This window comes from Bacillus salacetis, from assembly GCF_049177075.1.
Lineage (GTDB): Bacteria > Bacillota > Bacilli > Bacillales > Bacillaceae_B > Rossellomorea > Rossellomorea salacetis_A.
This window is the reverse complement of sequence record NZ_CP185377.1, coordinates 2,710,001-2,764,419: the sequence shown is the minus strand read 5'-3', so window position 1 is coordinate 2,764,419 and position 54,419 is coordinate 2,710,001. Positions and strand designations below refer to the sequence as shown.

Sequence of the window (54,419 nt, the reverse complement as noted above, 5' to 3'; positions counted from 1 at the left end):
CCGAGCGATTTGTTAAAGCTGTAGGAGAAGCACAAATGGAAGGCGACAATGTTGTTCTTCTCCGTAAGTGGAAGGATCAGGGAGCCCGGTACGGGGAACTGGATGAAATCGGTCAAAGTGTAGTTGAAGAGCTGATGGCAGCTTATCCTCAGGACCGCATAGACTCCCTTGTTAAAAAAGCGGTGAATCCGGACGGCAGTGAAGAAAAGACGTTAAAAAGCGGTAAAAAAGTCACGGTAGAGGAATTTAATGCTCCTGATTGGCAAACAAGGTATCAGCTGCTTGACAGTATGAAAGATCCTGAACTCGATGACCTTCCGCTGCTCGAGAAAGCCCTGGAAGATGAGAAAGCATCCATCCGGAGGCTTGCCGTGGTCTATATCGGGATGATTGAAGACAAAAAGGTACTGCCTTTATTGTATAAAGGTTTACAAGATAAGACCGTGACAGTCAGAAGGACGGCAGGAGATTGTTTGTCTGATCTTGGTTTCAAAGAGGCAATGGATGAAATGGCAGAAGCGCTTCAGGATAAAAGTAAACTTGTCCGTTGGCGTGCAGCCATGTTCCTTTATGAAGAAGGAGACGAAAGTGTACTGCCTGCCTTGAAAAAAGCAGAAGACGATCCAGAATTTGAAGTGAAACTCCAAGTGAAAATGGCAATCGAAAGAATCGAAGGCGGAGAGGCAGCAAAAGGTTCTGTCTGGAAGCAGATGACGGAAGCCAGAAAGCAATAATAAATTATTTAAAAGGAGATGGATATCCATGTCAATGGCTTATGAAGAATACATGAAACAAGTCGTGAAACCGATGAGAGCAGAATTAACACAAGCCGGTTTTAAAGAGCTTTTAACAGAAGAAGATGTTGAACAGACAATTGAAAATGCTGAAGGGATTTCATTCGTTGTCGTGAACTCTGTCTGCGGATGTGCTGCCGGATTGGCCAGACCAGCGGCTACACAAGCTGTGTTAAACTCCGAAGTGCAGCCTGATCAGCTCCTGACTGTATTTGCAGGGCAGGACCGGGAAGCGACGGCGAAAATGCGGGAATACTTCGAAGGTTATGAGCCATCTTCCCCATCAATGGCGATTATGAAGGGAAAAGAAGTTATACATTTCATCCCAAGAGAAAACATTGAAGATCATTCTATCGAAGAAATCATGGCTGAGATCAAAACAGGTCTTGAAAAGATAAAATAACAGTAAGCAGCAGATCCAGTGAGACAGAATAGAGAGTTTTGTCTCCCTGGATTTTCTTGTGTGCAAAAGAGAATGGGGGTAACAACGTGTTAGTTACAACGGCAGGCAGGACCAATGATGAAATGATTGAAAAAGCAAAAGGCGCTGCAAAAGAATTGGGACTTTCTTACATACATAGAGAAAAAAGAACCGTGAAGGGGTTGAGGGAGAGATACTGTGAAGACATACTGGTCGTCGGCAAGGAACGAATGGAGTTGTTTTCTTCAGACTCTGATGAACCATTCTTCTTTCATCCAAACTCTGCTTCCTTTCGCTTGAAACGGATATTGAAAGGCGGACAGGATCCGCTTGTCCAGAGCACAGGTCTCGCAGAAGGCATGAGCTTTTTGGACTGTACAATGGGAATGGCATCCGACAGTATTGTCGCGAGCCATGCGGTAGGAAAAAAAGGGAAAGTCACCGGTATAGAAGCAAGCATGCCCATATCTTTCATTATAAAAAAGGGTTTGAAAGCATGGGATTCAGGGGTGGCCGAAATGAACGAAGCCATGGAGAGAGTCGAGGTTGTCCAAGCAGCGGCCTTGGAATTTTTGAAATCATTAGAAGATGAGAGCTATGATGTTGTCTATTTTGATCCGATGTTCGGAGATCCAATTGAAACATCGGCAGGAATCAATCCTATGAGAAAATGGGCAATATATCATTCGGTTGACAAAGAGACTATAGAAGAGGCGAAACGGGTGGCGAAGCAAAGGGTTGTTCTAAAAGAGCACTATAATTCTCCCTTGTTTGAAGAATTGGGCTTCCAGGTGAACAGGCGGCCATCAGCCAAGTTTCATTATGGCTCGATAGACTTAAAAGAATAACGGGATCCCGCTATAAGCAAGATCCCGTTTTCGAGTTAAGTATTTTTGATCAATCAGTAATCGCAAGGGAAATAAAATAAAGCAGCAAAAGCAAGAAACCGATACTAACCATTATATCGACGTTCATGATACTCCTCCTCTATACAAGTTCTTTTAATATAGTACCATATTCCTCAATTAATATCCTTCATAAAATTTTCGAAACCTTTTTGACCATTTAGCCGTCTATATATGTATAATGGAAAACGAGATACATATAGAAAGGAAGAATCTCTATGTCTAATTGGATGAGAAAAACCTTTGTCGTCCTGGTATCCATCTTAACGTTTGGGCTGGTTACCCCTTCGCAAGCATTTCTGAATGAAAATGAAAATTTAAATAAATCTGACAGTAAAGCCCCTTCAAGCCTGCACAGCCAAACAGAGGTTACTGAAATAGCGGAAGAGGCTGAAATTGATCATGGACATTTCGTTCAAAAGATGACTTCCGAAGCAGAGCACCAGGCTTATATGAAGTTTGGCAGCAAGATTAAACCGGTGATTGAAAATGAATTCCAATCCATCATCCTGCCAAAAATTCAACTTGCCATTGAGGAAACAACAAAGCACTTTTCTGAAAATGAACTTTCATACCTGACCATTTCCGAAGTTCCAGCTTATGCAAAAAGTGAAAAAATTTTTCATATCTATGATGAGCGCAGCGGGGAAGATATAATCCGTTTCCATGTCAGAAGAGACCATCCGCCGCTGGACGGTTACTATTTTAACTTTCACTACCATACCAGAAAAGATAACTTTCAAGAACATCACAGCTTGGGGGATATCTTTTGGGACAAAAATGTTCCTCCGCAGTGGAACAGCCTTTCCTAGAATAATAGAAAACAAGGGTAAAGCAACCCTTGTTTTTTTATGTGCAAATTAAGTGGTTTAAAACTATACTAAAATACTCGATGAACAAGCAGACTAGTTAAATTATTCAAAAATCTTACAGAATAATATTATTGTAATATATGTTATAATAGTTTCATAGTTGAAATGAAGATATCTGATGATAGTCTCTGGCAATGGAAGGGTGACCGCTTGAATGTATGCAAAAATTTCATTGATCGTCACCGCTGTCTGTGCGGGAGTCTTATTTATATTTCAAAATACCTCTGCTAATTATCCAGGTCTGCTGCTGGATCAAGCCCCGATTAATAAAGACCTTACATTGCAATCCGAGATCTTAGAAGAAATCATCCTCTTGCCTCAAGATCCTTTCGATGAGGATGAAGCGAGGCAAATCATTTACAGACTCGACCATTTGCCGACTGGGCTTCTCCAGCAGGTAAAAGCTGAAGGAATAATGGTCCGTTTGTTCGAAGACAAATTAACAAGTTTCCCTACGACTCAACACTTGAAAGGTGTCACCCCGAGAGGGTACACTAATACAGAAAGAACTTGGGATGAAGTCCCCGGAATCGGGGGATCCCAGCTTGTCTTGGTTAAGATAGGGCATAGCGAAAAAGGGGCCGGGCATGGCTCTATCAATCTGGAGCTTCATGAACTGGCGCACAGCATCGATCGATATGTCCTGGATGAAATCTATTATAAAATGAAGTTCACCGCCATCTGGAAACAGGAGGCGCACATCCTCTTCCCGGAAGAACCTTATTTCCTGGAGTATAAAGAGGAATATTTCGCAGAAACGTTCGCCATGTACTTTTTGAATTTGAAAACAAATAAAGAGTTGAAAGAAAAGGCGCCTGCGACACACCAATTTTTCGAAGAATTGGAATCTATGTAAAGGGGAACGACATGAAACAATATCTTGAGCTTTGTAAACATGTATTGAAAAACGGCACCGAAAAAGGCGACCGGACAGGCACCGGAACCATCAGCACCTTTGGTTATCAAATGCGTTTTGATTTAAGTGAAGGGTTCCCGATGCTTACGACAAAGAAATTGCATTTGAAGTCAATTGTCCATGAACTGCTTTGGTTTCTTAATGGTGATACGAATGTAAAATATCTTCAGGAAAATGGTGTCCGGATTTGGAATGAATGGGCAGATGAAACAGGTGATCTTGGCCCTGTCTACGGTAAACAGTGGCGCTCATGGGAAGGAGCGGGAGGAGAAACGATTGACCAGATTTCTGAGCTGATTGAAAATATCAAGAAGAATCCTGACTCCAGGAGATTGATTGTAAACGCTTGGAATGTTGGTGAAATAGATAAAATGGCACTTCCGCCATGTCACTGTCTATTTCAATTCTATGTTGCTGACGGAAAATTATCCTGCCAGCTTTATCAGCGCTCGGCGGATGTATTCCTTGGCGTTCCTTTCAACATAGCTTCCTATGCATTATTAACTATGATGATTGCAAATGTATGTGACTTGGAACCTGGTGAATTCGTCCATACCTTCGGCGATGTGCATATCTATCAAAATCATCTTGAACAGGTAAAGCTTCAATTAACCAGAGAACCGCGTTCACTTCCTTCCATTCGTATCAATAAGGAAGTCAAAGATATCTTTAGCTACAGCTTTGATGACTTTACACTTGAGGATTACGATCCGCATCCGCATATTAAAGGAGTTGTGAGTGTATGATTTCATTTGTTTGGGCCATGGATGAAAATGGTGTTATCGGTCATGAAAACAAGCTGCCATGGAGACTTCCAGAGGACTTGAAGTTTTTTAAAGAGACTACAATGGGGCATCCGATTGTGATGGGAAGAAAGACTTTTGAGTCGATTGGAAAACCGCTTCCGGGCAGGGAAAATATCGTTCTTACAAGAGATGTTTCATATGAAGCAGATGGCTGCATCATTTACCATGAGGTAGAAGAGGTACTTCATTATGCAGAGGAAAGAGAAGTTGAGGTTATGGTAACCGGCGGTGCGGAAATTTTCAAGAAATTCATCCTTTATGCGGATAAGCTTTATGTAACGAGAATTTTTGAAAACTTTGAAGGGGACACGTACTTTCCTGAACTCAACTGGGATGATTACAAGCTGATCTCCACAAAGCAGGGGATACAAAATGAGCAGAATCCTCATCACTATGTCTTTGAAGTATATGAAAAAAAATAATGATTTGAGAACTGGCAGAACTTCATTGATCTGCCAGTTTTTTTAATTGATATTTTAAAAATTAAAAACAAAAAGAGTTGCAGTATCAACAAACTTGCCAGCTTTTTGCATGTTGGATACTCATAAATAGTGAACGATATACTTACACTCCTTAGATAGGAGGGTGGTTCAAGTCGGTTTCTAAAAGTTTTGGTTTTTAGAATACATAAGCACTACTATTGTATTTAACAAGTTGATTGGAACGGAAGGTGCTTGATCTCCTGCGGGAGCAGCGTGACAGGTGAGACCCCGCAGGCGCAGCCGAGGAGGCTCACCGCACGCCCCGCGGAGTCACGCACCTGGAGTGGAAATCAATAGTCCCCATCTTAAAATACCAACCTTTATAAAAAATCGTAAAAAAACAGTCACTTTTGAAGGAAAAAAGCTATAATGATATGGAGGAATTTTGAAAGGGGTTACATCATGTTTCGATTCGTATATGTTCTTTTTTTTATGGTCTCATATCTCATTTATAGTATTCCCAACCTTGCAAGAGTGAAAAAAGTCAGTAGTATCGAGAATGTAGAAGAGTCAGATACAATCAGGCATTCCATGGCGAAAAGGTTGGCTAAAGGAATCATCGTAAGGACCGGGACAACCGTAATCTTAAAAGGAGAAGGGAATATCCCAAAGGGTCCGGTTTTGTTTGTCTCCAATCATGAAGGAGATTTCGATATACCTGTCCTTTTGGGGTATATTGAAAAACCATTCGGTTTCATGTCAAAGATTGAAGTCAAAAAAGTACCTGTCATCAGTCAGTGGATGACCGTACTGAACTGTGTTTTTGTCGACCGGAAGAATAAACGCCAGTCTGTCCTTTCCATAAGAGAGTGTATAACCAAATTGAAGGAAGGCCACTCCCTTGTAATCTTTCCTGAGGGAACCCGAAACAAAGGAAAGGGGATCAATTCATTTAAGACAGGCGCTTTCAGAATTGCATTGGATGCAGAAGTGCCGATCATCCCGGTCCATATCCAGGGTACAGCAGATATCTTTGAAAATCAGAGGGCAGGATTAAGACCGGCATCTGTTACGATTAACATTTTGCCGCCTGTTTTGCCTGGTGAATACCAGGGTAAGACACCGAGGGAATTAGCGGATGATATACAGGGACTCATATCCTCCGGCACAATCACTAAAGCTTCCTAGAGATTTGTCATTTCCATAGGGGATTTTTGCGATGTGCTGCTGTTGGTTTATTATTAAGCCCACGGGGAATACAGACATTGTAACAATTAATCTTAAGGAGATGAGAGAGAATGGAACACAATACAAATGACAGCAAAATGGGTAACAAGGTAGAAGATCGTCTATCAGATATGTCAGAGGATAAAAAAGAAGACATTCTGTCCAACTTCGAAAGTTTCAAAAGTTACTTGGGAGACAAAGTGGACAAAGCTGATAAGCTTGGATTGAACGAAGAACAGAAAGCGAGAGCAGCTCAAAAAGTCGGAGATTATCTTGCAAACCATGAAGAACCGAAAAACCGTGAAGAAAAACTTTTATATGAACTATGGAAAGCCGGGAACAAAGAAGAACAGCATATGCTTTCTCATATGCTTGTGAAACTTGTATCCTAATTAAAATCTAAAAGTAAGACCCTGGGGACTCAATCGTTCCCAGGGTCTTTTTTTATCAGCTATTATACATAAAACAATACACAAAAATACATGAATGAACTTCCTGCTAAAACAAAAACATGCCAGATCGCGTGATTGAACGGCAGCTTGTTCCAAACATAAAAAACAGCTCCGATGGAATAAAAGATACCGCCCATTAATAGCAGGGAAAATCCGGAGGGGCTCAGGATTTCGTATAAAGGTTTAATGGCAATGATAATCAGCCATCCCATTAAGAGATATACAAGGGTGGAGATGATTTGATATTTATCCACAAAGTAACATTTAAAAACGATGCCGGCAATGGCCAATCCCCATATGATACCGAATATGGTCCAGCCTAAAGGCGTACGAAAGCTGACTAGCATAAATGGTGTATAGGTTCCGGCGATCAGGAGATAAATCGCTGAGTGGTCAAGGATGGCGAATAATTTCTTTAACCTAGAAGGTCTGCAACTGTGAAGCATGGTGGAAAATAAGTATAGGAGGAGCATTGAAACCCCAAAAATCGTATAACTTACAATGTGCCATGCGGTCCCTTTTTCAACTGCAGCTAAAATCAACATCACAAGAGCAGGGATACTCAGGAGAAAACCGATTCCGTGAGTGATGGCGTTAGCTATTTCTTCTTTCCAGTTTGTATAATCAAAGGCCAACCAAAGGTCCCTCCTTTTTCATTTCCTATTTCTTGTTTTAATCATAATACGCCGCTCGAATTATGGCAAATAATAGATTGTCAATTTACATGTATTGATGAGTACCTTAAGTCTGCAGGAGACCATCCTTAGCGAGCCATTTGTTTAATCCATTGCAATCCTTCCTCATAATCAGATGAAGAGATGAAGTTTTCCGGTCCCATACTTGTTTTGTACCAGGAAAGAAGTTCATCCGCCGTGTTGAAGACTTCTCCGCTGGTATCACTATTTCTGATTGTATAAATGCCGTTATCGGGGTCGATTGTGACAACAACCGGTATTTCACTGTCTATAGCTCTCAGTTCAAAATCCATCTTTTACAGCCTCCATTTGTTTGATTTGGGGATGTTCAAAAAAGTCTTATATAATATGTGTTATAAATAAAATTACATACAATGATCACTTAAGTGAAAATCAAATTGAAAGGAAGGCGATACTCTTGTGTGGAAGATTTACACTTACTGTCCCTTTTGAAGAATTGATTGAGCAGTTCCTCATAGATGAGCTGGTCGATGAATGGGAACCCCGTTATAATGTTGCACCTTCCCAAATGGTACTTTCACTTATATCGAATAAGGGAAAAAGAAAAGCAGGTCCTATCCAATGGGGGCTTGTCCCTTCCTGGGTAAAGGATCAGCGGAAATGGAAGCCGCTGATTAATGCCCGAAGTGAGTCACTGGAAGAAAAGGCAAGCTTTAAGCATCTGTTGAATAAAAGGAGAACAGCTGTGTTGGCTGACAGTTTTTATGAGTGGGAGAGAAAGGAGGGTGAAAAACAGCCTTACCGTTTTATGATGAAGGATAAAGAGCCCTTTGCGTTCGCAGGACTTTGGGACAAGCAGGAAAGCAAAGGTTCATCAGTGTTTTCATCCACTATCATTACCACGGAAGCCAATGAACTTGTGAGTCCTGTACATGACAGGATGCCTGTCATACTTAAAGGCGAAGACAGTATCAACAGATGGCTTTCAACAGAGGAATTCTCTTTTAATGAGGTCAGGCAGCTATTAAAGCCTTTTCCTTCTGACATGATGATAAAATATATGGTTTCCCAAGAAGTTAATTCTCCCCGCAATGACTTCGAGGCCTGTGTAGAACCATTGGAGAATTTGTCATAAGAAATTTGGAAAATTCCAAGAACAACCCATCTGTTTTGATTCAATATGGGGTATAATATAAGTATAAACGGGTGAAAAAGAGGATTGATATTGTGTTACTAAAAAGCCTTGAGTTCAAAAATGGTTATGGACAGAAGGTAAGGATCTCAGACATTCCAGTATTGGCCCAGGATAACCCGCTCTACTTTAAAGTCAATTTGAGGCTCCAGATGTTCATGTCGGAAATTTACCGAAGACCAAAGAAAAAAGTCTTCAGTTTTCGAGATTACTTAAAAAAACATCTGAAGTGGCCGGAATACCAAAGTATTTATCATTCCTTAGAATTAAAAAATAATGCTTGAATTGTTTTTGTCATCGGAAGCACAGTCCAGCGCTGCTGCTTCTTTTTTATTTAATATTTTAAAACGGTTGCATATCAAGGTATAATACAAGCATATGCAAAACAAGGATGTGTAGTAATGAAACAAATAAAAATTGTAACGGACTCGACAGTCGACCTTTCTAGTGAAGAGATTGAAAAATATGGTATCCATGTTGTGCCGCTTTCTATTTCTATTGAAGGTGAGACTTTCCTGGACAGGGTCGACCTGACGCCAAAAATGTTTATGGAGAAGATGAAGCAATCAAAGGAACTTCCAAAAAGTTCCCAGCCGCCGGCGGGTGAGTTTGCCAAATTGTATGATGAATTAGGCAGCGATGGCAGCACCGTGCTTTCTATACATATGACCGGTGGCATGAGCGGTACCGTCAGATCGGCAGAGAGTGCGGCCGAAATGAGTTCATCAGATGTCAAAGTGATTGACTCTCGTTATATCTCGAAAGCCCTTTCTTTCCAAGTCATCGAAGCAGCTAAAATGGCTGTTGAAGGAAAAAGCCTTGAAGATATTTTACAAAGGGTGGAAGAAATAAAAAATGCAACCAACCTGTTTGTGGTCGTTGATACATTGGAGAACTTGGTCAAAGGAGGGAGAATTGGTAAGGGGAGAGCTTTAATCGGATCTCTCCTGAATATTAAACCGATAGCCTCCTTGGAGGGAGGGGAATATACTCCCGTTGCAAAAGTACGCAGCCATTCTCAAGTGGTTAAATACCTGGCCGGCCAATTTGTGGAAGATGTAAAAGGCAAAACGATTCGTGGAGTAGGCCTGGTGCATGCGGATGGCCTTGACCTTGCACAGAAATTAAAAAGCAGGATCGTTGAATTAACAGGGTATGACGCGATCGAAATCGTCGACACCACCCCAATTATCGGCACACATACAGGCCCAGGGGCAATAGGGTTCATGTATTATACTGAATAATGGAAAAAGGAAGGGTCCGTGTTGGACCCTTCCTTTTTAATGTTTAAGAAGGCATTGGTGTCGGTGTTGGCTTCGCATAACCTTCTTTATATTTTTCATCAATATAGTTTCGTATATCTTTTATGGACTCCCCTTTTTCATACATCACAATGGATTCGGCTGCAATCTCCAAGCAGGCAAGGCATCTTGTACCATGATCATCCCAGATTACTTTGTCCCCATCAATTTTATGAACAAAGCAATTCAGGTTATTCATGTGTCCTGCTGATTCACCGCAGCCGCAATAACATGGGATGTATTGGAGTAAATCCGGGTTTTGAGCTGCGGATGCATAGACAAGCTTGATATTATCATCCTTATCATCGAGGAATGAGGGGAGTTGATCTGCTCCGCCGGTCTCTTCCCTGATATCCCCATTTGCCAGTTGTTCATGTTGATGCCCGTGTTCGTCTTTTTCTTGGTTTGCGGTATTTTCCTCGGCAGAACTGCACCCTGATATGAATAACATCAGGACTGCCAGACTAACAATATATAAAGCTATCCCTTTTTGCATGAGGTATGATCACTTCCTTTATTTATTGCTTCTATCATAACAGGGACAGGTCTGTTCAGGGGCAAAAGTGCTGAATTGTTAAGAATTTGTCAAGGTTTCTGATAGGCTCAAGAACCTGTTTTTATATCAAAGGTTAGGAGTGCTGCCGGTTGGCTAGAAAAAAAGTACTGCTTTTCTCAGACTTCGGTGTTGATGACGTGATTGCTCTTCTCTATGCTTATTACAATGATGAAATTGAGATAGTTGGCATCGTTGCTGATTATGGGAATGTGTCTAAGGAATCAGCTCTAAAAAACGTTGCTTATCTCCAAAAGTTGACTGGTGCTGTAAGGCCGGTCATCGGAGGAGCAGTGTCTCCCCTTACCGGAGACCTGCCGCAGTATTTTCCCGAGATACATGGAGTTGCAGGGCTTGGCCCCATTATTCCGGAAAACCATGAGGCCCAGGAAACGTTATTGGAGAACTTTTTTGAAGTAAGGGAAATCATTGCGAAATATCAGCATGATATCACTATTTTCAGTGCAGGGCGGCTGACTTCATTGGCGACTGCCTTCATTCTCTATCCCGAAACAATGAAGCTTGTAAATGATTTTTATATTATGGGAGGGGCGTTTGGGGTTCCTGGAAATATAACACCTGTTGCTGAAGCAAATATCTATGGGGATCCTTATGCGGCTAATATTGTGTTGCAGCTCTCGCCAAAACCAACGTACATCATTCCGCTGGATGTAACCAAGTATGCTATCTTCACCCCGGAAATGATTAATGATCTCGATGTGTATTTCAAACAGACAGGTGATCAGGTGGGGGCGATTATAAAACCGTTGGTTGATTATTATCAGAACTTCTATAAAAAAACCTATCCTGAAATTAAAGGAAGTCCTCTTCATGATCTGCTTGCTGTCTGGGCCCTTGAACCCGGTTCGGAAATGGAATTTGTTCAAGTACCGGTAAAAATTGAAGTGAATCTTGGAACAACCTTTGGACAAAGCTCTGGAGATTTCAGGGATAGCAGTGAAAAAGAGGGATGGAAAGTCCATAATGTGGCGGTCAATTTCAACTATCGAAACTTTATTGAAGACGTTTTCCATGCGTTTAAAAACCCGCCGAAGCGTTAAGAATTATAGCGAGTGCAAAATTGTCTAAAGAGAAAAGAGTCGGACTTCAAGAAACTCTCATGATATAATAATAGTAAAAATGAGAGGGGATTGCCATTATGAAAAAAATGATCTTCTCTCTCTTTTCAATCATATTTATCATTTCCGGTTGTTCTAAAACAGAGATCGAACCTCATCCAAAGGTAACTAGTACTCTGGTCCAGAAAGAACAGCCGCCTGCTGATTTTATTCCAAAGACCATGAAAATTGTCTCAATCGGGGATTCATTGACACAAGGGGTCGGTGACAGTACAAAAAGCGGAGGCTATGTTCCATATTTAAAGGAAAGCCTCGAGAGCCTGGATTCAGTCAGGGATGTACAATTCAGCAACTTTGGCGTTAGAGGGAACCGTACTGATCAGCTATTGAAACGGTTGAGTAATGAAGACATAAAAGGAGCAGTTGCCCAATCTGATTTGGTTTTCATTACGATTGGCGGGAACGATGTCATGAAAGTCTTCAAAGAAAATCTATATGATTTGAATCTTGCGGTCTTCAATAGTGAAAAGACTGGATACGGGCAGCGTCTGAATGAAATTTTGACACTGATCCGGTCATATAACCCTGATACTGGCATTGTGTTAATAGGGATTTATAATCCTTTCAACACCTGGTTTTCTGAGATAAAAGAGGTTGATCAAATCATTTTGAATTGGAATGAAATGAGCAGGGAAGTACTTGCCGAGTACAATCAAACTGCCTTTATCACAATAAATGATATCTTTATTGATGGGAAAGAAAGCCTTCTCTTTGAGGAGGACTATTTTCACCCCAATGATCAAGGATATGAATTAATGGCAAAAAGGATGTTTGAGGAGCTGACAGAACGGGAAACGTTAGCAGAGTTGACTCAAAGTGAATTTATTGTCAGGGAAGAGGGGCTGTAAGTATGAGAAACAGATGGAAGGCAGGCTTTTTCACTCTTCTGGGACTGAACATTTTGGTGCTGCTGTTTGCTGCCGTTTTGTTGATGATTCCGATTGAAGATGATGAACTGCCAGAGGAAAGTCTTAAAGAGAGAGAGAATGTCGCTTTCCAAATCAGAGCGACCAAAAAAGATTTAAATGAAATGATAGACCATTATATCGAAGAAGAAGGCTACAAAGGCCCCGTTGACTATTCGGTGGCATTGAATGATCATGTGGAACTCAATGGGTCTGTGCCTGTCTTTACAAGCGAGATCAATTTCAAGATGACCTTTGAGGCAAAGGCGCTTGAAAATGGAGATTTATTACTGAAGCAGAATTCCATCTCGGTAGGCGCATTGAAGCTTCCGGTATCGCATGTGTTAAAGATTATCAGGGATTCTTACAATTTCCCTGAATGGGTAAAAATCCAGCCGAATGATGAGCTGATTTATGTGTCCTTGCAAAACTTGGAAATGAAAAGTGACATACAGGTGCGTGCTAAGAAGTTTGACCTGAAAAATGATGATATTGTCTTTAATATGCTTGTACCGGTCGATTAAACAAGCAGAAGAACACAGATACACTTAAAAAAACTGTCCCTGATCGTCGAAAACGACAAGTCAGAGGACAGTTTTTTTCTTTAAAGGTTTTCATCCCTTTACCAGCAGTGCTTCCAGCTCTGGGGTATCGTTCAACAAGCCAACTGCAAAGATGGTATATGCCTGGTTAGGTTTAAGAGTGACATTCGGAACGGTTAATACAGCATCTTTTGTTCCGGCAGCCCGAACTTCAAGGTTCACTGTCATTGGTGTAAGTCCAAGATAATCTGTCGCCTGCTTAAAGGATACATTCGGGAAAATGACATCTCCTTTTTTGACAGCGATGTCAACTGCCGGTGCATTCGGCGACAGGTGAATGAATCTTACCTTGGTTTCCCCCGACGGAACAAAAGGATCCGTTACATATGGGAGCAGCTGGAGCTTGCTGCCTTTCCCTACTGCAGCTAATGTATAAATCTTGCCTGCTTCAACCGTTACTTTTTTACTGATGACGGTACTCACGCTTGTGCCTGCAGGGTAGATATCGATATGATATCGGCCTGCCGGCAATGGCATGAAGCCGCTGATCTCCTTGAATGCGACGTCACTCAACACTTTATTGCCATTCACGTAAACATCTACGTTTGGTGCATCAGGAACTGCATGAAGGACCCTGACCTGGGCGGGACGATCCTGCTGCCTGAATCCCATACCGTGAATTCCCTTTTGCATGCACTTCAGATGTTTCTGATAGTAATGTATATGAAGTCTTGGGTCGGAGTATTTATAATACATCGAAAGTAAGTCATACATAGCAGCTTTTTGAAGATAGGCTTCTTTGTGGGTCATACATCTCTCTCCTATATTTAAATTTACTTCAATACACTATGCAGGCGGTGAATGATTGGTGAAAATACCTATTTTTCAAAAAACTATTGTCAAACCTGGAAAAATGAGCCATAATAAAGGTAACAATTTTGAAAGCAGGTGATGTGTTATGAGTAAATCTACATTGTATTTTGTATCTGTTTATTATGACACGGCCTGTTTTCATTGTGCGGATATATCTCATTGACCAGTTGAGTGAGAGGAGTTCAACTGTTTTCTTTGATATGCATGAAGAACCATGGCCGTGTCGGATGCCATGGTTTTTTTGTGTGAATTTTTCCGGAAAACGGAACATATTAGGAGGAAACAGTTTGAACGACTTACAATTAATTTTCCAAGAAAAGACTAATGAAATGAATGATACAACGCTGGAAGTAGGAAGAGTAACTTCACAGCAAAAAGGAACATATACGCTTTTATCGCTTCAAGGGGAATTTCATGCAAGGCTGACAGGTAAATTTTATTATCAAGTCCAAGCGGCTGAAGAATTGCCGGCAGTCGGTGATTGGGTGTCATTTAAACCGCTGGACAACGAACAGGCTCTGATTGAAACAGTCCTGCCGCGTACAAGCAAGTTTTCAAGGAAGAAAGCAGGGGATGAGGCAGAAGAACAAATCATTGCTTCCAATATTGATTATTTATTCATTGTCTCTTCTTTAAATGCGGACCTGAATCTGAATAGGCTTGAAAGATATCTCTTACTTTCCTGGGAGAGCGGGGCAAGCCCTGTTATTATCCTCAGTAAAGCAGACTTATGTGATAACCTGGACGAAAAAATAAGGGAAGTGGAAACCGTTGCTATGGGAGTGCCGATACTTCCTGTTTCTTCATATGAAAGCAGCGGTATTGATAAGCTAAGCCCTTATTTGGCAATTGGAAAAACAGTTGCGCTAGTTGGTTCTTCAGGTGTTGGAAAGTCCACCCTGCTCAACAGCTTGACAGGAGAAAGCCTTCAGGCTGTGAAACAAATCAGGGAGAAAGACAGCAAAGGGAAACATACAACAACACATAGAGAAATGTTCCTTCTTGAAAATGGGGCCTTCATTATCGATACCCCGGGGATGAGGGAACTGCAAATGTGGGACGGCAGTGACGGAATATCCACTCAATTCAAGGATATTGAGGAGTATGCCGAACTTTGCCGGTTCAGGGATTGTAAGCATGAAGATGAACCGCAGTGTGCTATCAGGAGTGCAATTGAACAAGGCTCTTTATCCCAAGGGAGATATATGAGCTATCAAAAGCTGTTAAGAGAAATTGAATACTCCAAGAGAAGAGCGGACAAACGCCTGCAATCCCTGGAAAGGAAGAAATGGAAGAAAATAGGCCAGAACCGAAACAGCCGCAGGTAATCTAATTCTTTTACCTCTCATCAAATTAACGTTAGAATTATGCAATAACGGGAATATTGTTATTGAATGAAGAAAGGATGAGAGTCATGAAGGAAACTCCTGAGACACGGAAGGCGACATTCGCCGGAGGCTGCTTTTGGTGTATGGTCCAGCCGTTTGATGAAATGCCGGGAATTATTAAAGTGGTTTCCGGTTATACTGGCGGCCACAAAGCGAATCCAACATACCGTGAAGTATGTTCAGAGACGACAGGCCATTATGAAGCTGTTCAAATCACCTATGATCCAGAAAAGTTTCCTTATGAAAAATTGCTGGAACTTTACTGGCAGCAAATAGATCCCACCGACCCGGGAGGACAGTTCTTTGATAGAGGAGAGTCCTATTCGACGGCCATCTTTTATCATGATGAAGATCAGCGCGAGGCCGCAGAAAAATCAAAAGAAGACCTGGAGAAAAGCGGTAAATTCTCAAAACCGATTGTCACTAAGGTCCTGCCTGCAAAAGAGTTTTATGAAGCTGAAGAGTACCATCAGCAGTACTATAAGAAGAACCCTGCCCACTATCAGAGGTATAGCATAGGTTCAGGGAGAAAAGCATTTATTAAAGAGCATTGGGGGGAATAGCAATGAAGAAGAAAGAAGATCTGAAAAAAGAATTGACACCCATGCAGTATGAAGTCACGCAAAACAATGGCACGGAACCGCCTTTTAAAAATGAATATTGGGATGAATTCGGTGACGGCATCTATGTGGATGTAGTCTCGGGAGAGCCTTTATTCAGCAGTAAAGATAAGTATGATGCGGGCTGCGGATGGCCGAGTTTCACAAAGCCGATCACAGACGAAGAGGTTGAAGAGAAAATGGATTACAGCCATTTTATGGTGAGAAAGGAAGTCAGAAGCAAATCAGGCGACTCCCACCTGGGTCATGTGTTTGATGACGGCCCTGGCCCTGCCAAGCTCAGGTACTGCATTAATTCAGCGGCACTCAAATTCATCCCTAAGGAAGACCTTGAAAAAGAAGGGTACGGGGAATATAATAAACTCTTTGAGTAAACTTCGGGAAAAGAAAGGCTGATCGTAATGCTAAAAAAATTATTCGGTAAAAAAGAAGAAGCACCAAAATCCATAAACGTTCATTCACCGCTCTCAGGGAAAATGCTGAGTCTTGAAGAAGTGCCAGACCCAGTATTCTCCCAGAAAATGATGGGCGATGGAATTGCCATCGATCCGGCTGAAGGTAAAGTGGTTTCCCCTGTGGACGGAGAAATTGTTCAAGTATTTCCAACCAAGCACGCAGTAGGTATCAAAGCGAAAAATGGTGCTGAGTTGTTGATCCATATTGGACTTGAAACAGTCTCCATGAACGGCGAAGGCTTTGAAGTTCATGTGTCAGAAGGAAAGAAAGTGAAAGTAGGCGATCCGCTCGTTACTTTCGATATGGATATGGTGAAGGAAAAAGCAAAAAGCACCATCACTCCTCTCATCCTGACGAATGGGGATGACTTTGGAGAGATTGAAAAAGGGGAAGCTGGCGTGCTGACAGCTGGAGAGAGCCAGGTAATGACTATATCTGCTAAATAACAAAAAGAGCTGAATTGATCAGCTCTTTTTGTTTTCAGCTTTTGGATGAAGTCATTCCGCCGGAGAGGATGAATTTCATTGCATCCTCTGGGCTTACGTCTATGATTTCAACCTCCTCTTTCGGAACGAGGAAAGTAAAACCAGCTACCTGGAATGTCTGCGGTATATAAACCGCAACATACTTTTCAAGCGGGGTATGAAAATGTTCCAGCTGTTCAGAAGTAATGAATCCCAGTGATTTCATCCCGGAACCCGGAAGTGTCACAAGTGCGACCTTTGAAAAAGATTTTTTGTCACCGATAAATGAATGAATCGTGTCCTTGATGATACTATATAGTGTCTTGACGAGAGGGATTTTTGTCAAAACATAATCAAGCAGCTTAATAACGGAACCCGTAATGAATTTCGTTGACAGCCAGCCGAGCAGAGTAATCAGCAAAACCGTCAATAATAATCCGATGCCGGGAATGTAATGCTCATTAAAATAAGGCTTCAGCAAATTGCCAAGCAGCCCGTCAAGGAAAATAAAAAGTTTGTAAACTACATAAATCACCAGGCCTATCGGCAAGATGGTCAGGACACCATTCAGAAAATTTTTAATAAAGTACTTCATTCTGTTCTCCTTATCTCTTTTGCTGGATATCTGCAGGCGATAACCTATGGACATATTTGTTTTGATTGCCGGAGCTATTCCCGCAGCTCTTTGGTTAGTATAATTCAAATTCATTTTTTCGGGAAGGGTTTTATTAGCTCCCGCCTATTTTGGGCGAATACACAAACATATTAGGCGCTTTATACATACAGTAATGGTGAAACAGAAAAAATTGAGGAGTGATATGAATGCATTACGGTTATGACGATTGTTATTATGCTTACCCTGCGGCACCAGTGGCGGGTGTTGGATACCATGGCGGTTTCGCGTTGATTGTTGTGTTGTTTATCCTGTTGATCATCATCGGTGCAGTATGCTACGCCCCTAAATGTTAATCAAATAAATCATTAATAAAAGACATGAAAAGGCCGATGTGATATCGGTCTTTTTTCATGAATTTTTTTCAGCATGAAAGATTCCCCTTATTCAACATAAGTATTAATAAGAGTAGAACTCCACTTAGATCAGGAGGGGGTTTCATGCCTCATTCTCACTTAATCAAGCCGATGCTTTCGGAGAGTTATCCCGAAATTGATTACGGCAAAGGTGTATTTTTGTATGATAAGGCGGGGTTTGAATATTTAGATGCATGTTCCGGGGCGGTGACTGCCAATATCGGGCATGGGATTGAAGAAATACTCCAAGCTATCTACAGGCAGGGGCAGCAGGTTTCGTTTGTCTATCGTTCACAATTCACGAACGAGCCAAGTGAACAACTTGCTGCCCTTCTTTCGCAGGAAACAGGTCTGGAATGGTGCTTTCTTGTGAACAGCGGTTCGGAAGCAGTTGAAACAGCAGTGAAAATTGCCATTCAGCATTGGCAGGAGAAAGGGAAGCCGGCGAAAAGGAGGGTCATCTCCCGGTGGTTAAGCTATCATGGCATTACATTTGGGGCATTATCGGCATCCGGTCATCCTCAAAGGAGAGAACGATTTGATTCATTCGTGGGGGATTGGCCTGCTGTCGAACCTCCATATTGTTACAGATGTCCATTTGGCAAAACGTATCCCCAGTGCAATGTCCAATGTGCAAGGCAGCTTGAAACAGTCATCAGGAGAATCGGGGAAAACAACGTGGCGGCATTCATCGCCGAACCTGTGATTGGAGCAGCAGGCGGAGCCATTGATGCTCCTCCCGAATATTTTCAGATCATTAAAGACATTTGTGAAAGATATGATGTCCTGCTTATTGCAGATGAGGTGATGACCGGCTGCGGACGCACAGGCACTTTTCTGGCGATGGAGCAATGGGGGATTCAGCCTGACATCGTGGCACTTGGAAAGGGGTTGAGTGCGGGCTATGCGCCAATTGCGGCTGCCCTCATGTCCAAAGAAGTACTGGAGCCGGTCCTTCAGGGATCCCAGGTGATCATGAGCGGACACACATTCAGCGGAAACCCTCTTTCCAGTGCAGCTGCGCTTGCTGTTCTTAAATTAATAAAATCAGAAAAACTGATTGAGGGAGTTTCTGAAAAGGGGACTTATCTCAGGGGAAAGTTGAACAAGTTAAAGAAGCAATACCCTTTTATTGGAGACATACGCGGTAAAGGGCTGATGATCGGGCTCGAATTCTCCGGTTCCGTTAATGGTAAAACAATCGATTCCTCATTTACAGCATTAATGACAGAAGGAGCTAAGAAAGAAGGGCTTCTCCTTTATCCTGCGGCTTCTGGGTTGGATGGAAGGAGCGGGTCCGCCATCCTGATTGCACCGCCGTTCACCATTACTAAGCCTGAGCTTGATGAACTGCTTATCCGGTTTAAGAAAACTTTAAAAGCTGTAGCAGAGATTTGAAAGGAAGGGAAGAACATGAGGGGGCGGAAAGTCAGCAGCTATGATGAAATAAAACGTTATTTCCATGACGGTATGACAATGATGTTCGGAGGTTTCGGCGGGGTGGGTTCACCTCCGACAACCATTCGTCACCTCCTTCATTGGGGGATTAAAGAGTTGACCCTGATTGGGAACGATACCGGATTTCCTTCTATAGGGATTGGACAGCTCATAACCGAAGGAAGAGCTGTTAAGGTGATAGCTTCGCATATCGGAAGCAACCCTGTTGCCGGACGATTGATGAGTGAAGGAAAACTTGAAGTCGAATTTTCTCCGCAAGGAATCCTGGCGGAAAGAATAAGAGCAGGCGGCAGCGGTCTGAAAGGCATCCTTACAGATATAGGCCTGGATGATCCGTACTTGAATAAAGATAAGACAAAAATCGAATTAAATGGCAGCACGTATATGATAGAAACAGCGTTGACGGCAGAGGTGGGAATCATTTATGCCCGAAAAGCCGATATGCTCGGCAACCTTGTGTATGATAAAAGTGCGAGAAATACGAATCCGCTGGTGGCGATGGCTGCCGACATTACCATTGTGGAGGCTGAGGAAATTGTTGAACCAGGAGACCTGCAGCCTGAAGAAATTGTTACTCCGGGGGTCTTCGTGGATAGAATCGTTCAATCAGAAGGGGTTGATTGGAAGTGGGCTTGGGAGTAGCAGAAAAGAATAAAATGGCGGAGAGAGCAGCCCGGGAAATAACAGAGGGGATGGTTGTAAACTTAGGAATAGGTATTCCTTCATTAGTCCCCAATCATTTTAAGGGCCGTAAAAATATCATCTTTCATGCTGAAAATGGGATTTTAGGGATTGGAAAGTCACCTGCAGAAGGAAAAGAAGATGAAAACCTCTGTAATGCCGGAGGCTTCCCTGTCACACTTGAAACCGGCGGAAGTTATTGTGACAGTTCGGTAGCTTTCAGCATCATCAGGAGGGGGTTGCTGGACCTTACGATACTTGGAGCCCTTGAAGTAAGCGAAAAAGGAGACCTTGCCAATTGGATCATCCCCGGAAAAAAAGTTCCGGGAATGGGAGGAGCAACTGAACTGGCGATGAAGACAAAGAAGGTCATCGTTGTAATGGCCCAATGTGATAAATATGGTAAAAGCAAGATAGTAGAAGAATGCACACTTCCTCTGACCGCTAAAGGATGTGTGGATCTTATCATCACTGATATGGGAGTCTTTGAAGTCACAAATACAGGCTTAAGACTGACCGAAATCTTTACCCCTTATGATCTTGAAGACATCAAAAGAAGTACGGAAGCCAATTTTGACAGGGCTGCAGCCCTGCGCTTCATTTAAGAAAACACTCATTGAAAAAAGGAGTGAAAGAAATGGGCAATAATGCGGTCCGTCAGTGGATCCAAAACCAGGAAACGCAAGCTGTCCGTCTCTTGCAAAAGCTTGTTCAAGAAAAAAGTGTACGGGGAAATGAGTCAAAAGCCCAGGCAGTCATTATAGAAAAGTGCCGGGAACTCGGACTGAAGCTTGACATATGGGAAATAGAAAAAAAGGATATTATGAATCACCCTTTCTATCGTTGTGATAGAGAAGACTTCCAAGGAAACCCCAATGTAATCGGTATTTTAAAGGGGCAAGGAGGCGGCAGATCGATCATCCTCAATGGCCATATCGATGTAGTGCCTGAAGGGGATGAAACAGCATGGAATATTGACCCATACAGCGGTGATCATTTTAATGGAAAGGTTTTTGGAAGAGGTGCAACAGATATGAAAGGAGGAACCGTTTCCCTGCTTCTTGCCATTGAGGCACTGAAAGAAAATGGTATTCAGTTGAAAGGGGATATTATTTTTCAAAGTGTAATAGAAGAGGAAAGCGGAGGGACTGGGACTCTGGCGGCATTGGTAAGGGGATATACAGCAGATGCGGCGATAATTCCCGAGCCGACAAACCTGAAACTGTTTCCAAAGCAGCAGGGATCCATGTGGTTCAGAATAAGGGTGAAAGGAAAGCAGGCTCATGGGGGGACCAGATATGAAGGGGTTAATGCAATTGAAAAAGGATATTTCGTTTTGCAGGCCCTGCAAAATCTGGAGCGAAAGCGAAATGAAAACATAACAGATCCTCTGTATAAAAGCATTCCAATCCCTTTTCCTATCAATATCGGAAAATTTGAGAGCGGTAAATGGCCTTCTTCTGTCCCTGATCTTGCAATCATAGAGGGAAGGATCGGGGTAGGTCCCCACGAGACGATGGAAGCAGTAGAGAAAGAGTTGGAGAGCTGCCTTAAAGAACTTGAAGAAAGGGACAGCTGGTTCAAGCAGCATCCTCTCGCATTAGAATGGTTTGGCGGCAGGTGGCAGCCGGGCAGCCTGGATACTGACCATCCGTTCATGGAAGTCGTCAGTGAAGCGTACAAACAGGTATTTAATTCATCCCCTGTTATTGAAGCATCCCCCTGGGGGACAGATGGAGGCATTCTGTCAAAGGGAGGAAATATTCCCGTGATTGTATTCGGGCCGGGAACGACCGAGGCAGCACATGATGCCAACGAATATATAGAAGTGCCAAAAATTCTTCAGGCAGCAGAAGTCATTGCATCTGCCATTATTAATTGGTGTGAAGAAGACGAATAGAAAACCATGAATGAGTTAAGTGAAAGAAAGCAGGGAGACCAATGCAATACACAAAACATGTTACAGGAACCAAAGCAAAACTGAAAATTTACTGTGATGAGTTCAATGAAAGAATAAGAGTAGACGAGTACTCAGGAAATTTTAGTGAAATCACAAGATTAATAGAAGATTCCGCTCGGGAACATAGTGCACACAAAGTAATAATCAAGGCGCGCGCTGAACAGCTCTTGAATTTTCTGGAAAAGGGATATGTGCTCGAAGCAGTGATTAAAGGTTTTTTCGCGGGCAGCGACGTATATTTTCTTGGAAAATACAAAACGGAAGCAAGAAAAATGTCTACACACTGGGAAAAATCTGAGAAGATCTTTTCTGATGTCCAGGATCTGAAACAGGATACTAAAAATCCACTTCATAAGTTTCAGCTCCACAAGGGTGAAGTAAAAGACGCTGAGAGGCTGGCGGCCTTGTATGAGAAGGTATTTCCGGTTTATCCTGTACCCCTGCACGATCCTGAGTATGTTCGGAAATCAATGGAAAGTGGAACTGTCTTTCTATTTATAGAGAAAAACAAAGAGATCATTAGTGCTGCTTCTGCAGAAGTAGACATGCTGAATGGTAATGCCGAATTGACTGACTGTGCTACGCTTCCTTCCTACAGAGGGGGAGGGATGATGAAGCAGCTGCTTGCCGGCCTGGAAGATGAACTGGTCAAACGAAAGATATTTTGTGTCTATACCATAGCTAGGTCGCTGTCCTATGGAATGAATGCAGCATTCAAGCAGCTTGGCTACCGCTATGGAGGAAGGCTTGTTAACAACTGCTATATCTACGATAAGATGGAGGATATGAATATTTGGTGGAAAGATTTAAGTCAAGAATAAAGTTCTTCTTTCTATATAAAAACTTGAAACCATTTTTCCTGGCCCATCATAGCCTAGAAGTAACTGAAAACTGAATCATTGGCTCTGTAATTGCTGTCAGTCTGGTGAAATGATGGAGAAGGGTTGGTGCCTTGCATGTTAAATGATTTATATAAACCTGAGAGACATTGGAAGGATATAGAAGGGTGGAAAGACGTGACCGAAGAGCAGTGGAATGATTGGATTTGGCAGTTGACAAATACGATCAGGACTCTGGATGATTTAAAAAAAGTTATTAACTTAACCCCAGAAGAAGAAGAAGGAGTCAGAATCTCCACTAAAACGATTCCGCTGAATATAACGCCATACTATGCCTGGCTTATGAATGAAGACGATGCCCGCTGTCCGATCAGAATGCAATCCGTCCCAATCGGGAAAGAAATCCACAAAACGAAATATGACATGGAAGATCCACTGCATGAAGATGAAGATTCACCTGTGCCGGGATTGACACACAGATACCCTGACCGCGTTCTTTTCCTTGTCACCAACCAATGCTCGATGTACTGCCGTTATTGTACTCGCAGACGATTCTCCGGGCAAATCGGCATGGGAGTACCAAAGAAACAGCTTGATGAAGCAATCCATTATATCCGGGAGACCCCTCAAGTGAGAGATGTGCTGCTTTCAGGAGGGGACGGCCTCTTGATCAATGATAAGATCCTTGAATATATACTCAAAAATCTCCGGGAGATACCACATGTAGAGATAATCCGGATCGGCACAAGGGCACCAGTCGTATTTCCACAGAGAATAACAGAGAATCTCTGCACAATCCTGAAGAAGTACCACCCGGTCTGGCTGAACACACACTTCAATACATCCATTGAAATCACGGAAGAATCAAAGAAAGCCTGCGAAATGCTGGCGGATGCAGGAGTCCCTGTCGGCAATCAGGCGGTAATCCTCGCCGGCATCAATGACAGTGTCCCGATCATGAAGAAATTGATGCATGACCTGGTGAAGATACGCGTGCGCCCTTATTATATCTATCAATGCGACCTGTCGGAAGGGATCGGGCACTTCAGGGCTCCTGTATCAAAAGGACTTGAGATCATTGAAGGGTTAAGGGGACACACATCAGGTTATGCAGTTCCTACATTTGTCGTGGATGCTCCGGGCGGCGGTGGGAAAATCGCTCTTCAGCCGAACTATCTCATCTCGCAAAGTGCTGACAAAGTGGTCCTGCGTAACTTTGAAGGTGTCATCACCACTTATCCTGAACCTGAAAACTATACAGCCGGGAGAGCGGATGATTACTTTAATTCTATATATCCCCTTGAGGGCTACAAATCTGCAATAGGAATCAATGGCCTGCTGAACGAATCAAAATCATCCCTCGTTCCTGAAGGTCTGCACAGGCTGGACCGCAGGGAAAAATATGTTGCCAATCCTGAACATAAATCATTGAAGGATTTACGTGAGAAGAGAGATACCTTGAAGGAGAAGAAATACCAGGCCCAGCTGAAGAAAATGGAAAAGGCAGAGTCCGCCGATGAGTGAAAGGTTTGAATGCACATGGTGCGGGGAACAACAAGCATATAGAAGCAGAGGGCCGGTTTTTTGGGAACTGCCAGATGGTTCAAGAGCTATAGAGATTACTGGAACCCCCCAGATTTTTTGCAGCAGCTGCGGTATTGTGTTTACAGAGGAAGCGGTTACAATTGAAATCGAAGACCAGCTGCTCCTCATTGATACAAAGCAGCTTAATGAACGGGTTGCTTACCGGGATTTAATGAAAATTGAAAGGAAACTGAAGAGGAACTATTTCCGTTTTGATTGAATGGCTCTTTACGTATCTCCCTGGTTTATGTATCCTTAAACAAAGACTTAACACTCATTCCATCAAATGATAAATCAAACAGTTTTTACAGGGCAGGAGATCACAATGAGAAAATCATTTTACCACTTTTTAATGAAATATCGTCAACCCACAGCACGAGATGAACTTACGGCTTTTGCCAATCATGTATACGACGACCTTGCTTTCCCGAAGCAGGCGGAAGAATATGATGAAGTCAGTTCCTACCTGGAGTTGAATGGCCATTACCTGGAGAGCATGCGGGTATTTGACGATGCGTGGGAAAGGTATTTAATTGAAGAAAAATAAGGATTGAAGCCGCCTGTACATTAGGGCGGTTTTTTTGTTCAACTATCTTTTTTTGATGACCGTGAAATGTTTGCTCACGCGAGCCTGCCAGCTGAGCCGCACACCTGTATGGGAATTCAACAAAGCTGCCGCGATAAAATTGAATAAAATCTTCCTCCAATAGGCTTCCTTTATTAGCGATATTTCAAAGACTGCATATGATAGTAACAAATACACTTAAGGGGGAGGGGAGAAGATGGGCAAGCGAAAACAACCAAAATTCAAGACAGGGGACACAGTTGTGGTAACGATTTACGGGACTGTTGGAAAGATAACAAACATAAAGCTTCTAGAGGGAGAATATGTTTACGAAGTCAATGAAAGTGAAGGTTTATTCAAGGAGGATTGTTTGAGGCTGCTGGATGAATATGACGGCTACTTACTTGAACAGGAACAGATTGATATTGAGTACAAATTTCTATTTGGTGATCTTGTTAAAGTCAAAGGATATGATAGTGACATTTTCAAAGTGGTCGGATTCCGGACAGAGATCTGGAGATACAAAGAAGACGCCTGGGAAGATGTCATCTATGAATTGACAAGGATCACGGACGGAGAATGGCTGGAAGCCGATGAAGACGAACTTACGTTAATCGCAGATTATGACCAAGCAGAAACCTATATCAAAAAATTTGGAATTGTGCTGCCGGGCAAACCCGAACAGGCATTGTTACCTTCTCCGCGCTATCAGGATGACAGCTTTGTCGACCGGCTGCTTGATCATTATAACGACTACAAAGCATTATATTATCTGTTCAAAGATAAGAAATATAAACGCAAAATGAACTCGATCGTCGATCAGCTCAGAAACCACCTGAGTTCCAATTCCGATGCCATTGGAAAAGATTGATTCAGAGCAGACAGATAAGGAACACTGGAAAGCTCAAAATGAAAAAGGCTCTTAAAATCCAGCTCAGCAAACGCTCCATTCCCTTAATGACCACTCCATCATCATTCATTAGATCCTCTTCCAAGTAACTTTTCAGTGTTTTGACTGCATCCATTTTCATCTCTCCTCCAGCATAAATGGTTAATTGAGTACTGCTTTGTATCCTCACTTTATGCTTGTCCCGGTCAGGATATGAAAACTTTTTTCATCTTGCATAACTTTCTTTTGATTTTCATAGATTGAAGTACAAGGGGGCGATACTATGCGTGAAATCGAAGTGTTTATTGATACGGAAGAAATTGCGGAATTTTTCTTTCAGGAACTTGTTCGCAGAGGGTATGTACCCTCAGAAGAAGAATTAGAAGAAATCGCCGATATTACTTTTGAATATCTGATCGAGAAATGCATCATAGATGAGGAACCAAATGATGATGAGTATTAATTTTACCTGAGACAAATTTTGTCTCTGCTACATAAACAACCAACAGGCTTCCTGGCAGGAAGCCTGTTTCAGATTGAGAACGAGTTGAATTCCGCAGCAAGTTTTACTATCAATTTCGCTTGTGCAGTTACATCGGGCTGTCTGGTCAGGGGCAGGGTTTCCAGTGTGTCGAAGCGGTGCACCGTTCTGGCATTTGCCCAATCAGCACTGGAGAAAGTATGGACCTTGTCACTCCATGCCTTACCTAACTCAGGGCTGAAAATTTTATGGGGTTCATATTTATCAGCAGAATAATATTCGGGCCAGTAATCACTGCGTGAAGCTGCGTGGGGAGTCTTCTTAGCATAGTCCATGGAAGATTGGTAAACGGCCTCATTCATAAATAAGATGCCGTAAAGTCTTTTGCCGATTTCAATTCGTTTCTTAGTGCTTTCAAAATGAGAAATACTGGTTCCAGCCAATGAATAAGGATTCCTGCTCTTTTTTCTTTTTTTATAAGGAAAGAAAACAGTTGTAAATTCAAGCCTGTCTTGAAGGAAAAACAATAATTTCTCAAAAGAATAGTCTTCGGTAATCCTGGCAACGAGTCTTTCTTGCAGCATGCTTTGTTCATTAATAATTAACGCAAGTGTGATTTCTTTCTTATCTCCGCCTTTCCAAAAACGTTCCCAAAAGATCGGCATAGTCTTAGAAACGCCAAATGCAGGAAGTAAATGAAATAGTGATGACTTTCTTTCGACACTTTTCTGATAAAGAAGGAGTTGGGGAAAGGCGTCATGAAATATAAATGCATTAGCCTTTTCAAGAAACAGAAAAAAATTCTTTCTTTCCTCTTCTTCCAAGAATGAGGGAAGGATTTCTCCTTTCAGGTCTGTCATATGATAACCGCCGTTTCTGGAAACCATATGAGCGAGAAAAGACCATTCTATCTCGGGATGGCGTTGATAGAAGTCCAAGTAAGCTTTTGTCCTCGTGATGTTATTAATGTTCCTTCTTTCAGTTTCCGATTTAATCTCCTCAATGATCAGCCTGTCACCCGGAAGAATGGCAAGGGGATTGTCACTTTTATCCATGATAAGTTTTTTGATTTCCTTGATATCAGATTTAGGCACAATGGGAATCATCTTATCCTTTGGTCTGAAGACTTCCTGTATGAAGGATAAAACCATACATTCTCACTCCAATATGAAACTTTATTCTGATTTCAACGTATAAAAACTAAAGGAGGAGTCACCTTGTTAAAAAAATTGATAAAACATCTTTTAAAAAGCAACTCACATAAAAAGTATTATTCATCCAGCGATTCATGGAAACATAAATCTCATAAGCATAAACACTACGGACACCATCATTATAAAAAGAAATATAAGAGCAGTTTCTCAAGCTTCTTTAGCAGCTGATCATTATGAGGTTTTGGAGGGAAGCGGTGAATTTCTTTGAAAAGGAATGGAAGCCTGGCTTTACTATAGACAACTATGTTGTAGAGTCACTGTTAGGGAAAGGAAGCTACGGCACCGCCTATCTAGTTAAAAATAAAAGTGATGGCCGGCTCTCTGTGTTAAAGAGACTTAGACCCTGTAAAAGGCTCATTGATCCTTCAGGAGAACTATTAATCAGGGAGGCTGAAATCCTGAAAAGGCTTGAAAGCGACCACTTTCCCAAACTTATATCTATTGGGAAACAAGAAAAGGTCCCATTCCTGATCATGGAATATTTTGAAGGAAAAACATTTGATCAACTTATTTTCGAAGAAGGAAAAGTCTTTAGTGAAAAAGAATCTTTAACATTAGTCAAAAAGGTAATGGAGCTTGTTATTTTGGTACATGCCAAAGGTATCGTCCATAGGGATCTTCGAATCCCAAACATCATTCAAAGTGAAGGATCTTTGAAAATCATCGACTTCGGCTTGGCTGCCGGGATACAAGCAGATCAATCAACATTAAGTAAGCATAAGGATTATATGCGTGAGAAGGGTTTCAAGGCTGATTATTATGCACTCGGACATTTCTTGCTTTTCCTTCTATATTCTTCTTTTAACAGTGACGGGGAGAAGGAAAGAAGCTGGGAGGAGGAATTGGAGCTGTCTCCCTCCACAAAGGAGATCCTCCGCAAATTGTTACAAATAGAAGAGCCATTTGATAACGCTTGTGCATTGATACATTCGTTGGAAAGTGCTCTCCGACAAATATAATTGTAAAGGAAGGAATCAATATGTCATTTTTTAATAAGGTATTTGCATCTGTGGGAATTGGTGCAGCTTCGGTTGATACAAAATTAGAAAGAGCACGTTATACAGCTGGTGAAAGGATTTCAGGCATCGTTGAAGTGAAAGGCGGAAATATTGAACAGGAAGTGGATTCAATTTATCTGATGTTGTACACCACATATATCCGTGAATCTGATGATAAAAAATACACTGACAGTGCTTGTATTGAAAAGATACAGATCTCAGAACCTTTTATCATTAAAGAAAATGAAGTTAAACAGTTCCCGGTAAGTTTCGAGCTTCCTTTTGAAACTCCTGTGACGGTCGGGAACACTAGGGTTTGGGTCGCAACAGGGCTGGATATCAAAAATGCAGTCGACCCTAAAGATAAAGATTATATTGAAATCTCGCCCAATGAGATGATGAACGCGGTCTTTTCTTCCTTGGAAAGACTCGGCTTCAAGTTGAGAAAAGCTGATTGTGAACAGGCACCACGCCATTTGCGGGGCAAAAATCCATTTGTACAGGAGTTCGAATTCATTCCGGTAAACGGATCATACCGAAGCAGGCTGGATGAACTGGAAGTGGTTTTCGTAAATCAATCAGCAGCAACAATAGATATCATGTTTGAAGTCGACCGAAAAGCAAGAGGATTTGGAGGATTCCTTGCAGAGGCCTTGGAAATGGATGAATCCATGGTGAAAATGACGGTTTCTGCCGCTGAAATTCCGTCCATCGACGAAAAAATCACAAAAGTACTGGACCGATTTTCCTGAATTTGCAGCTTCGACAAAAGCAGTCTTTTTCTGATGAAGGATTCGACAGGGGCAAGAGCTAATTCTATAAGAACAAAATGAACGGAGGGGTTCTTATGGCATTGCTCGAAAGAATAATTCGTCCAAAATCCTACACAAAAACCTATGATGTCACAATCTTTCAGACACCTCATTTTGGCCAGAGGAAAGGCTACAAAAAAGTATATCGAATGTCGGTCCCTGCTCAGGACAGGTTGGAAGCCCTGGATCAAACGTTTCGCCTCTTCAATGTTCCCGATAGAATGCCAAACGACTATAATGGGCGGTACATCACTACAGGTGATATCATCTTTATTGACGAGGGAAGAAGGGGCCATTACTACTTCAGGTTGGAGCCTGGTGGATGGAGAGAAGTGAACAGAGTGATCATCAGATGAATATTCATTCTCCAGCAGACTTGCTGGAGTTTTTTTTGTAAAAATGAGAGAGCTGAAAAAATCAGCTCTCATTGACAATATTATTGATTATGTCCTGGCCCGTTCTTTCTTTTCCGGCCGGAATGTTCTTTATCATGAGCTTCGTGTTCGGCAATAATGCCTTCTGGGGGTATATGGTTATTTTTCTTAGGTGCATTAATTCGTGCCCGGTGTTTTTTTCCCAATGCAGTTACCTCCCGCTGTTGAATCTTTCTGTTTTAGAAGAGTTAGGCTGGTTTCTGGAACGTGAAGACGGATTCGTGCTGTTGGCATAATCCACTGCCTGACGAAGTTTTTTGCTCATTTTTTCTTTAGCCATAGTAATCCCTCCTTGTAGATTAGTTTAGCCACTTCGAAGTTGGTTATCCACGGTTTGAACTCGTTGCATGAATTGGTAAAAAAGCTTACAATGTTCATGCATAGCCTTAGGCAGTTGAAGAAAGCTAAGGTATAGCAGTTTGATACTTCATAAAAATTAACAGGAGGAATTTAAATGAGTATACATATTGGCGCAAAAGAAAATGAAATTGCTGAAACGGTCTTGCTTCCAGGAGATCCGCTTCGTGCGAAGTATATCGCTGAAACATTCTTGGAAGATCCGGTTTGTTATAACGAAGTAAGGAACATGTTCGGTTACACAGGTACTTACAAAGGGAAACGTGTTTCTGTACAAGGTACCGGAATGGGGGTACCTTCCATTTCCATTTATATCAATGAACTTATGCAGAGCTATAACGTGCAGAACCTGATCCGTGTAGGAACTTGCGGAGCAATCCAAAAGGATGTAAAGGTAAGGGATGTCATCCTTGCCATGAGTGCATCAACTGATAACCAAATGAACCGCCTGACATTCAACGGGATCGATTACGCTCCAACTGCAGACTTCTCTCTTTTAAAAAGGGCATATGATGCAGGTGAGGAAAAAGGCCTGAATTTGAAAGTAGGGAACGTTTTTACAGCGGATATGTTCTATAATGATAACGCTGAACATGAGAAGTGGGCACAGTATGGCATCCTTGCTTTGGAGATGGAAACATCTGCGCTTTATACTCTCGCTGCTAAATATGGCCGTAATGCACTATCTGTCTTAACTGTTTCCGACCATATCTTAACTGGTGAAGAAACATCAGCAGAAGAAAGACAGACAACATTCAATGATATGATTGAAGTTGCTCTTGAAGCAGCAATCAAATAAATCTGTCAAGCCCAGCCGCATCTTTCGGCGGGCTTTTTATTATTGCAAACTTTCCCTGAAGTTTTTTCAAAACCGGATTTTTTCACAAGAAAAGTTTACCGGCATTACAGATTCGTTTATAAGTGTTATTATGGTTTAGACAAAGATAGAGAAGGTGAAAGAAAAAATGAAGAAGTTATTCTTGGTTCCTGCGGCTGTGCTACTGCTTTCAGGCTGCCAGCAGGCAGAAGAATGGACAAAAGATTTATTTTCCTCCGACGACGAATCAGCTCAACAAGAGCAAGAGGCTCCTGATAATGACAGCGTTCAGGAGAAGGACACTGAAAATCAAAACGAAAACGGGGAAGTATCCCAAACACCGGATGATACTGACCAAGAAGCGGATCCGGGGAAAGAAGAATCTCCTGACAAAAATGATGAAGAGGCCGTGCCTCCTTCCATGCAGCTGGAATCCCAATTTTTCAACAATGTAAAAACGGTTGATGGGAAAAAGGTGATTACCAATCCGGAAAACACATTGGCTTTGGTCAACAAAGAGTATGGTTTGACTGGTGACTACAAACCTGCTGACCTGGTCAGGCCGGATGTCCCATTTGTGTTCGGCAGCCAGGATCTGGAAAAGGCGTATATTCGTGAAGAAGCAGCCAAGTCGCTTGAAGAAATGTTTGCTTCTGCCAAGGAAGCAGGCCAGTATTTGACAGCGATCTCAGGATATCGCTCCTATCAATATCAGGAAGCGCTTCTCCAAAGAGAAATTGCGCAGTTCGGGGAAGAAAAAGCCGTAAAAGCTGTGGCGCCTCCTGGGAACAGTGAGCATCAATCAGGGCTTGCGATGGATATATCAAGCAAGAGTAATGATTTCCAAGTAAGCATCCCATTCGAAAATACACCTGAAGGAAAGTGGCTGAAGGAAAATGCCCATAAGTTTGGTTTTATTTTAAGATATCCTAAAGGAAAAGAGGAAATAACGGGATACCAATATGAACCATGGCATTTCCGCTATGTAGGCAAAGAGGCCGCACAGGTCATTTTTGAAAACGACTGGACACTTGAAGAATACTTTGAAAATGTAAAGAAAATATAAATGGCCAGGACCTGAGAGGAATTCCTTTCAGGTCTTTCTTATGCCTTGGAAAGTGTAACTAAAACCGTTTCCCTTTACATATATCTTAATAAGAGGACATGCTTTGAAAGGCAGCTAATAGGGGGAAAGGCAATGGTTAAGGTTTACACACAGATTATCCTGGGTAGTCTCTTGGTGGCGATTGGAATAAACGCCTTTTTTGTTCCTCAGCATTTTTTAGACGGAGGAATGATTGGAATCGGTTTGATCAGCCATTATTGGCTTGATTTTAAGCCGGGTTTAACAATTGTGGTTCTTAGTATTCCTTTGTATATACTGGCTTTCTACTTTGACAGGAGCCTTTTTTACAAAAGCATACACGGACTTTGGCTTTCATCTTTGCTGATAGATATGCTTAAACCTTTATCAGAAAACATCGACCTGATTCCGGTGATGTCAGCGTTGGCCGGCGGGGTGTTTGTAGGGGTAGGAATCGGTCTGATGCTTCTTGCAGAAGCTGCAACCGGAGGTACAGACCTGCTGGCCCAGATTATCGGCAAAAGTACCGGCTGGAATGTCGGGCTCATCATTTTTGTCATTGATACCTTTGTTTTGCTTGGAGGCTTTACACTCATAGGGGCCTATTCATTCTTTCATTCACTGCTCGCTGTCAGTACTGTTGGTTTTTTTACAGCTCTTTTAACCCATAATAAGAACCGAAAGGGATATTCCTTTAGATAAATTTTAAAAACTGATAAAATGAGTAGGGTGTAACTCACCTTGCTGCCCGGTGATCGATCATGACCAGGCAGCCGGTATGAAAATAGTGTTCAGAATGAATGAAACATGCTATTCTAAGAAAAATATGCTAGCAAGACATGCAATGAAAGTGGTGATGGTTGATGGACAATGAGCAGCAACAGAACACAAATGAATCAAAAGAACAGAACACATCCGGATTCATACGAATACGAAAATTTCAATTTGTCATGTTGATATTCTTTTTGGTATTTGCAACCGCAGGAATTACGACTTTTGCGTTAGCTTTCGGAGACGAGAAAGCCGTGAATGTCGGTGTCCAGGAAAGAAGCGAATTCCAGAAGCTGTATGAAGCTTATGATGCTTTGAACAATGAATACTATAAGGATCTGAAGCAGGAAGACCTTGTTAACGGGGCGATTAACGGTATGCTTGAATCGCTGGAAGATCCTTATTCCGACTATATGAATCAAGAAGAAGCTAAGAGGTTTGAAGAGAGCATCACCTCATCATTTGAAGGGATAGGGGCTGAAATCCAAGAAAAGGATGGGCACATAACGATTGTCTCCCCAATCAAGGGATCCCCTGCTGAAAAGGCAGGCTTGCGTCCAAATGATAAAATTCTCGAAGTTGATGGAGAGAGTATCCAAGGTTTAAGTGTAACGGATGCTGTTCTGAAAATCAGAGGGGAAAAAGGTACAAAGGTGACCCTGACCGTACAGCGTCCCGGTGCAGATGAGCCGACAGAAGTGACGATTACAAGAGATGAAATACCGCTGGAAACTGTATATGCAGAGATGCTTGACAATGGAATAGCCAAGATCCAGATTACAAGCTTTTCAGATGATACTTATACAGAATTGACAAAAGCCCTTGAAGAGATGAAAGCGGAGGGTATGAAAGGTCTCATCATAGACGTTCGCCAAAATCCAGGTGGATTGTTAGATCAGGCAATTAAAATTTCTTCGCTGTTTGTCCCTGAAGGAGATGTCCTTCTTCAAGTGGAAGACAATGAAGGAAATAAAGAGAAGATTGTTGCAGAAGGCGGGCAGAAGGTGGATGTCCCGGTGACGGTCCTGATCGATAAAGGGAGTGCAAGTGCTTCCGAAATCCTGGCTGCAGCTGTAAGTGAATCAGCAGAAATTCCATTGGTTGGTGTGAACTCGTTCGGTAAAGGTACGGTGCAAACATCAGAAAGCTTTACGGACGGGTCAAATATGAAATTCACGACTGCTAAATGGCTGACACCAGAAGGTACATGGATTCACGAGAAAGGCATTAAACCTGATTACGATGTTTCGCTGCCTGCTTATGCAGAACTGCCATATATCAATCCAGATCAGGAATTAAAAGAATCCGACTTGTCCGATCAAGTAAAAGCTGCAGAAGAAATGTTGAAAGCAGCTGGTTATGACCCTGGAAAAGCAGACGGTTTCTATGATGAAAAGACAACAGAAGCTGTAAGGGCATTCCAAAAAGCGGAAGGACTCGAAGTGACAGGCACGCTTAATAGTGACAGCATTCTGAAGCTCATGGAAAACATGAGGAATTTAATTGAGAAGAATGACACACAAGTCAATAAAGCAGTTGAGATTCTCTCTGGAAAAATTCAATAAATGTTAAAAAACCGGTTTGCAGGCTTGATCTTGCAAGCCGGTTTTTTTGCTCTATGAAAAATTCATAAAGGTAATCTGGGTATAAACAGTATTCTTCTGGCTGAAAATGATAAAAACGAATGGGTCAAGAAGGTGATTTAATTGAAAACAGTCAGAAGGTTCATTCAAGTGGCCATCTGTTTTTTGATCATTCACAGTTGTGCAGATGACTGGATCAAACAAGAACTTGCCACTGATAATAAACAGGACATCAAAACGGAGAGCCTGAGTGAGAAATACATAAATAAAACGGACAATGGAGATGGGAAAGGGGAAAGCAGCAATTTATCCTCCAAAGGAAAACAGCCATTGAACGTGCTGGTTATAGGAACTGACCAGAGAGGGACCGAAGAGTCAAGAGCCGACACCATAATGGTTGCTCAATATAATCCTGGTGCTAAGACGGCCAAAGTCTTGTCAATTATGAGGGATTCTTATGTCTTCATTCCAGGCCATGGGAAAAGTAAAATCAACCATGCTTATGCTTGGGGAGGAGATGAGCTTTTAAGAGAAACAATCGAAGAAAACTTTCAAGTGCAGACCGACCATGTTGTTAAGATTAATTTCCGGGGGTTCGTCACTTTTGTAGATAAAATGCTGCCGCAAGGTATTGAAGTTGAAGTGCCGGCTGAAATGATCAATTATTGGAAATGGGATATGGAACCTGGAAAACAAGCCCTCAATGGTCAACAATTACTGAATTATGTGAGGTTTCGCAAGGATAGTGAAAATGATTTTGGGAGGGTCAAAAGGCAGCAGGAAGTGTTAGGGAAGTTTCAGGTGGCGCTGATGGAAAAACTGACCAGCGGTGAAGGGATCAAGACCGTTTCCTCTCTTATGAAGGAAGGGAAAAAGGCTGTTGAAACAGACATCGAATTAGGCGACCTTCTTCAGTTTGGCATGTCGACGATGATTAAGCCGGTTGAATCTTTTGATTCACTTCGGATACCTATCCAGGATTCCTACAGAAATGTCCTGACCAAAGAGGATGGACAGGTTTTGGAATTGGACGAAGAAGTCAATGCTGAAGCTGCAGCAAAATTCTTGGAAGTTAAATATTGAGTCTTATTAAATCAAGCAAAACTACCGACCTCCTTAGATGTGATCATTATACCAAAACCAGAGCAGAAGATTGTAATACTGTCTTTCTTGGACTAGAATGGGCTATGAAGGTACTTGAAAGGAAGATTAATTATGAAAAAAGATGTCTATCTGCTTTCTGGGTTTCTCGGAAGCGGGAAAACTACTTTGCTTAAAAATTTGATTGCCGCATTAAAAGATAAAGGTTTAAAGCCTGCTGTTTTAATGAATGAATTAGGCAGTGTTTCGATAGATTCACAGGAAGTTGAAGAGGGGACCCCTTTGAAAGAACTTCTTGATGGCTGTATCTGCTGTTCCATTCAAGACAAGTTGGAATCTCAGCTGCAAGAGCTTCTGTTTCAGGATGACTTTGATGTATTAGTGATTGAAACTACAGGAGCTGCCCATCCGGTAGAAGTGGTGGATGCCGTCATGTCCCCATTATTTGCAGACCGTTTTCATTTTAAAGGAATCATTACCGTGGTGGATGGTAAACAGTGGGTTTCAAGGGGAGCATACAGCCCGCAGGTTTTGCAATTGATGCGGGAGCAGATAAGGCATGCCCACCTGCTTGTTTTCAATAAAGAGGACTTATTATCCGAAATGGAGAAAGGAACCGCGCTGTTTGAAATTCAACAGATCAATCCAAATGCTAAGCTTCTCATTACCAATTACAGCAAGGTATCCCCTTCAGATTTGTTGAATTTAGAAGGGAAACATCAGTCTGGGGAAAGAAAGAAAAGTGCGATCGGGCACCAACTTAATCTAAGGGCGTATGTTCATACTTTTTCAGGTTCAGTGTCTCAAACAGGTTTTGAGGAATGGATGAAAACCTTGCCTGATACTATCTATCGCATGAAAGGGTATATTCCATTCAGCGGGCGGAAATATCCCTATATGTTTCAATATTCCTATGGGATGCCTCTGATTTTCCCTGAGAATATGAACCTGCCGAAAACACTAGTCATCATCGGTGAAGAACTGGATGAAAGTAAATTAAGGAATGAGTTAAAAGAATTAGAGGAGTCCAGTCCTAATTCGAATTGATACATTTCACAAATAAATCAAAGACCATCCTTTTGGGAAGGATGGTCTTTACTGGTTATCTCAGTTTATTAAGCAAGTCAGTCAGAGCAGCGTTATCTGATAAATTGAATTGTTTTTTCAAATTAGCATTCAGGGATTCCTGATTTTTCTTGAAATCTTCCTGCATTTTTTTTTGTGCCCTTTTTCTTTGCTGCTGAGACATCAGGTTTTCCATTAAACCTTTATTCATCTCCTGCAGCTGTTTGACTAGCTCATTACTCTCATTAGCCATATGGGGTGCCCTCCTTTAATTATAGTACGTCCAGTTTTACAACGATGGCCACAAGGATTTGAAGAAGAGCCTGGATATTTACTGCTAAGTCAGTATCTGTAGTAACTACTTTTACTTTCTTGGAATGCTCAACGATCGTTTTTTGCTTATTGCTTTGTTTTGTCTTGATGAATTGTTTGATATCCTGTGCTACCGCTTTGCCTTGATCAGAGTCACCGATAGTGATGCTGATGACAGCTGCGATGGCTGCCTGGATACCTAACTGAAGGGAAATTGCTGCCTGTGTATCAGTCGTGTGGACGTCTACACCCTCAGAATCTTTAATGATGATCCATTCGTAAGACCTTTGTTCATTCTTAACTGTTTGTTCGCCTTCTTGTTCGAAATCTGCACCGTCTTTTTTATCATCACAATGATGATCTAATGCTCTCCATTTTTTTTCTTCCATTTTTATTCACCTCTTTTTAATTTTTGATTATAGGACATCCAATTTAACTACTAACGCCACAAGAACCTGAAGCAATGCCTGGATATTAACCGCCAAGTCAGTGTCTGTAGTCGTGACATTAACATCTTTTGAATTATCAATATAGATTTTTTGGTAGTTTGTTTGTTCAGAATCGAACTTCTGGAAGATTTCCTGAGCAACAGCCTTTCCTTTGTCAGAATCCCCTACAGTAATGCTGACTACCAGTGCAATGGCCAATTGCAGACCGACTTGAAGAGAAACTGCCGCTTGAGTATCTGTAGTTTGAACACATACGTTGCAAGAGTTTCTGATCCAGATCAGTTCATCTGATTCCTGATCATTTAATGAAATTTGAGTTCCATCCTGGAGAAGAAGAGCATCGTCTTTTTGGTCGTAATGGCATTGTTCACCATATCCATAACTGTCCCCATGATCATCTCCATGGTGGTAGTTATTGTTGTAACTGTAATTCTTGTTCATTATTTAACACTCCTTTTTTTTTGGTATGCTATATAGTATTGTTCTCTTGTCCTCATGGAGTGTGCACATTGCCTGAATCAAACAACCATTTTTCTGGTTTTCATGATTTTAAGAGATTCATCCATAAAATAAAAAGTCGCCTTTATAGGCAACTTCATAGAAGACTAATAGAATACTAGTCATAGTATTATTTCTCAGTTTTTTTATCACTTGAATTAACGAAAGAATCAACCTGGCCGCTTAGATCTTGCACCATATCTTTAATCCATTTTTTTTGATCATCTGATAACTTTCCTTTTACTTCGGCTTCTTTCACTCCATTTTTTCGGAAGATATCACTGATCAATAAATCTACAACTGAAGAAGGGATTGGTTTTGCCTGTTTTTTTGAAAATTCATCACTCATTAGAATTGCCTCCTTTTTGAATTCATGCTACTAACATATGCATTCAGGCAAGTAAGGACACTATGCATGCCCCAATATATCAGCCCTTTTTAAAAATGGACGAGGTAAGAGGTAAGTGAAATATAGGAGGTTTTTTTTCTCGAACTGTGTGTCATGCAGCCATGGAGCAGGATTTACTGGCTTGTAGTGTTATGGGAAATCAAATTGAAGGGGAACAAGAGCAGCCTCAGGAAAAGGGAAACAAAAAAAGAAAGCTAAAGAAGATTAGCTTTCTCCGAATTTCTTGAATGTCCTTTCGTCTTCAACCAGTCCGCAAGCACCGCATTGCACCTTGTATTCAGGTCCTTTATATGGAATATGGAAAGGATCGAGGTTATTGCTCTCATACTGCTGGATGACTTCTCCAGATTGCGGATCAAGTTTCACACTCTGTGGAACCTGCTGTATAATGTTGAAGCGAGATCGATTTGTTTTACAATTGGGACATCTGTAAGGACTGTTCATTGAAATACCACCACCCTTTCGTATTTATGATTAGTATGAGAAAAATAAACTGGAAATATGTATATAGTGAAAAGGGGAGTAGAATGGAAACCAACTACGAAGAATTATTGAACATCTATAAGAGAATTTGGAACCATAGAGATCTTCAATCCAAAGAGAAAGAAGCAGCCGTTATCGTAAAAGAAGCAGTGCTGAGAGAGCTGAAAGATGAAAACAGCCATCCCCGTGTGCGAAAATCCAAAGAAATAAAATACTACTTTGCAGTAAAGAGAATCATGGAATCCTCTTTATCGATTGAGGAAAAGTACAACCTCATTGGATTTTACACTGAGCAAATGGAAGAGTTACGGACGAATCTATAGAATTTAACGAATGAAACTTTAATGTTATTTTTGAAACGATGCATATGGGTATGAAAAGCTGTCAATGTTCTAAACCTGGTAGTTAAAAGAATTCACTGCAAAATAATCCAAAAATGTATATTTGTGAAAAAAGAGCGGAATCCAATGATAATAAGTGTTTTGCTCTTTTTGTTTGTAAATTTAAGGAAATACCCGGCGCTCTTACAGTTTAACCACAATTATGACAAAGAATCCGATGATATGATGATTGTGCAACACAGCAACCACATTTCAGAGGAGGAACATCATGAATACAAAAAAGAAAATGATCGTATCAGCAGCAACTGCTTTTACATTAATGGCTGCTCCATTCTTCAATAATGCAGAAGCTGCCAGCAACAACCAAATTCAAACACAAACAAAGGTTTATTCCTATCAATTTTCTGGAAACCATGATGAACTCAATAAGTGGATTCAGGATGTAATGTCAAAATATAATATAAATTGGAACTATCAGCAAAAAGCAGAACAGCCGGTTCAAGAACAACCAGTTCAAGAACAGCCTGCACCTGCAGAAACACCTGAAGTACAAGCACCGGCACCAGAAAGCACTACTCCTGCAGCATCGCAGCAGCCAACGGCAGAAGAAAAGAAAACAACGGAAGCTGCCAGCGGTACACTCAGTCAATATGAAAGACAAGTTGTTGAACTGACTAACCAGGAAAGAGCTAAAAATGGTCTTCCGGCTCTTAAGATTGATACAGAGTTAAGCAAAGTAGCCCGTGAGAAATCCAATGATATGCAAGCTAAAAATTACTTCTCTCACACAAGCCCGACATATGGTTCTCCATTCGATATGATGAAACAGTTTGGAATTGATTACCGTGCGGCGGGTGAAAATATTGCCATGGGTCAGCCTACACCTGAAGACGTGGTGAAAGCATGGATGAATAGTGAAGGACATCGTAAAAATATTTTAAGCAGCAACTTCACCCACATTGGTGTCGGCCATAATGCTAACGGGAACTATTGGACTCAAATGTTTATTGGTAAATAATATAATCACTCTAAGGAAAGCCTGAACATAGGCTTTCCTTTTTTTATGGTTTTTTAAAGCTGGAAAAGCCGTCCTGATTGAACTAAAAAAACTTTAATGGTAACTTGAGAAACAGAAAATGGATTCAGATCGAAAAAAGGAGTGAATTCCAATGTCCTATTCTATCCGCAAAGGGAACAAGGAAGATGTAGAAGATATAATGAAAATGGTCAGAAAAACAGTGGAAATCATGAAAAGCGAGAATATTGATCAATGGACGGATGAGTATCCTCTGGCAGACGATTTTTCAAGAGATGCAGATTATGGCTCATTATATGTCGCTGTTGATGAGGATGATAATGTGGCTGGAAGTATTACCATTGACCAGAGAGAACCGGATGAGTATGGTACCTCACAGTGGAGGAAGGAAGGGCCTGCCTATTTATTTCACAGGCTCGTCGTTGATCCGGAGGTCCGCGGAAAAGGGATTGCTTCACTTCTGATAAGTCACACAGAAGAAACGGCAAAAGAACATAATGTCTATTATATCAGGACGGATACATATTCACTCAACAAAAAAGCGCAGGCACTTTTTAAAAAGAATGGTTTTATACAAACAGGTGAGATTCAATTCATGGGGAAGGAGAATCCTTTTTATACATTTGATAAAATCCTTGAACACTGAAAAAAGACAGATCCGACTGGACCTGTCTTTTTTTATGCTGAAGTTTTAATTTTTAATTTTGTCTTTCTCTGAACAATTTTAAGGCGCCAGGAAAGTGTAATGGCCCCTGCGGTCAAACCGGAAATAAGCCCGATCCAGTATCCATACGGCCCGAATTCAGTGAACTTTGCCAAACAATATCCAAGGGGAAGGCCAATGATCCAATAAGATATCAAAGCCATGATAAAAGTTATATTAACATCTTTATATCCCCTGAGGGCTCCCTGGACAGGTGCTTGGACCGCATCCGAAAGCTGGAAGAATACCGCATAGAGCAGGAAGTGAACTATCAGCTCGCTAACCTGGGGGTTATCTGTATAAAGGATGGAAATAGGCTCCCTGAACAGAAGCAGGACCACACCATAGATAACCGCAAGGATGACTGCAGTGAAGATTCCCATTAAACTGTAGGTCTTTGCATCCTCAAGTCTCTTTGCTCCCACCTCAAACCCCACCACAATTGTCAATCCCATGGATATACTCAAAGGAATCATGTAAAGGAAAGAAGCGAAATTAATTGCGGCTGTGTGGGCAGCTATGATATTGGTACTGTATTCACTCATGAAGAGGGTGACAGCTGAAAAGATACTTACTTCAAAGAAAATGGAAAGCCCGATTGGGACACCGATAAGCAAGATGTCCTTCCACTTGGCAATTGATATCGCAAACCACTTTCCAAAAACATTGTATTTCCTCAGTGGATAATGCTGGTGGATGACAAGTGCCGCTATCAGGGTGATCAGCCAGTAAGTGATGGAAGAAGCGACTCCTGCTCCGACTCCTCCAAGCTGTGGGAATCCAAACTTACCGAAAATAAGCACATAATTGAAAAATATATTAATCGGTAATGAAGTTAATGTGACGTACATAGTAATACGGGTCATCCCAAGGGCATCAATAAATGAACGGAGCACATTGTACACGAACACAGGGATTACACCGAATGCCAGTGCAATCAAGTAATTCTTCGCAACCAACCTGACAGAATCCTCGAGTTTCATATTATTAAGGATGGGATCGAGGAAGAAGACACCGGCTAGGATGACAATTACAGCAAGAAAAACTGCTGCATATACACCTTGTATAACGGAAAAAGCTACATCTTTATGCCGCTCTCCACCAACCAATTGGGCAACAATGGGGGTGATGGCAAGCAGTATCCCGCTTAAACCGGTAAATACGGGAACCCATAAGGATGAACCGATGGCCACTCCCGCGAGGTCAGTGGAAGAAAACTTCCCGGACATCATCGTATCGAAAAAGCTCATGCTGAACATCCCTAACTGTGTGACAAGGATGGGTACCAGCACGATAAGAAATTGTGCGAATTTTTCTTTCAAAGTCGTGGTTTGTCTCATTGTTTTCAGCCTCACAAAAAAAAATTAAAACATATTTAAAAAGCAAATAGTAATGAACCAATGAATTATATCATAATTGTTTCCTGATTAGGGTAAAGAAGAATCAGAACAGGGATTTTCCGCTCGAAAGCGGGAATCATCCATGTTAATATATATTTTTGATAATGTTTAGAAAAATACTGTGTATAATGGTAAAGGATACTTAATGGATAGGAGCTTTAGGATGAGCAAACATATACTTTTTACCGGCGGCGGATCTGCCGGGCATGTCACCGTTAATGCGGCCCTTATCCCTTTTTTCAAAAAGCAGGGATGGAAAGTGTCATACATAGGATCGAAGGACGGGATAGAGAATGAAATCATAACAGAACAGTTTCCTGATATTCCATATCACGGAATTTCAAGCGGAAAACTGCGCAGGTATTTCTCATGGAAAAACTTTTCCGATCCATTCAGGGTAATGAAAGGCCTTATGGAAGCTTTGACGATTATTAGAAAGACCAAGCCAGATGTCATTTTTTCAAAAGGCGGTTTCGTATCGGTTCCTGTCGTCATGGCTGCAAAGATGACAGGGATTCCGACTGCCATCCATGAATCGGATTTCACTCCTGGACTTGCAAATAAACTTGCTGTCCCATTTGCAACGAAAATTTTCACGACGTTCCCCGAAACCTTGAACAGCATGCCGTCTGACAAATCTATTTGTGCAGGCGCCATCATCCGGGAAGAACTGTTTTCAGGAGATAAAGCAGAAGGGAAGAGATTGACTGGGTTCTATGAGGATAAACCGGTTTTGATGATCATGGGCGGCAGTCTCGGATCAAGAAAAATCAATGAAGCGGTCAGAAAGAACTTACAAGAATTATTGGGGAAATATCAAATTATCCATCTATGCGGAAAGGGAAACTTAGATCCTTCTTTGGAGCAAAAGGGATATAAGCAGTACGAATATGTAACAACCGAGCTTCCGCATTTTCTCGATCTGACAGACTATGTTATTTCAAGGGCAGGTTCAAACTCCATCTTTGAATTCTTAGCACTAAAGATACCGATGCTGCTGATTCCGCTTTCCCGCGAAGCAAGCAGGGGCGACCAAATCATCAATGCGGATTCTTTCGTTAAACAGGGAATTGCCATCAAGCTTGAAGAGGAAGAGTTAACCCCGGCCACCTTCAAACAAAAACTGGATGAGCTTGAACAAAACAGCGGCAATATGATCACAGCAATGGAAAAAAATAAATCCTCATATACCATTGAGGACATGTTCAACGAACTTTCGCGATTGTCGAAATAAAAAAAGACTAATAACAAACAAAAAGCTCTGGTTCCAATCAGGAAACCCAGAGCTTTTCTTATGCCTCCAATGCCTGCTCTTCTTCTTGAGGAGTGCTGTAGAGGTGCATTGTATATAGATCTTTTGGAATTTCGTATAAATCGTAAATATCCCCATCTGCATTCAATTGTTCGTAGATGGATGGCCTTAATTCATTCGCCTTGATAACATAAGGCAGTTTTTCAGCTGCTTTTTGTGACCGGATGTTAACTTTTCGAATTCTCATAAAGACGGTTTCCATTCCCAGCTCATAGAATAGCTCATGGAAAAAAGCATCTTTAGCAGGTTTGTTGTACCCTTTGCCATGGTATGGTTTGCCGATCCAGGTTCCAAGGAAACCTGCTCCGTTTTCGATGTCAAACAGGTTGATGGTACCGATCGGGTTGCTCCATTCATCCACAATGGTACGTGAAATTAGTTCTCCGCGCTCTTCGGCTTCAATTGTACTTTTCGTCAAAAACAGAAATTCCTCATAGGAATGGGCTTTGTGACGCACAAAAGGGAAGACCTCTGGATGCACCATCAAATCAAACAGAACATGACAGTCCTGAAATTCGCGTTTCTTGATCATTAATATCCCTCCATGAGGGCAGTCTTTTAGCGTAAGACTCCACCCTCGAAATTTTTCATAAAATACATAAAAAATTTCGGGGTGGGAATCGAACCCACTAAGACCAGTCAAGAAACTGGTGGCGCACCATTTGCCTTCCCTCCATTACATAAGCCAATATATATTCAGATTGCTCGGCTAGTGAACAATATAATGGAATATATCATCTGTTCGTATCATACTAGAAAAAAACATAAAATGAAATAGGTTTTTCGTTAATTTTTTATGAAAAAATCCACCAATTTTCTACAAATTTTTGAACGCGGCCTCACCGTTCACTAAAGTCAGGACAGGTTTCGCCATAAAATGAAACGGATGCTCGCTCCAAAGCACCAAGTCGGCATCCTTTCCCTCTTCGACACTGCCAAGACGATGGTCGACACCAAGGTTCCTTGCAGGATTAATGGTAATGCCTTCTAGTGCTTTTTCCGGATCCCATCCTTCTCTGACTGCTATGGCTGCACACATATTCAGATACTGGACAGGAGTGTAGGGGTGGTCGGTGGTGATGGATACCTCGACCCCATTATTAGACAACTCCTGATACGTCTGCCAGCCTTTATTTTTTAATTCCACTTTAGACCGGCGTGTAAAAGTAGGGCCAACGCAAACTTTTAATGACAAATCACGAAGTTCCTTGGCTATAAGATGGCCCTCGGTGCAATGCTCGATTCTTAAATCCAAATCGAATTCCTGAGCAAAGCGGACTGCAGAAAGGATATCATCGGCACGATGGGCATGTACCCTGACAGGGATTTCCCTTTTCAGTGCCATTACGAGGGGGGCAACCCGGAGTTCTTCAGGTTGATCACAGTACTTGGCGTTGAAGAAGGCTTCCCTCAGCATACCCATGATCCCCATACGTGTAATGGATTCATTATTGCCGTTGCTGTGTATCCTTTTCGGATTCTCTCCAAGGGCCAGCTTCAGCCCGGACGTTTCACGGACAAGCATAGAAGCAATATTCTTGCCGAATGTTTTGATAACGGCAGTTGTGCCGCCGATTACATTGGCGCTTCCTGGCATGACATTAACTGTCGTAACACCGTACTTAAGTGCATCTTGGAACCCTGGATCCAGTGGATAAACTCCATCGAAGGCTCGTATATGGGGTGTCATTGGTTCAATGGTTTCATTGGCGTCGTTTCCTGCCCAGCCGGTCCCTTCGTCATAGAGTCCGAGATGGGTATGGACATCGATGAAACCTGGAAGAAGGTGTCTTCCCTCACAGTCGATCACTTTCGCATCTGGCAGACCCTCAATCTCATGCGCTGATACTTTTTTTATTTTTCCTTTCTCTATCCACACATGCCCGTTTGGAATGACACCAGAAGTGATGGTATAAACTACAGCATTTTTCAAGATAAGATTTTGCATGACTTCATTTCCTTTACTATAGTGGCATTAAAACAATCAGCCAATTGATAATATTGTATACAATGGCAGGTTTAATTTGAAGTCAGAAAAAGTTCCTATTTATTCTTTTGATTCCCTCTCCATAACTGCACTGCAAAGTAAAGAGCGATTCCTGAGCAGGCAAAGAATGCGATGGGCTTGATGTATTGGCCGCCTATGACTTCGATTTGCTCCCAATGATCTCCAAGCTCCATGCCAATCAGAAGAAACAGGACGGTCCAAGGAATCATTGCTGTGAAAGTATAGAGGAAGAATAAAGAAAACTTCATCTTTCCTATCCCAGCCGGAATTGATATGGCGTGGCGTACGACCGGGATGAATCGTGCCGAAAAAATGACAAAAGTGCCATACCTGCTGAACCAGTCTTCGGAGGCTTGAAGGTGCTTTTCACTGATAAGGAGGTATCTCCCCCATTTCTCAAAGAACGGTCTTCCGCCATAAAGGCCCAGCCAATATAAAAACAGCTGTGCCACAGTGCCGCCGATGACACCTGAAACAAGGGCGCCCAGGAAGTGCAGCTTATCTTCAGAGACCAGGAAGCCACCATAACTTAATACAAGTTCACTGGGGATCACTTCAATCATCAATCCAAAAGCAATCCCTAGGTATCCCCATTCAGAAAGGAGCTGAAGTAAATCAAGTATCCATTCGTTTCCCACTGCCATCCCTCCTTAAAATATCCCCGCCCATTGGAGCATCAGTATGAGGATGCCAAGACCCCAAACATAATAGGAAAAGATTTTTAGTGAACGATTCTTCAGGAAATTAATCATGGCAACGATGGCAATATAACCGAAAACAGCCGAAGCTGCTGTGCCAACCATCAATGCGGAGAGAGAAACGGCTTCAACATGGCCGGTAAACAGGTCTTTTCCCTTGATGATCAATCCTCCGAGAATGGCTGGCGTTGAGAGAAGAAATGAAAAGTATGCAGCTGTCTGACGGTCAAGTTTGCGGAACAGACCTGCTGCGATGGTCAATCCAGACCTGGAGAGGGCGGGAAAAATGGCAGCCGCTTGAAAGCTTCCAATGACAAAGGCATCAGTATAAGATAAGTCCTCAAGTTTTTTGTATCCATCCTTGACCCCATCGGCAATATACATGATCAGCCCGGTAATTAGAAATTCCCAGCCGATTGTACTGCCTGTTGTGGAAATCCTGTCAAAATAATCTTCAAAAGAAAAACCGATAATGACAGCAGGAATTGTGCCGATTACGAGGATGAAGCTGAGTTTGCTGAAAGGGTGGCGGATCATATGGAGCAATTCCTTTTGGTAAACAACAAGAACAGCAAGCAGTGTTCCCAAGTGCAGCATGGTATCGAGGAAGAGACCGGCTTCCTCCAGTCCAAAGGCTTTACGCCCTATATAAAGGTGGCCTGTACTGGAAATCGGCAAAAATTCAGTCAGCCCTTGAATCATCCCCAATATAAGGGCTTCCAACTTTGACATCATATTATTTCATCCTTCCTGGACAAGGTTTCTATTAACATATATTCAAAAAATCAGGAAGAAGACCATCCCTTTACCCCTTTAAAGCGATGGGGGACAGTCCCCCGCCGCTTTAAAGCGTTGAAGTGAAACTTATAAATAACTTGAAACTTTTCACATCGGCGTTCGTATAGATAGATAGAAAACAATCTTTGATCCGGGGAGGTATACTGTTGGAATCAACAAAAGATGAAAGACTATTAGCTGCATTCATTTACATTATCAGTTTTTTCACCGCTTTTATCGGTCCGTTAGTGATCTGGCTTATCAAGAAAGATGAATCGGAGTATATTGACCACCATGGAAAGGAATATATGAACTTTCTTATCTCATATTTTGTATACGGACTTGTCAGTACTTTGCTGATGGTCGTCCTGGTTGGATTCATTCTGGCACCGATTGTCGGCCTGCTTGCCTTCATCTTTACCATACTGGGAGCCATCAAGGCATATGAAGGGGAATGCTACCGCATACCGACCGTCTTCCGAATTATCAAATAACCTATACTTTATTGGTGTAACGCATTACCTCACCGGGGGACAGTCCCCCGGTGCTTTAAAGCGGTAAGGAACCGGCTGTACTTCAGTGCAGCCGGTTATCCTGTTTTCCGGTAATAACGTTCCAAATTTGCTAGAATATAAGTGAGGTGAATAGAGTGGACCGTGTAAATAATAAGGAACGACTGCTGAAGTTGATGGAGATATTAAGAGAGAAGACTGATGAAGATCATGAATTATCTTTCGAAGAGTTGTCAACCCAATTTAAGCTTTCATACGGGACGGAAATGAAGCTTAACAAGAATTCCTTGAAGGATGATATCGAACATCTGATTCAATCGGGATTTGATGTCACAATCAATCAAGTGAAAGAGGGACTGCCGAAATACTACAGTCACCAGTACCGCCTATTCGAACTTTATGAATTAAGGATGTTGATCGATGCAGTCGTTTCCGCCCGTTTTATCACAAAAGATGAAACAAAGAACTTAATTCGCAAAATAAAAAGACTGACAAGCATCCATCAGGCAAAATTGCTCCAAAATGAAATATTGATTGATTCCTCCGTCAAGAGTGAAAGCCCGATGGTCAGACTCACCATCCATGAACTCCATCAGGCCATTGCAGAGAAAAAGGTCATCACCTTTCAATACGGCAGATATAATGTGGACAAGCAGTTCACCCTGAGCCGCAGTGGTGGGAGGTACCGTGTGAAACCTCTGGCACTGACATGGACGAATGACTTTTATTATCTTATCGCCTTTTTTATGGAAGCGGATGAAATCCGTCACTACCGCATCGACCGGTTGAGGAATGTAGAAGTGACTAAAGAAACTTTCACTTTTGAACCTTTTGATGTAAGCAGGTATGTTCAATCGACTTTCCACATGTTTGCCGGGTCGGAAGAATGGATCAAAGTCCGTTTTAAGAATGAATTGATCAATGTCATGCTTGATAAATTCGGTAAAGATGTCGATATCCAAAAAATTGATGAAGAACATTTTATCCTGACTACGAAAGCAAGAGACAGTGAAGGGCTGGCAAGCTGGATTTTAAACTGGGGAAGCCAGGCCAAAGTGATTTCTCCCCCTTCACTGGCAGAAAAAATCAAAACTGAAATAGAAAAGATGAATGAGATATATAAATGATTGAAAGCGGCCCTGCACACAGGTAAGGGGCTGCTTTTTTTGTTGCAGAAAAAAATTTATAAAAATAATGAACGGAATTTAAACTTCTTCGTATTATCATCGAGAAAGCAAAAAGGAACAAAGGGAGGAATTAAAATGGCAGAATTACAACAAGCTTTGGGATCAATTAACTGGGGGTTGATTGCTCCTTTAATTATCATTCAATTCATTCTGATGATTACCGCACTGGTGGATGTAATACGAATAAAGGATACAAATGGACCTAAATGGCTTTGGGTGCTCCTCATCCTTTTCGTCAACATTATCGGACCGATTATCTACTTTGTAATCGGAAGGAGACAAAATGGATGAACGTCATTACAGTGAAAGATCTTCAGAAAAAATATAAAGAGAAGCTGGCAGTGGATAAATTGAACTTCCATCTTGAAGAAGGCAAGTGTACGGCTTTGCTGGGGCCAAACGGAGCAGGCAAAACGACAACAATCAAAATGCTGGCCGGTTTAATCACCCCTTCTTCCGGAAGCGTTTCCTCAGAGCTGCTTCCCCACACACGGGATCTGCGCTCACTGATAGGGTATCTGCCTCAATATCCGTCTTTCTTTGAATGGATGACAGCTGAAGAGTATATGGTGTTTTCAGGTGAAGTGGCAGGCATGGGGAGAACTGAAGCAAGGAAGCGCACGGATGAACTCCTTGATCTTGTCGGTCTTGAAGATGCGAAAAAAAGAAAGGTCGGTCAATTTTCCGGTGGAATGAAACAAAGACTGGGTATTGCTCAAGCGCTCATCCATCGTCCAAAACTGATTATGCTGGATGAACCGGTATCAGCCCTTGATCCATTCGGAAGACGGGAAGTTTTGGAGCTGATGGGGAAGCTGAAACATGAAACGACGATATTGTTCTCTACCCATATACTGAATGATGCAGAAGAGATCTGCGATGATATACTGTTTCTTCACAGCGGCAAACTCGTTGAAAACGGTACATTGAGAGAAATTAAAAATAAATATAAAGAGGACATGCTGACAGTCCGATTCGATGAAAAAGCAGAGAATCATATAAAGCACTTTATGAACCTGCCATCAATTCAAGGGTATAAAATAAATGGCGACCTTATACGCCTGGAAGTGAGAGATGTAAATGCAGCCAGAGATGAAGTGTTAAAGGCTGCTGTTGAGAACAATATTCCAGTGAACAAATTTGAAACAAGCGAGAGCAGTCTCGAAGACATATTCATGAAGGTGGTGAGATAATTGAAACAATTCGTCGTGCTTTTGAAAAAGGAACTTCTTGAATCCAGGCGCAATTTTAAATGGATGTGGATGCCGATCGTTTTCATTCTTTTCGGTATAACAGAACCGTTGACTGCTTATTACATGCCGGACATTTTGGATGCAGTTGGAAATCTTCCGGAGGGAGCGGTCATTGAGATTCCGCCGCCAACATCGGAAGAAGTGCTTCTTTCGACGATCGGTCAATACAGCATGATGGGAGTGCTTGTGATTGTATTGGGGTTCATGGGGACAGTTGCAGGTGAAAGAAAAAACGGGAGCGCATCCCTCGTGCTGGTAAAGCCGGTGTCTTACCATAGCTACATTCTATCGAAATGGGCTGCAGCAATGATTCTTGTGTGGATCTCCTATATATTAGGTATGCTCTCAAGCTGGTATTATATCAATATCTTATTCGAAAACATTTCTGCAGAATCTTTCCTTAAAGCATTGGTGACTTATGGTTTCTGGCTTTCCTTTGTTGTCACATTGACGGTATTTTTCAGCAGCCTTACCTCTTCTCCAGGGGTTGCCGCATTCTCGGCCATTGCTGTATCGATCTTTCTCTCATTCCTTTCAGGAACTTTTTCAAATCAGCTGGAGTGGTTTCCCTCCCAGTTGTCCAGCTATACAGCAGAAATTCTGATGGAAGGGAAATGGTCCGGCGATTTGACGATGACAATTGCAGCCACAGTGGTACTTATCATCATTCTTATCGCGACATCCCCGGTATTGTTCAAAAAACGAGAGTTATCATAGGAAAAAGAGATTTTTTGTAGAATATAGAAAAGAAATAAGACCGGTTCTATTGAAGAATCGGTTTTTTGTATAGGGGGAATCTTGGTGGAAACATATTATTTGACTGATAAAGTAAAACAGTTAATCAGCAATGCAGAGGAAATCAGTGATGGGCCGGTTGAACCGATTGACCTCTTTCTTGGTGCTGCTCTCGTAAAGAAAGGTACATTATTAGAGATGTACCTCATGTTAGAAGATGACTTACACGATCTCCTTGTTTTAAATAGAAGCAGGGAAGAGGTAAGTGTCCCGCATAAAGACTTTTCCTTAACAGTTGCGAAACGAGTGGAGCGCATTTGGGACAGGGCATTGGAAATCATGAAAAACTATAACCAGATTTACCTGAATGAGGGGCACGTCCTCAAAGCATTTTATCAACTATGGTCTGCAGAAGAGCAAGAATTCCTAAAGGGTCTTCCGCATGGGAGAATTAGAGAATCCGTAACCACAGCCCGCGATCTGCTTGTATCCATGAATACATATTCCAATAAGGAAATCCCAAATCCCGGCGTTACTATCAAAAGAGCGGCAGCAGGTGATGAACAACGGCTAGTGGACTTTGCCGCCGAACATTTTGGCGAGGGTTGGACAAAGACACTTAAGAATGGGTTTCACCAAGAGGAGATTCCCATATTTCTGGCCTGGAAATCTGAAAAGCTCATTGGTTTCTCCTCCTATGATATTTACCTCAATCAAAAGGGGATCTATGGTCCAATGGGAGTGATAAAAGAAGAAAGAAAGAACAGGCTGGGAAGTATCCTTCTTCACGAAGCTCTTTCTGATATGAAGCGGAAAGGTTACGCCTATATTGTTTTAGGGGAGGCCGGCCCGATTGAGTACTATGAAAAAGAATGCGGGGCAATGCTGATTCCCTTCAGCTCGCCACAAGCCGATTAATACACTTCCGTTCATTTTTGTGAGACAATAATTAGGTGATTCATTTATATATATTTAAGGAATTAATATAAAGAAGGTGAAGTCTCATGCTTTTTGAACAATCCGGTCTTGTTCTGGAAGGCGGAGGGATGAGAGGAGTATACACTGCTGGTGTACTGGAATATCTTTTGGAAAATGACATTGAATTTCCTTATGTCATCGGGGTCTCAGCGGGAGCGTGTATTGCTGCCTCTTTCTTGTCGAAACAAAAAGGGCGAAATAAAAAGGTGAATATTGGATTTGCAGGAAATCCAAGATATCTCTCCTGGAGAAATTATATTAAAAATCGGGAACTGTTTGGAATGGACTTTGTTTTCAATGAAATTCCGAATAAGATTGTGCCATATGATTTTAGTGCTTTTCAACAAAATCAGTCCGAGTTTGTCATCGGTACAACCGACTGCCATACTGGTGAGCCCGTATATCATTACAGAAGAGATTACGGAAACGATGTCCTTACGCCGATCCGTGCTTCCAGTTCGCTTCCTTTTGTTGCCCCGGTTGTGGAATTCCAGTCCCGCCATTTACTTGATGGTGGAATAAGCGACCCGATCCCGGTGAAGAGAGCTGAATTTGATGGATTCAAAAAGAATGTCGTAGTCCTGACCCGGAATAAAGGGTATAAAAAAAGTCCATCCAGATTTAATTATCTTATCAAACGGAAATATCCTCAATATCCTGGTTTGCGTCAAGCCATGATGAACAGATACAACCTTTATAATGAGACGGTTGATTACCTGGAAAGGGAAGAAGAAAAAGGCAGCGTCTTTATCATACGTCCTCAACTTCCTTTAAAAGTGGGAAGGGTTGAACGCAATCCCAAAAAACTTGAAGAACTTTATAATCAAGGTTATTCCGATGCCCGATCACAATTTGAGAAACTCCTTTCATGGAAAGAATCTCAATCTCAGCTTGTAAGGTTCTAAAGGTTGAAATTAGATCCTCAATATCGATGGATATTGAGGATCTTTTAAGTAAAAAAATACCTGTTGAAAGGATCTTTATAAAAGTGGTATCTTTATATTCTTCCTCAACAAAAGAGTGAAGCGTTTGAAAAGAATTGAATTTTTCTTTTTCGAAAAAGAAGTTGACTTCCGCGAAAGCGGGTGATATACTATTTCTTGTCGCTGCAACAATGATTGAAAGATAGTTGGTTGTTGTGAGTCATTATAATATTGGAGGATTAGCTCAGCTGGGAGAGCATCTGCCTTACAAGCAGAGGGTCGGCGGTTCGATCCCGTCATCCTCCACCATTTTTTCAACTTAAGCAGAATATGCGGGTGTGGCGGAATTGGCAGACGCACCAGACTTAGGATCTGGCGCCGCAAGGCGTGGGGGTTCGACTCCCTTCACCCGCACCATTTTTGCGGAAGTAGTTCAGTGGTAGAACACCACCTTGCCAAGGTGGGGGTCGCGGGTTCGAATCCCGTCTTCCGCTCCATTGCATCTTCATGATTATTACATTGCGCCCGTAGCTCAATTGGATAGAGCGTTTGACTACGGATCAAAAGGTTAGGGGTTCGACTCCTCTCGGGCGCGCCATTCATTTCGGGGAGTAGCTCAGCTTGGTAGAGCACTTGGTTTGGGACCAAGGGGTCGCAGGTTCAAATCCTGTCTTCCCGACCATTAGAATTATATGGGGCCTTAGCTCAGCTGGGAGAGCGCCTGCTTTGCACGCAGGAGGTCAGCGGTTCGATCCCGCTAGGCTCCACTTAGTTTTTTACAAAGCAAAGCGAAGTAAATGAACATCATTAATGTTACTAAGCAAAGCGAGTAAATAAACTTCATTAAAAAACATATTGACACATTATTTTAAAAGTGTTAATATATAAAAGCTGCTCTTGAGAGCACTTGAAGATTGAACCTTGAAAACTGAACAAAACAAGACAAAACGTCAACGTTAATTCTAGTAAGAACCTAGTTCTTATAAAGTTGCTAATACTATAATTAGCAAATGAGCAAGTCAAACTTCTATCGGAGAGTTTGATCCTGGCTCAGGACGAACGCTGGCGGCGTGCCTAATACATGCAAGTCGAGCGGACTTTAAGAAACTTTGTTTCTTCTTAGTCAGCGGCGGACGGGTGAGTAACACGTGGGTAACCTGCCTGTAAGACTGGGATAACTCCGGGAAACCGGGGCTAATACCGGATAGTTCTTTTCCCCGCATGGGGGAGAGTGGAAAGGCGGCTTCGGCTGCCACTTACAGATGGACCCGCGGCGCATTAGCTAGTTGGTGAGGTAACGGCTCACCAAGGCGACGATGCGTAGCCGACCTGAGAGGGTGATCGGCCACACTGGGACTGAGACACGGCCCAGACTCCTACGGGAGGCAGCAGTAGGGAATCTTCCGCAATGGACGAAAGTCTGACGGAGCAACGCCGCGTGAGTGATGAAGGTTTTCGGATCGTAAAGCTCTGTTGTTAGGGAAGAACAAGTGCCGTTCGAATAGGGCGGCACCTTGACGGTACCTAACCAGAAAGCCACGGCTAACTACGTGCCAGCAGCCGCGGTAATACGTAGGTGGCAAGCGTTGTCCGGAATTATTGGGCGTAAAGCGCGCGCAGGCGGTCTCTTAAGTCTGATGTGAAAGCCCACGGCTCAACCGTGGAGGGTCATTGGAAACTGGGGGACTTGAGTGCAGAAGAGGAAAGTGGAATTCCACGTGTAGCGGTGAAATGCGTAGATATGTGGAGGAACACCAGTGGCGAAGGCGACTTTCTGGT

At 42.1% G+C, this 54,419-nt stretch carries 68 protein-coding genes, 6 tRNA genes, 1 rRNA gene and 1 pseudogene (2 of these 76 running past the window's edge); 57 read left to right on the top strand and 19 right to left on the bottom strand.

From position 1 onward, the window contains the following. The 9 genes from ACOJQI_RS14475 to ACOJQI_RS14435 form a co-directional block, all read left to right on the top strand. On the top strand, nt 1-734 hold the 3' portion of the coding sequence (locus ACOJQI_RS14475; protein WP_421379055.1) for a conserved virulence factor C family protein. The gene continues 391 nt to the left of window position 1, outside the view; only the last 734 of its 1,125 coding nucleotides appear in the window; its start codon lies beyond the left edge, outside the window; its stop codon occupies nt 732-734. 28 nt (nt 735-762) lie between these two features. Further along, nucleotides 763-1,197 (top strand): BrxA/BrxB family bacilliredoxin, encoded by a 435-nt coding sequence (locus ACOJQI_RS14470; RefSeq protein ID WP_421379053.1) that lies wholly within the window; start codon nt 763-765, stop codon nt 1,195-1,197. Between the two features lie 86 nt (nt 1,198-1,283). Then, nucleotides 1,284-2,063 (top strand): class I SAM-dependent methyltransferase, encoded by a 780-nt coding sequence (locus tag ACOJQI_RS14465; RefSeq protein WP_421379050.1) that lies wholly within the window; start codon nt 1,284-1,286, stop codon nt 2,061-2,063. Between the two features lie 275 nt (nt 2,064-2,338). Beyond that, complete coding sequence (locus ACOJQI_RS14460; protein ID WP_421379048.1) at nt 2,339-2,932, top strand: YpjP family protein; 594 nt, start codon at nt 2,339-2,341, stop codon at nt 2,930-2,932. 214 nt (nt 2,933-3,146) lie between these two features. Next, entirely contained in the window at nt 3,147-3,848 is a 702-nt protein-coding gene (locus tag ACOJQI_RS14455) for an anthrax toxin lethal factor-related metalloendopeptidase (RefSeq protein WP_421379046.1), read from the top strand. 11 nt (nt 3,849-3,859) lie between these two features. Next, a complete protein-coding gene (locus tag ACOJQI_RS14450) occupies nt 3,860-4,654 on the top strand; it encodes a thymidylate synthase (RefSeq protein WP_421379044.1) in 795 nt (264 codons plus the stop codon). Beyond that, complete coding sequence (locus ACOJQI_RS14445; protein WP_421379042.1) at nt 4,651-5,136, top strand: dihydrofolate reductase; 486 nt, start codon at nt 4,651-4,653, stop codon at nt 5,134-5,136. The genes ACOJQI_RS14450 and ACOJQI_RS14445 overlap by 4 nt, the downstream gene beginning before the upstream one ends. Before the next feature lie 462 nt (nt 5,137-5,598). Then, entirely contained in the window at nt 5,599-6,324 is a 726-nt protein-coding gene (locus tag ACOJQI_RS14440; protein WP_421379040.1) for a lysophospholipid acyltransferase family protein, read from the top strand. Nucleotides 6,325-6,434: 110 nt separating this feature from the next. Next, a complete protein-coding gene (locus tag ACOJQI_RS14435; protein ID WP_421379038.1) occupies nt 6,435-6,755 on the top strand; it encodes a DUF3243 domain-containing protein in 321 nt (106 codons plus the stop codon). Nucleotides 6,756-6,817: 62 nt separating this feature from the next. Here the strand turns inward: ACOJQI_RS14435 and trhA are convergent, their stop codons facing one another. Together trhA and ACOJQI_RS14425 are read right to left on the bottom strand one after the other, a co-directional pair. After that, a complete protein-coding gene (gene trhA, locus ACOJQI_RS14430) occupies nt 6,818-7,450 on the bottom strand; it encodes a PAQR family membrane homeostasis protein TrhA (RefSeq protein WP_421379036.1) in 633 nt (210 codons plus the stop codon). A gap of 128 nt (nt 7,451-7,578) precedes the next feature. Further along, the gene (locus ACOJQI_RS14425; RefSeq protein WP_421379034.1) at nt 7,579-7,803 is read right to left on the bottom strand and encodes a hypothetical protein; all 225 of its coding nucleotides are present in this window, start codon (nt 7,801-7,803) and stop codon (nt 7,579-7,581) included. Between the two features lie 125 nt (nt 7,804-7,928). Between ACOJQI_RS14425 and ACOJQI_RS14420 the strand changes: the two genes are divergently transcribed. The 3 genes from ACOJQI_RS14420 to ACOJQI_RS14410 all read left to right on the top strand — a co-directional run bounded on the left by ACOJQI_RS14420 (nt 7,929) and on the right by ACOJQI_RS14410 (nt 9,907). Then, complete coding sequence (locus ACOJQI_RS14420) at nt 7,929-8,606, top strand: SOS response-associated peptidase (RefSeq protein WP_421379032.1); 678 nt, start codon at nt 7,929-7,931, stop codon at nt 8,604-8,606. Nucleotides 8,607-8,698: 92 nt separating this feature from the next. Next, complete coding sequence (locus ACOJQI_RS14415; RefSeq protein WP_421379030.1) at nt 8,699-8,947, top strand: DUF2535 family protein; 249 nt, start codon at nt 8,699-8,701, stop codon at nt 8,945-8,947. A 117-nt stretch (nt 8,948-9,064) separates the two neighbouring features. Next, nucleotides 9,065-9,907, top strand: a complete 843-nt coding sequence (locus ACOJQI_RS14410; RefSeq protein ID WP_421379028.1) for a DegV family protein — start codon at nt 9,065-9,067, stop codon at nt 9,905-9,907. A gap of 43 nt (nt 9,908-9,950) precedes the next feature. Here ACOJQI_RS14410 and ACOJQI_RS14405 read toward each other — a convergent pair whose 3' ends face one another. Next, a complete protein-coding gene (locus ACOJQI_RS14405; protein ID WP_421379026.1) occupies nt 9,951-10,460 on the bottom strand; it encodes a PCYCGC motif-containing (lipo)protein in 510 nt (169 codons plus the stop codon). 149 nt (nt 10,461-10,609) lie between these two features. Here ACOJQI_RS14405 and ACOJQI_RS14400 point away from each other — a divergent pair, with 149 nt between their 5' ends. From ACOJQI_RS14400 to ACOJQI_RS14390, 3 genes are all read left to right on the top strand, one after another. Then, the gene (locus tag ACOJQI_RS14400; RefSeq protein WP_421379024.1) at nt 10,610-11,578 is read left to right on the top strand and encodes a nucleoside hydrolase; all 969 of its coding nucleotides are present in this window, start codon (nt 10,610-10,612) and stop codon (nt 11,576-11,578) included. A 98-nt stretch (nt 11,579-11,676) separates the two neighbouring features. Further along, nucleotides 11,677-12,504 (top strand): SGNH/GDSL hydrolase family protein, encoded by an 828-nt coding sequence (locus ACOJQI_RS14395; protein WP_421379022.1) that lies wholly within the window; start codon nt 11,677-11,679, stop codon nt 12,502-12,504. 2 nt (nt 12,505-12,506) lie between these two features. Beyond that, complete coding sequence (locus ACOJQI_RS14390; protein WP_421379020.1) at nt 12,507-13,085, top strand: YpmS family protein; 579 nt, start codon at nt 12,507-12,509, stop codon at nt 13,083-13,085. Nucleotides 13,086-13,175: 90 nt separating this feature from the next. Here the strand turns inward: ACOJQI_RS14390 and ACOJQI_RS14385 are convergent, their stop codons facing one another. Further along, nucleotides 13,176-13,913 (bottom strand): DUF4397 domain-containing protein, encoded by a 738-nt coding sequence (locus ACOJQI_RS14385; protein ID WP_421379017.1) that lies wholly within the window; start codon nt 13,911-13,913, stop codon nt 13,176-13,178. A gap of 392 nt (nt 13,914-14,305) precedes the next feature. Between ACOJQI_RS14385 and rsgA the strand changes: the two genes are divergently transcribed. The 4 genes from rsgA (at nt 14,306) to ACOJQI_RS14365 (ending at nt 16,886) form a co-directional block, all read left to right on the top strand. Continuing rightward, the gene (gene rsgA, locus ACOJQI_RS14380) at nt 14,306-15,304 is read left to right on the top strand and encodes a ribosome small subunit-dependent GTPase A (protein ID WP_421385478.1); all 999 of its coding nucleotides are present in this window, start codon (nt 14,306-14,308) and stop codon (nt 15,302-15,304) included. A gap of 86 nt (nt 15,305-15,390) precedes the next feature. Next, complete coding sequence (gene msrA, locus ACOJQI_RS14375) at nt 15,391-15,927, top strand: peptide-methionine (S)-S-oxide reductase MsrA (RefSeq protein ID WP_421379014.1); 537 nt, start codon at nt 15,391-15,393, stop codon at nt 15,925-15,927. Between the two features lie 2 nt (nt 15,928-15,929). Beyond that, entirely contained in the window at nt 15,930-16,358 is a 429-nt protein-coding gene (msrB, locus tag ACOJQI_RS14370) for a peptide-methionine (R)-S-oxide reductase MsrB (RefSeq protein WP_421379012.1), read from the top strand. A 27-nt stretch (nt 16,359-16,385) separates the two neighbouring features. Then, nucleotides 16,386-16,886 carry a PTS sugar transporter subunit IIA gene (locus ACOJQI_RS14365; protein WP_421379010.1) on the top strand — a complete coding sequence of 167 codons (501 nt, stop codon included), beginning with the start codon at nt 16,386-16,388 and terminating at the stop codon, nt 16,884-16,886. 34 nt (nt 16,887-16,920) lie between these two features. Here the strand turns inward: ACOJQI_RS14365 and ACOJQI_RS14360 are convergent, their stop codons facing one another. Then, nucleotides 16,921-17,499 carry a DUF502 domain-containing protein gene (locus tag ACOJQI_RS14360; RefSeq protein WP_421379008.1) on the bottom strand — a complete coding sequence of 193 codons (579 nt, stop codon included), beginning with the start codon at nt 17,497-17,499 and terminating at the stop codon, nt 16,921-16,923. 227 nt (nt 17,500-17,726) lie between these two features. On the opposite strand from ACOJQI_RS14360, the gene ACOJQI_RS14355 reads away from it, so the two are divergent. From ACOJQI_RS14355 to ACOJQI_RS14310, 10 genes are all read left to right on the top strand, one after another. Next, the gene (locus tag ACOJQI_RS14355) at nt 17,727-17,873 is read left to right on the top strand and encodes a YjcZ family sporulation protein (protein WP_421379006.1); all 147 of its coding nucleotides are present in this window, start codon (nt 17,727-17,729) and stop codon (nt 17,871-17,873) included. A gap of 144 nt (nt 17,874-18,017) precedes the next feature. Further along, nucleotides 18,018-19,331 (top strand): aspartate aminotransferase family protein, encoded by a 1,314-nt coding sequence (locus tag ACOJQI_RS14350; protein WP_421379004.1) that lies wholly within the window; start codon nt 18,018-18,020, stop codon nt 19,329-19,331. A 15-nt stretch (nt 19,332-19,346) separates the two neighbouring features. Next, a complete protein-coding gene (locus ACOJQI_RS14345) occupies nt 19,347-20,033 on the top strand; it encodes a 3-oxoacid CoA-transferase subunit A (protein WP_421379002.1) in 687 nt (228 codons plus the stop codon). Continuing rightward, nucleotides 20,018-20,677, top strand: coding sequence for a 3-oxoacid CoA-transferase subunit B (locus ACOJQI_RS14340; RefSeq protein ID WP_421379000.1), 660 nt, complete (start codon nt 20,018-20,020; stop codon nt 20,675-20,677). Before ACOJQI_RS14345 ends, ACOJQI_RS14340 begins: the two co-directional genes overlap by 16 nt. A 32-nt stretch (nt 20,678-20,709) precedes the next feature. After that, nucleotides 20,710-21,972: a peptidase gene (locus ACOJQI_RS14335; protein WP_421378998.1), complete on the top strand. Its 1,263-nt coding sequence runs from the start codon at nt 20,710-20,712 to the stop codon at nt 21,970-21,972. Nucleotides 21,973-22,013: 41 nt separating this feature from the next. Next, the gene (ablB, locus tag ACOJQI_RS14330) at nt 22,014-22,853 is read left to right on the top strand and encodes a putative beta-lysine N-acetyltransferase (protein WP_421378996.1); all 840 of its coding nucleotides are present in this window, start codon (nt 22,014-22,016) and stop codon (nt 22,851-22,853) included. 135 nt (nt 22,854-22,988) lie between these two features. Next, a complete protein-coding gene (gene ablA / locus ACOJQI_RS14325) occupies nt 22,989-24,395 on the top strand; it encodes a lysine 2,3-aminomutase (RefSeq protein WP_421385477.1) in 1,407 nt (468 codons plus the stop codon). Beyond that, complete coding sequence (locus ACOJQI_RS14320; protein WP_421378994.1) at nt 24,388-24,675, top strand: YokU family protein; 288 nt, start codon at nt 24,388-24,390, stop codon at nt 24,673-24,675. The genes ablA and ACOJQI_RS14320 overlap by 8 nt, the downstream gene beginning before the upstream one ends. A 105-nt stretch (nt 24,676-24,780) precedes the next feature. Continuing rightward, on the top strand, nt 24,781-25,002 hold the full coding sequence (locus ACOJQI_RS14315) for a YozE family protein (RefSeq protein ID WP_421378992.1): 222 nt from the start codon (nt 24,781-24,783) through the stop codon (nt 25,000-25,002). A gap of 235 nt (nt 25,003-25,237) precedes the next feature. Further along, nucleotides 25,238-25,891, top strand: a complete 654-nt coding sequence (locus tag ACOJQI_RS14310; protein WP_421378990.1) for a hypothetical protein — start codon at nt 25,238-25,240, stop codon at nt 25,889-25,891. 1 nt (nt 25,892) lies between these two features. On the opposite strand, the gene ACOJQI_RS14305 is transcribed toward ACOJQI_RS14310, so the two are convergent. Then, entirely contained in the window at nt 25,893-26,045 is a 153-nt protein-coding gene (locus ACOJQI_RS14305) for a hypothetical protein (RefSeq protein WP_421378988.1), read from the bottom strand. A gap of 147 nt (nt 26,046-26,192) precedes the next feature. On the opposite strand from ACOJQI_RS14305, the gene ACOJQI_RS14300 reads away from it, so the two are divergent. Next, nucleotides 26,193-26,372 (top strand): YozD family protein, encoded by a 180-nt coding sequence (locus ACOJQI_RS14300; RefSeq protein WP_421378986.1) that lies wholly within the window; start codon nt 26,193-26,195, stop codon nt 26,370-26,372. Between the two features lie 68 nt (nt 26,373-26,440). Here ACOJQI_RS14300 and ACOJQI_RS14295 read toward each other — a convergent pair whose 3' ends face one another. Then, complete coding sequence (locus ACOJQI_RS14295) at nt 26,441-27,541, bottom strand: DUF2515 family protein (protein WP_421378984.1); 1,101 nt, start codon at nt 27,539-27,541, stop codon at nt 26,441-26,443. A gap of 257 nt (nt 27,542-27,798) precedes the next feature. Here ACOJQI_RS14295 and ACOJQI_RS14290 point away from each other — a divergent pair, with 257 nt between their 5' ends. The 3 genes from ACOJQI_RS14290 (at nt 27,799) to ACOJQI_RS14280 (ending at nt 29,770) form a co-directional block, all read left to right on the top strand. Beyond that, nucleotides 27,799-28,563, top strand: a complete 765-nt coding sequence (locus tag ACOJQI_RS14290; RefSeq protein WP_421378982.1) for a serine/threonine protein kinase — start codon at nt 27,799-27,801, stop codon at nt 28,561-28,563. Between the two features lie 20 nt (nt 28,564-28,583). After that, nucleotides 28,584-29,354, top strand: coding sequence for a sporulation protein (locus ACOJQI_RS14285; protein WP_421378980.1), 771 nt, complete (start codon nt 28,584-28,586; stop codon nt 29,352-29,354). A gap of 95 nt (nt 29,355-29,449) precedes the next feature. Then, nucleotides 29,450-29,770 (top strand): YodL domain-containing protein, encoded by a 321-nt coding sequence (locus ACOJQI_RS14280; RefSeq protein WP_421378978.1) that lies wholly within the window; start codon nt 29,450-29,452, stop codon nt 29,768-29,770. A gap of 80 nt (nt 29,771-29,850) precedes the next feature. Here ACOJQI_RS14280 and ACOJQI_RS14275 read toward each other — a convergent pair whose 3' ends face one another. Together ACOJQI_RS14275 and ACOJQI_RS14270 are read right to left on the bottom strand one after the other, a co-directional pair. Next, the gene (locus ACOJQI_RS14275) at nt 29,851-29,994 is read right to left on the bottom strand and encodes a hypothetical protein (protein ID WP_421378976.1); all 144 of its coding nucleotides are present in this window, start codon (nt 29,992-29,994) and stop codon (nt 29,851-29,853) included. Nucleotides 29,995-29,999: 5 nt separating this feature from the next. Further along, on the bottom strand, nt 30,000-30,128 hold the full coding sequence (locus ACOJQI_RS14270; RefSeq protein ID WP_262372163.1) for a hypothetical protein: 129 nt from the start codon (nt 30,126-30,128) through the stop codon (nt 30,000-30,002). 174 nt (nt 30,129-30,302) lie between these two features. Between ACOJQI_RS14270 and deoD the strand changes: the two genes are divergently transcribed. The 6 genes and pseudogenes from deoD (at nt 30,303) to ACOJQI_RS14240 (ending at nt 36,608) form a co-directional block, all read left to right on the top strand. Next, nucleotides 30,303-31,004 (top strand): purine-nucleoside phosphorylase, encoded by a 702-nt coding sequence (gene deoD, locus ACOJQI_RS14265; RefSeq protein ID WP_421378974.1) that lies wholly within the window; start codon nt 30,303-30,305, stop codon nt 31,002-31,004. 397 nt (nt 31,005-31,401) lie between these two features. Then, a pseudogene (locus tag ACOJQI_RS14260) lies at nt 31,402-32,088 on the top strand (M15 family metallopeptidase); the annotation flags it as partial. 132 nt (nt 32,089-32,220) lie between these two features. Then, the gene (locus tag ACOJQI_RS14255; protein WP_421378972.1) at nt 32,221-32,808 is read left to right on the top strand and encodes a YitT family protein; all 588 of its coding nucleotides are present in this window, start codon (nt 32,221-32,223) and stop codon (nt 32,806-32,808) included. Nucleotides 32,809-32,969: 161 nt separating this feature from the next. Then, a complete protein-coding gene (locus tag ACOJQI_RS14250) occupies nt 32,970-34,442 on the top strand; it encodes a S41 family peptidase (protein ID WP_421378969.1) in 1,473 nt (490 codons plus the stop codon). A gap of 141 nt (nt 34,443-34,583) precedes the next feature. Beyond that, complete coding sequence (locus ACOJQI_RS14245; protein WP_421378967.1) at nt 34,584-35,543, top strand: LCP family protein; 960 nt, start codon at nt 34,584-34,586, stop codon at nt 35,541-35,543. Nucleotides 35,544-35,675: 132 nt separating this feature from the next. Continuing rightward, on the top strand, nt 35,676-36,608 hold the full coding sequence (locus ACOJQI_RS14240) for a CobW family GTP-binding protein (RefSeq protein ID WP_421378965.1): 933 nt from the start codon (nt 35,676-35,678) through the stop codon (nt 36,606-36,608). Nucleotides 36,609-36,663: 55 nt separating this feature from the next. Here the strand turns inward: ACOJQI_RS14240 and ACOJQI_RS14235 are convergent, their stop codons facing one another. The 5 genes from ACOJQI_RS14235 to ACOJQI_RS14215 all read right to left on the bottom strand — a co-directional run bounded on the left by ACOJQI_RS14235 (nt 36,664) and on the right by ACOJQI_RS14215 (nt 38,738). Further along, a complete protein-coding gene (locus tag ACOJQI_RS14235) occupies nt 36,664-36,879 on the bottom strand; it encodes a hypothetical protein (protein WP_421378963.1) in 216 nt (71 codons plus the stop codon). 19 nt (nt 36,880-36,898) lie between these two features. Then, entirely contained in the window at nt 36,899-37,327 is a 429-nt protein-coding gene (locus ACOJQI_RS14230) for a spore coat protein (RefSeq protein WP_421378961.1), read from the bottom strand. 27 nt (nt 37,328-37,354) lie between these two features. Next, nucleotides 37,355-37,828: a spore coat protein gene (locus ACOJQI_RS14225; RefSeq protein WP_421378959.1), complete on the bottom strand. Its 474-nt coding sequence runs from the start codon at nt 37,826-37,828 to the stop codon at nt 37,355-37,357. A 187-nt stretch (nt 37,829-38,015) separates the two neighbouring features. Next, a complete protein-coding gene (locus tag ACOJQI_RS14220; protein ID WP_421378957.1) occupies nt 38,016-38,234 on the bottom strand; it encodes a spore coat protein in 219 nt (72 codons plus the stop codon). A gap of 264 nt (nt 38,235-38,498) precedes the next feature. After that, a complete protein-coding gene (locus ACOJQI_RS14215; protein ID WP_421378955.1) occupies nt 38,499-38,738 on the bottom strand; it encodes a DNA alkylation repair protein in 240 nt (79 codons plus the stop codon). Between the two features lie 83 nt (nt 38,739-38,821). Here ACOJQI_RS14215 and ACOJQI_RS14210 point away from each other — a divergent pair, with 83 nt between their 5' ends. The 3 genes from ACOJQI_RS14210 to ACOJQI_RS14200 all read left to right on the top strand — a co-directional run bounded on the left by ACOJQI_RS14210 (nt 38,822) and on the right by ACOJQI_RS14200 (nt 40,800). Continuing rightward, entirely contained in the window at nt 38,822-39,100 is a 279-nt protein-coding gene (locus ACOJQI_RS14210) for a hypothetical protein (protein ID WP_421378953.1), read from the top strand. A gap of 286 nt (nt 39,101-39,386) precedes the next feature. Then, nucleotides 39,387-40,136, top strand: a complete 750-nt coding sequence (locus ACOJQI_RS14205; RefSeq protein WP_421378950.1) for a CAP domain-containing protein — start codon at nt 39,387-39,389, stop codon at nt 40,134-40,136. Nucleotides 40,137-40,287: 151 nt separating this feature from the next. Beyond that, nucleotides 40,288-40,800, top strand: a complete 513-nt coding sequence (locus tag ACOJQI_RS14200; RefSeq protein WP_421378948.1) for a GNAT family N-acetyltransferase — start codon at nt 40,288-40,290, stop codon at nt 40,798-40,800. A 32-nt stretch (nt 40,801-40,832) separates the two neighbouring features. Here ACOJQI_RS14200 and ACOJQI_RS14195 read toward each other — a convergent pair whose 3' ends face one another. Next, nucleotides 40,833-42,197 (bottom strand): MATE family efflux transporter, encoded by a 1,365-nt coding sequence (locus ACOJQI_RS14195; RefSeq protein WP_421378946.1) that lies wholly within the window; start codon nt 42,195-42,197, stop codon nt 40,833-40,835. A 223-nt stretch (nt 42,198-42,420) separates the two neighbouring features. Between ACOJQI_RS14195 and ACOJQI_RS14190 the strand changes: the two genes are divergently transcribed. Further along, a complete protein-coding gene (locus tag ACOJQI_RS14190) occupies nt 42,421-43,491 on the top strand; it encodes an undecaprenyldiphospho-muramoylpentapeptide beta-N-acetylglucosaminyltransferase (protein WP_421378944.1) in 1,071 nt (356 codons plus the stop codon). 58 nt (nt 43,492-43,549) lie between these two features. Here the strand turns inward: ACOJQI_RS14190 and ACOJQI_RS14185 are convergent, their stop codons facing one another. From ACOJQI_RS14185 to ACOJQI_RS14170, 4 genes are all read right to left on the bottom strand, one after another. Continuing rightward, nucleotides 43,550-44,101: a GNAT family N-acetyltransferase gene (locus tag ACOJQI_RS14185; protein WP_421378942.1), complete on the bottom strand. Its 552-nt coding sequence runs from the start codon at nt 44,099-44,101 to the stop codon at nt 43,550-43,552. Between the two features lie 285 nt (nt 44,102-44,386). Further along, entirely contained in the window at nt 44,387-45,517 is a 1,131-nt protein-coding gene (locus tag ACOJQI_RS14180) for an amidohydrolase (protein WP_421378940.1), read from the bottom strand. Nucleotides 45,518-45,612: 95 nt separating this feature from the next. Further along, nucleotides 45,613-46,221 (bottom strand): DedA family protein, encoded by a 609-nt coding sequence (locus tag ACOJQI_RS14175; RefSeq protein ID WP_421378938.1) that lies wholly within the window; start codon nt 46,219-46,221, stop codon nt 45,613-45,615. A 6-nt stretch (nt 46,222-46,227) separates the two neighbouring features. Next, entirely contained in the window at nt 46,228-47,007 is a 780-nt protein-coding gene (locus ACOJQI_RS14170; RefSeq protein WP_421385476.1) for an undecaprenyl-diphosphate phosphatase, read from the bottom strand. A 212-nt stretch (nt 47,008-47,219) separates the two neighbouring features. Here ACOJQI_RS14170 and ACOJQI_RS14165 point away from each other — a divergent pair, with 212 nt between their 5' ends. The 14 genes from ACOJQI_RS14165 to ACOJQI_RS14100 form a co-directional block, all read left to right on the top strand. Beyond that, entirely contained in the window at nt 47,220-47,546 is a 327-nt protein-coding gene (locus ACOJQI_RS14165) for a DUF4870 domain-containing protein (RefSeq protein WP_421378935.1), read from the top strand. 155 nt (nt 47,547-47,701) lie between these two features. Next, nucleotides 47,702-48,691: a helix-turn-helix transcriptional regulator gene (locus ACOJQI_RS14160; protein WP_421378933.1), complete on the top strand. Its 990-nt coding sequence runs from the start codon at nt 47,702-47,704 to the stop codon at nt 48,689-48,691. A 135-nt stretch (nt 48,692-48,826) separates the two neighbouring features. Beyond that, entirely contained in the window at nt 48,827-49,042 is a 216-nt protein-coding gene (locus ACOJQI_RS14155) for a PLD nuclease N-terminal domain-containing protein (RefSeq protein ID WP_421378931.1), read from the top strand. After that, nucleotides 49,039-49,944 (top strand): ATP-binding cassette domain-containing protein, encoded by a 906-nt coding sequence (locus tag ACOJQI_RS14150; RefSeq protein WP_421378929.1) that lies wholly within the window; start codon nt 49,039-49,041, stop codon nt 49,942-49,944. Before ACOJQI_RS14155 ends, ACOJQI_RS14150 begins: the two co-directional genes overlap by 4 nt. Then, the gene (locus tag ACOJQI_RS14145) at nt 49,945-50,721 is read left to right on the top strand and encodes an ABC transporter permease (protein ID WP_421378927.1); all 777 of its coding nucleotides are present in this window, start codon (nt 49,945-49,947) and stop codon (nt 50,719-50,721) included. 84 nt (nt 50,722-50,805) lie between these two features. Next, nucleotides 50,806-51,657: a GNAT family N-acetyltransferase gene (locus tag ACOJQI_RS14140; RefSeq protein ID WP_421378925.1), complete on the top strand. Its 852-nt coding sequence runs from the start codon at nt 50,806-50,808 to the stop codon at nt 51,655-51,657. An 86-nt stretch (nt 51,658-51,743) separates the two neighbouring features. Continuing rightward, nucleotides 51,744-52,622 carry a patatin-like phospholipase family protein gene (locus tag ACOJQI_RS14135; RefSeq protein ID WP_421378923.1) on the top strand — a complete coding sequence of 293 codons (879 nt, stop codon included), beginning with the start codon at nt 51,744-51,746 and terminating at the stop codon, nt 52,620-52,622. Nucleotides 52,623-52,873: 251 nt separating this feature from the next. Next, nucleotides 52,874-52,949, top strand: a tRNA-Val gene (locus ACOJQI_RS14130). A 23-nt stretch (nt 52,950-52,972) separates the two neighbouring features. Further along, a tRNA-Leu gene (locus tag ACOJQI_RS14125) sits at nt 52,973-53,057 on the top strand. Between the two features lie 5 nt (nt 53,058-53,062). Then, nucleotides 53,063-53,137, top strand: a tRNA-Gly gene (locus ACOJQI_RS14120). Nucleotides 53,138-53,161: 24 nt separating this feature from the next. Beyond that, nucleotides 53,162-53,238: transfer RNA gene (locus ACOJQI_RS14115), tRNA-Arg, on the top strand. 7 nt (nt 53,239-53,245) lie between these two features. After that, nucleotides 53,246-53,322: transfer RNA gene (locus ACOJQI_RS14110), tRNA-Pro, on the top strand. Between the two features lie 12 nt (nt 53,323-53,334). Beyond that, nucleotides 53,335-53,407: transfer RNA gene (locus ACOJQI_RS14105), tRNA-Ala, on the top strand. A gap of 260 nt (nt 53,408-53,667) precedes the next feature. Continuing rightward, nucleotides 53,668-54,419 (top strand): 16S ribosomal RNA (locus ACOJQI_RS14100); it runs 801 nt beyond the window's last position.

What these genes read in the sequence shown, in the direction of transcription:
- ACOJQI_RS14470 (WP_421379053.1), top strand. Translation starts at nt 763, where the DNA reads ATGTCAATGGCTTATGAAGAATACATGAAACAAGTCGTGAAACCGATG.
- ACOJQI_RS14460 (WP_421379048.1), top strand. Translation starts at nt 2,339, where the DNA reads ATGTCTAATTGGATGAGAAAAACCTTTGTCGTCCTGGTATCCATCTTA.
- ACOJQI_RS14455 (WP_421379046.1), top strand. Translation starts at nt 3,147, where the DNA reads ATGTATGCAAAAATTTCATTGATCGTCACCGCTGTCTGTGCGGGAGTC.
- ACOJQI_RS14450 (WP_421379044.1), top strand. Translation starts at nt 3,860, where the DNA reads ATGAAACAATATCTTGAGCTTTGTAAACATGTATTGAAAAACGGCACC.
- ACOJQI_RS14445 (WP_421379042.1), top strand. Translation starts at nt 4,651, where the DNA reads ATGATTTCATTTGTTTGGGCCATGGATGAAAATGGTGTTATCGGTCAT.
- ACOJQI_RS14440 (WP_421379040.1), top strand. Translation starts at nt 5,599, where the DNA reads ATGTTTCGATTCGTATATGTTCTTTTTTTTATGGTCTCATATCTCATT.
- ACOJQI_RS14435 (WP_421379038.1), top strand. Translation starts at nt 6,435, where the DNA reads ATGGAACACAATACAAATGACAGCAAAATGGGTAACAAGGTAGAAGAT.
- ACOJQI_RS14425 (WP_421379034.1), bottom strand. Translation starts at nt 7,803, where the DNA reads ATGGATTTTGAACTGAGAGCTATAGACAGTGAAATACCGGTTGTTGTC.
- ACOJQI_RS14410 (WP_421379028.1), top strand. Translation starts at nt 9,065, where the DNA reads ATGAAACAAATAAAAATTGTAACGGACTCGACAGTCGACCTTTCTAGT.
- ACOJQI_RS14405 (WP_421379026.1), bottom strand. Translation starts at nt 10,460, where the DNA reads ATGCAAAAAGGGATAGCTTTATATATTGTTAGTCTGGCAGTCCTGATG.
- ACOJQI_RS14395 (WP_421379022.1), top strand. Translation starts at nt 11,677, where the DNA reads ATGAAAAAAATGATCTTCTCTCTCTTTTCAATCATATTTATCATTTCC.
- ACOJQI_RS14390 (WP_421379020.1), top strand. Translation starts at nt 12,507, where the DNA reads ATGAGAAACAGATGGAAGGCAGGCTTTTTCACTCTTCTGGGACTGAAC.
- ACOJQI_RS14385 (WP_421379017.1), bottom strand. Translation starts at nt 13,913, where the DNA reads ATGACCCACAAAGAAGCCTATCTTCAAAAAGCTGCTATGTATGACTTA.
- rsgA (WP_421385478.1), top strand. Translation starts at nt 14,306, where the DNA reads ATGAATGATACAACGCTGGAAGTAGGAAGAGTAACTTCACAGCAAAAA.
- msrA (WP_421379014.1), top strand. Translation starts at nt 15,391, where the DNA reads ATGAAGGAAACTCCTGAGACACGGAAGGCGACATTCGCCGGAGGCTGC.
- msrB (WP_421379012.1), top strand. Translation starts at nt 15,930, where the DNA reads ATGAAGAAGAAAGAAGATCTGAAAAAAGAATTGACACCCATGCAGTAT.
- ACOJQI_RS14365 (WP_421379010.1), top strand. Translation starts at nt 16,386, where the DNA reads ATGCTAAAAAAATTATTCGGTAAAAAAGAAGAAGCACCAAAATCCATA.
- ACOJQI_RS14360 (WP_421379008.1), bottom strand. Translation starts at nt 17,499, where the DNA reads ATGAAGTACTTTATTAAAAATTTTCTGAATGGTGTCCTGACCATCTTG.
- ACOJQI_RS14355 (WP_421379006.1), top strand. Translation starts at nt 17,727, where the DNA reads ATGCATTACGGTTATGACGATTGTTATTATGCTTACCCTGCGGCACCA.
- ACOJQI_RS14350 (WP_421379004.1), top strand. Translation starts at nt 18,018, where the DNA reads ATGCCTCATTCTCACTTAATCAAGCCGATGCTTTCGGAGAGTTATCCC.
- ACOJQI_RS14345 (WP_421379002.1), top strand. Translation starts at nt 19,347, where the DNA reads ATGAGGGGGCGGAAAGTCAGCAGCTATGATGAAATAAAACGTTATTTC.
- ACOJQI_RS14335 (WP_421378998.1), top strand. Translation starts at nt 20,710, where the DNA reads ATGGGCAATAATGCGGTCCGTCAGTGGATCCAAAACCAGGAAACGCAA.
- ablB (WP_421378996.1), top strand. Translation starts at nt 22,014, where the DNA reads ATGCAATACACAAAACATGTTACAGGAACCAAAGCAAAACTGAAAATT.
- ablA (WP_421385477.1), top strand. Translation starts at nt 22,989, where the DNA reads ATGTTAAATGATTTATATAAACCTGAGAGACATTGGAAGGATATAGAA.
- ACOJQI_RS14320 (WP_421378994.1), top strand. Translation starts at nt 24,388, where the DNA reads ATGAGTGAAAGGTTTGAATGCACATGGTGCGGGGAACAACAAGCATAT.
- ACOJQI_RS14315 (WP_421378992.1), top strand. Translation starts at nt 24,781, where the DNA reads ATGAGAAAATCATTTTACCACTTTTTAATGAAATATCGTCAACCCACA.
- ACOJQI_RS14310 (WP_421378990.1), top strand. Translation starts at nt 25,238, where the DNA reads ATGGGCAAGCGAAAACAACCAAAATTCAAGACAGGGGACACAGTTGTG.
- ACOJQI_RS14305 (WP_421378988.1), bottom strand. Translation starts at nt 26,045, where the DNA reads ATGGATGCAGTCAAAACACTGAAAAGTTACTTGGAAGAGGATCTAATG.
- ACOJQI_RS14300 (WP_421378986.1), top strand. Translation starts at nt 26,193, where the DNA reads ATGCGTGAAATCGAAGTGTTTATTGATACGGAAGAAATTGCGGAATTT.
- ACOJQI_RS14295 (WP_421378984.1), bottom strand. Translation starts at nt 27,541, where the DNA reads ATGGTTTTATCCTTCATACAGGAAGTCTTCAGACCAAAGGATAAGATG.
- ACOJQI_RS14285 (WP_421378980.1), top strand. Translation starts at nt 28,584, where the DNA reads ATGTCATTTTTTAATAAGGTATTTGCATCTGTGGGAATTGGTGCAGCT.
- ACOJQI_RS14280 (WP_421378978.1), top strand. Translation starts at nt 29,450, where the DNA reads ATGGCATTGCTCGAAAGAATAATTCGTCCAAAATCCTACACAAAAACC.
- ACOJQI_RS14270 (WP_262372163.1), bottom strand. Translation starts at nt 30,128, where the DNA reads ATGGCTAAAGAAAAAATGAGCAAAAAACTTCGTCAGGCAGTGGATTAT.
- deoD (WP_421378974.1), top strand. Translation starts at nt 30,303, where the DNA reads ATGAGTATACATATTGGCGCAAAAGAAAATGAAATTGCTGAAACGGTC.
- ACOJQI_RS14255 (WP_421378972.1), top strand. Translation starts at nt 32,221, where the DNA reads ATGGTTAAGGTTTACACACAGATTATCCTGGGTAGTCTCTTGGTGGCG.
- ACOJQI_RS14250 (WP_421378969.1), top strand. Translation starts at nt 32,970, where the DNA reads ATGGACAATGAGCAGCAACAGAACACAAATGAATCAAAAGAACAGAAC.
- ACOJQI_RS14240 (WP_421378965.1), top strand. Translation starts at nt 35,676, where the DNA reads ATGAAAAAAGATGTCTATCTGCTTTCTGGGTTTCTCGGAAGCGGGAAA.
- ACOJQI_RS14235 (WP_421378963.1), bottom strand. Translation starts at nt 36,879, where the DNA reads ATGGCTAATGAGAGTAATGAGCTAGTCAAACAGCTGCAGGAGATGAAT.
- ACOJQI_RS14230 (WP_421378961.1), bottom strand. Translation starts at nt 37,327, where the DNA reads ATGGAAGAAAAAAAATGGAGAGCATTAGATCATCATTGTGATGATAAA.
- ACOJQI_RS14225 (WP_421378959.1), bottom strand. Translation starts at nt 37,828, where the DNA reads ATGAACAAGAATTACAGTTACAACAATAACTACCACCATGGAGATGAT.
- ACOJQI_RS14220 (WP_421378957.1), bottom strand. Translation starts at nt 38,234, where the DNA reads ATGAGTGATGAATTTTCAAAAAAACAGGCAAAACCAATCCCTTCTTCA.
- ACOJQI_RS14215 (WP_421378955.1), bottom strand. Translation starts at nt 38,738, where the DNA reads ATGAACAGTCCTTACAGATGTCCCAATTGTAAAACAAATCGATCTCGC.
- ACOJQI_RS14210 (WP_421378953.1), top strand. Translation starts at nt 38,822, where the DNA reads ATGGAAACCAACTACGAAGAATTATTGAACATCTATAAGAGAATTTGG.
- ACOJQI_RS14205 (WP_421378950.1), top strand. Translation starts at nt 39,387, where the DNA reads ATGAATACAAAAAAGAAAATGATCGTATCAGCAGCAACTGCTTTTACA.
- ACOJQI_RS14200 (WP_421378948.1), top strand. Translation starts at nt 40,288, where the DNA reads ATGTCCTATTCTATCCGCAAAGGGAACAAGGAAGATGTAGAAGATATA.
- ACOJQI_RS14195 (WP_421378946.1), bottom strand. Translation starts at nt 42,197, where the DNA reads ATGAGACAAACCACGACTTTGAAAGAAAAATTCGCACAATTTCTTATC.
- ACOJQI_RS14190 (WP_421378944.1), top strand. Translation starts at nt 42,421, where the DNA reads ATGAGCAAACATATACTTTTTACCGGCGGCGGATCTGCCGGGCATGTC.
- ACOJQI_RS14185 (WP_421378942.1), bottom strand. Translation starts at nt 44,101, where the DNA reads ATGATCAAGAAACGCGAATTTCAGGACTGTCATGTTCTGTTTGATTTG.
- ACOJQI_RS14180 (WP_421378940.1), bottom strand. Translation starts at nt 45,517, where the DNA reads ATGCAAAATCTTATCTTGAAAAATGCTGTAGTTTATACCATCACTTCT.
- ACOJQI_RS14175 (WP_421378938.1), bottom strand. Translation starts at nt 46,221, where the DNA reads ATGGCAGTGGGAAACGAATGGATACTTGATTTACTTCAGCTCCTTTCT.
- ACOJQI_RS14170 (WP_421385476.1), bottom strand. Translation starts at nt 47,007, where the DNA reads ATGTCAAAGTTGGAAGCCCTTATATTGGGGATGATTCAAGGGCTGACT.
- ACOJQI_RS14155 (WP_421378931.1), top strand. Translation starts at nt 48,827, where the DNA reads ATGGCAGAATTACAACAAGCTTTGGGATCAATTAACTGGGGGTTGATT.
- ACOJQI_RS14150 (WP_421378929.1), top strand. Translation starts at nt 49,039, where the DNA reads ATGAACGTCATTACAGTGAAAGATCTTCAGAAAAAATATAAAGAGAAG.
- ACOJQI_RS14135 (WP_421378923.1), top strand. Translation starts at nt 51,744, where the DNA reads ATGCTTTTTGAACAATCCGGTCTTGTTCTGGAAGGCGGAGGGATGAGA.